General features: G+C 62.0%; 48 protein-coding genes, 2 tRNA genes and 1 pseudogene (2 of these 51 only partly in view). 15 read left to right on the top strand and 36 right to left on the bottom strand.

The window, feature by feature from the left end; translation table 11 throughout:
- The 3 genes from ACLEJR_RS04385 to amaB form a co-directional block, all read right to left on the bottom strand.
- A protein-coding gene (locus ACLEJR_RS04385; RefSeq protein ID WP_440796522.1) for an ABC transporter substrate-binding protein crosses the window boundary here: on the bottom strand, positions 1-142 show its 5' portion. Its footprint begins 995 nt before the window's first position; 142 of the gene's 1,137 nt are visible here — the first part of the coding sequence; the start codon lies at positions 140-142; the stop codon falls past the left edge of the window.
- A 368-nt stretch (positions 143-510) separates the two neighbouring features.
- Positions 511-1,794 (bottom strand): L-pipecolate oxidase, encoded by a 1,284-nt coding sequence (gene amaA, locus ACLEJR_RS04380; RefSeq protein WP_440812372.1) that lies wholly within the window; start codon positions 1,792-1,794, stop codon positions 511-513.
- A gap of 92 nt (positions 1,795-1,886) precedes the next feature.
- On the bottom strand, positions 1,887-3,377 hold the full coding sequence (gene amaB / locus ACLEJR_RS04375; RefSeq protein ID WP_440812370.1) for an L-piperidine-6-carboxylate dehydrogenase: 1,491 nt from the start codon (positions 3,375-3,377) through the stop codon (positions 1,887-1,889).
- A 175-nt stretch (positions 3,378-3,552) separates the two neighbouring features.
- Between amaB and ACLEJR_RS04370 the strand changes: the two genes are divergently transcribed.
- The 3 genes from ACLEJR_RS04370 (at position 3,553) to nadE (ending at position 6,770) form a co-directional block, all read left to right on the top strand.
- Positions 3,553-4,461 carry a LysR family transcriptional regulator gene (locus ACLEJR_RS04370; protein WP_440796519.1) on the top strand — a complete coding sequence of 303 codons (909 nt, stop codon included), beginning with the start codon at positions 3,553-3,555 and terminating at the stop codon, positions 4,459-4,461.
- Between the two features lie 251 nt (positions 4,462-4,712).
- A complete protein-coding gene (gene pncB, locus ACLEJR_RS04365) occupies positions 4,713-5,939 on the top strand; it encodes a nicotinate phosphoribosyltransferase (protein ID WP_440812367.1) in 1,227 nt (408 codons plus the stop codon).
- A gap of 3 nt (positions 5,940-5,942) precedes the next feature.
- Complete coding sequence (gene nadE / locus ACLEJR_RS04360) at positions 5,943-6,770, top strand: ammonia-dependent NAD(+) synthetase (RefSeq protein WP_440796517.1); 828 nt, start codon at positions 5,943-5,945, stop codon at positions 6,768-6,770.
- A 236-nt stretch (positions 6,771-7,006) separates the two neighbouring features.
- On the opposite strand, the gene azu is transcribed toward nadE, so the two are convergent.
- Positions 7,007-7,453 (bottom strand): azurin, encoded by a 447-nt coding sequence (azu, locus tag ACLEJR_RS04355; protein WP_440812364.1) that lies wholly within the window; start codon positions 7,451-7,453, stop codon positions 7,007-7,009.
- A gap of 342 nt (positions 7,454-7,795) precedes the next feature.
- Between azu and ACLEJR_RS04350 the strand changes: the two genes are divergently transcribed.
- Both ACLEJR_RS04350 and ACLEJR_RS04345 read left to right on the top strand, forming a co-directional pair.
- Positions 7,796-8,383 (top strand): TIGR00730 family Rossman fold protein, encoded by a 588-nt coding sequence (locus ACLEJR_RS04350; RefSeq protein ID WP_440796515.1) that lies wholly within the window; start codon positions 7,796-7,798, stop codon positions 8,381-8,383.
- Positions 8,384-8,451: 68 nt separating this feature from the next.
- Positions 8,452-8,637: a hypothetical protein gene (locus ACLEJR_RS04345; RefSeq protein WP_440796514.1), complete on the top strand. Its 186-nt coding sequence runs from the start codon at positions 8,452-8,454 to the stop codon at positions 8,635-8,637.
- A 34-nt stretch (positions 8,638-8,671) separates the two neighbouring features.
- Here ACLEJR_RS04345 and ACLEJR_RS04340 read toward each other — a convergent pair whose 3' ends face one another.
- The 15 genes from ACLEJR_RS04340 to rnr all read right to left on the bottom strand — a co-directional run bounded on the left by ACLEJR_RS04340 (position 8,672) and on the right by rnr (position 28,281).
- Entirely contained in the window at positions 8,672-9,049 is a 378-nt protein-coding gene (locus tag ACLEJR_RS04340) for an NUDIX hydrolase (protein WP_440812361.1), read from the bottom strand.
- 166 nt (positions 9,050-9,215) lie between these two features.
- The gene (locus tag ACLEJR_RS04335) at positions 9,216-10,106 is read right to left on the bottom strand and encodes a transglutaminase family protein (RefSeq protein WP_440812358.1); all 891 of its coding nucleotides are present in this window, start codon (positions 10,104-10,106) and stop codon (positions 9,216-9,218) included.
- Entirely contained in the window at positions 10,106-12,592 is a 2,487-nt protein-coding gene (locus ACLEJR_RS04330; protein ID WP_440812355.1) for a circularly permuted type 2 ATP-grasp protein, read from the bottom strand. Before ACLEJR_RS04330 ends, ACLEJR_RS04335 begins: the two co-directional genes overlap by 1 nt.
- A 224-nt stretch (positions 12,593-12,816) precedes the next feature.
- Entirely contained in the window at positions 12,817-16,110 is a 3,294-nt protein-coding gene (locus tag ACLEJR_RS04325) for a DUF2126 domain-containing protein (RefSeq protein ID WP_440812352.1), read from the bottom strand.
- A gap of 176 nt (positions 16,111-16,286) precedes the next feature.
- On the bottom strand, positions 16,287-16,748 hold the full coding sequence (locus ACLEJR_RS04320) for a hypothetical protein (protein WP_440812350.1): 462 nt from the start codon (positions 16,746-16,748) through the stop codon (positions 16,287-16,289).
- A 62-nt stretch (positions 16,749-16,810) separates the two neighbouring features.
- Positions 16,811-17,272, bottom strand: a complete 462-nt coding sequence (locus tag ACLEJR_RS04315; RefSeq protein ID WP_440796508.1) for a hypothetical protein — start codon at positions 17,270-17,272, stop codon at positions 16,811-16,813.
- Entirely contained in the window at positions 17,269-18,189 is a 921-nt protein-coding gene (locus ACLEJR_RS04310) for an NAD synthetase (protein ID WP_440796507.1), read from the bottom strand. Before ACLEJR_RS04310 ends, ACLEJR_RS04315 begins: the two co-directional genes overlap by 4 nt.
- Positions 18,190-18,491: 302 nt before the next feature.
- Positions 18,492-20,789 carry a YgiQ family radical SAM protein gene (locus ACLEJR_RS04305; RefSeq protein WP_440796506.1) on the bottom strand — a complete coding sequence of 766 codons (2,298 nt, stop codon included), beginning with the start codon at positions 20,787-20,789 and terminating at the stop codon, positions 18,492-18,494.
- Positions 20,790-20,998: 209 nt separating this feature from the next.
- Complete coding sequence (dnaB, locus tag ACLEJR_RS04300) at positions 20,999-22,396, bottom strand: replicative DNA helicase (protein ID WP_440796505.1); 1,398 nt, start codon at positions 22,394-22,396, stop codon at positions 20,999-21,001.
- Between the two features lie 121 nt (positions 22,397-22,517).
- Positions 22,518-22,964 (bottom strand): 50S ribosomal protein L9, encoded by a 447-nt coding sequence (rplI, locus tag ACLEJR_RS04295; RefSeq protein ID WP_003186385.1) that lies wholly within the window; start codon positions 22,962-22,964, stop codon positions 22,518-22,520.
- Positions 22,965-22,982: 18 nt separating this feature from the next.
- The gene (locus ACLEJR_RS04290) at positions 22,983-23,873 is read right to left on the bottom strand and encodes a hypothetical protein (protein ID WP_440812348.1); all 891 of its coding nucleotides are present in this window, start codon (positions 23,871-23,873) and stop codon (positions 22,983-22,985) included.
- A gap of 36 nt (positions 23,874-23,909) precedes the next feature.
- Positions 23,910-24,140: a 30S ribosomal protein S18 gene (gene rpsR / locus ACLEJR_RS04285; protein ID WP_002551829.1), complete on the bottom strand. Its 231-nt coding sequence runs from the start codon at positions 24,138-24,140 to the stop codon at positions 23,910-23,912.
- Positions 24,141-24,168: 28 nt separating this feature from the next.
- A complete protein-coding gene (gene rpsF / locus ACLEJR_RS04280; protein WP_144928417.1) occupies positions 24,169-24,597 on the bottom strand; it encodes a 30S ribosomal protein S6 in 429 nt (142 codons plus the stop codon).
- 304 nt (positions 24,598-24,901) lie between these two features.
- Positions 24,902-25,669: a 23S rRNA (guanosine(2251)-2'-O)-methyltransferase RlmB gene (gene rlmB, locus ACLEJR_RS04275; RefSeq protein ID WP_440812345.1), complete on the bottom strand. Its 768-nt coding sequence runs from the start codon at positions 25,667-25,669 to the stop codon at positions 24,902-24,904.
- Complete coding sequence (gene rnr / locus ACLEJR_RS04270; protein ID WP_440812342.1) at positions 25,666-28,281, bottom strand: ribonuclease R; 2,616 nt, start codon at positions 28,279-28,281, stop codon at positions 25,666-25,668. The genes rlmB and rnr overlap by 4 nt, the downstream gene beginning before the upstream one ends.
- Positions 28,282-28,508: 227 nt before the next feature.
- On the opposite strand from rnr, the gene ACLEJR_RS04265 reads away from it, so the two are divergent.
- The 4 genes from ACLEJR_RS04265 (at position 28,509) to ACLEJR_RS04250 (ending at position 31,713) form a co-directional block, all read left to right on the top strand.
- A tRNA-Leu gene (locus ACLEJR_RS04265) sits at positions 28,509-28,595 on the top strand.
- A gap of 176 nt (positions 28,596-28,771) precedes the next feature.
- Positions 28,772-28,858 (top strand) — tRNA-Leu (locus ACLEJR_RS04260).
- Between the two features lie 279 nt (positions 28,859-29,137).
- Entirely contained in the window at positions 29,138-30,148 is a 1,011-nt protein-coding gene (locus ACLEJR_RS04255) for an extracellular solute-binding protein (RefSeq protein WP_440812339.1), read from the top strand.
- Entirely contained in the window at positions 30,148-31,713 is a 1,566-nt protein-coding gene (locus ACLEJR_RS04250) for an ABC transporter permease (RefSeq protein WP_440812336.1), read from the top strand. Before ACLEJR_RS04255 ends, ACLEJR_RS04250 begins: the two co-directional genes overlap by 1 nt.
- A gap of 103 nt (positions 31,714-31,816) precedes the next feature.
- Here the strand turns inward: ACLEJR_RS04250 and ACLEJR_RS04245 are convergent, their stop codons facing one another.
- From ACLEJR_RS04245 to ACLEJR_RS04185, 13 genes and pseudogenes are all read right to left on the bottom strand, one after another.
- On the bottom strand, positions 31,817-32,521 hold the full coding sequence (locus tag ACLEJR_RS04245; protein ID WP_440812514.1) for a methyl-accepting chemotaxis protein: 705 nt from the start codon (positions 32,519-32,521) through the stop codon (positions 31,817-31,819).
- A gap of 201 nt (positions 32,522-32,722) precedes the next feature.
- A pseudogene (locus tag ACLEJR_RS04240) lies at positions 32,723-32,776 on the bottom strand (hypothetical protein); the annotation flags it as partial.
- Between the two features lie 1,125 nt (positions 32,777-33,901).
- Entirely contained in the window at positions 33,902-35,194 is a 1,293-nt protein-coding gene (locus ACLEJR_RS04235; RefSeq protein WP_440796499.1) for an adenylosuccinate synthase, read from the bottom strand.
- 54 nt (positions 35,195-35,248) lie between these two features.
- Positions 35,249-36,436 carry an ATP phosphoribosyltransferase regulatory subunit gene (locus ACLEJR_RS04230; protein WP_440796498.1) on the bottom strand — a complete coding sequence of 396 codons (1,188 nt, stop codon included), beginning with the start codon at positions 36,434-36,436 and terminating at the stop codon, positions 35,249-35,251.
- Positions 36,437-36,896: 460 nt separating this feature from the next.
- Positions 36,897-37,766 (bottom strand): protease modulator HflC, encoded by an 870-nt coding sequence (gene hflC / locus ACLEJR_RS04225; protein ID WP_440796497.1) that lies wholly within the window; start codon positions 37,764-37,766, stop codon positions 36,897-36,899.
- Entirely contained in the window at positions 37,766-38,938 is a 1,173-nt protein-coding gene (gene hflK, locus ACLEJR_RS04220; protein WP_440812333.1) for an FtsH protease activity modulator HflK, read from the bottom strand. The genes hflC and hflK overlap by 1 nt, the downstream gene beginning before the upstream one ends.
- Before the next feature lie 85 nt (positions 38,939-39,023).
- A complete protein-coding gene (gene hflX, locus ACLEJR_RS04215) occupies positions 39,024-40,325 on the bottom strand; it encodes a ribosome rescue GTPase HflX (protein WP_440812331.1) in 1,302 nt (433 codons plus the stop codon).
- 12 nt (positions 40,326-40,337) lie between these two features.
- Positions 40,338-40,598: an RNA chaperone Hfq gene (hfq, locus tag ACLEJR_RS04210; RefSeq protein WP_003186419.1), complete on the bottom strand. Its 261-nt coding sequence runs from the start codon at positions 40,596-40,598 to the stop codon at positions 40,338-40,340.
- A gap of 91 nt (positions 40,599-40,689) precedes the next feature.
- Positions 40,690-41,661, bottom strand: coding sequence for a tRNA (adenosine(37)-N6)-dimethylallyltransferase MiaA (gene miaA, locus ACLEJR_RS04205; RefSeq protein ID WP_440812328.1), 972 nt, complete (start codon positions 41,659-41,661; stop codon positions 40,690-40,692).
- The gene (gene mutL, locus ACLEJR_RS04200) at positions 41,661-43,574 is read right to left on the bottom strand and encodes a DNA mismatch repair endonuclease MutL (protein ID WP_440812325.1); all 1,914 of its coding nucleotides are present in this window, start codon (positions 43,572-43,574) and stop codon (positions 41,661-41,663) included. The genes miaA and mutL overlap by 1 nt, the downstream gene beginning before the upstream one ends.
- On the bottom strand, positions 43,571-45,001 hold the full coding sequence (locus tag ACLEJR_RS04195; protein ID WP_440796492.1) for an N-acetylmuramoyl-L-alanine amidase: 1,431 nt from the start codon (positions 44,999-45,001) through the stop codon (positions 43,571-43,573). The genes mutL and ACLEJR_RS04195 overlap by 4 nt, the downstream gene beginning before the upstream one ends.
- Positions 45,002-45,004: 3 nt before the next feature.
- Positions 45,005-45,472, bottom strand: a complete 468-nt coding sequence (gene tsaE, locus ACLEJR_RS04190; RefSeq protein ID WP_440796491.1) for a tRNA (adenosine(37)-N6)-threonylcarbamoyltransferase complex ATPase subunit type 1 TsaE — start codon at positions 45,470-45,472, stop codon at positions 45,005-45,007.
- Positions 45,460-46,959, bottom strand: coding sequence for an NAD(P)H-hydrate dehydratase (locus ACLEJR_RS04185; RefSeq protein ID WP_440812322.1), 1,500 nt, complete (start codon positions 46,957-46,959; stop codon positions 45,460-45,462). The genes tsaE and ACLEJR_RS04185 overlap by 13 nt, the downstream gene beginning before the upstream one ends.
- Before the next feature lie 63 nt (positions 46,960-47,022).
- On the opposite strand from ACLEJR_RS04185, the gene queG reads away from it, so the two are divergent.
- Positions 47,023-48,102 (top strand): tRNA epoxyqueuosine(34) reductase QueG, encoded by a 1,080-nt coding sequence (gene queG / locus ACLEJR_RS04180; protein WP_440796489.1) that lies wholly within the window; start codon positions 47,023-47,025, stop codon positions 48,100-48,102.
- Here the strand turns inward: queG and ACLEJR_RS04175 are convergent.
- Both ACLEJR_RS04175 and orn read right to left on the bottom strand, forming a co-directional pair.
- A complete protein-coding gene (locus ACLEJR_RS04175; RefSeq protein ID WP_245143859.1) occupies positions 48,084-48,698 on the bottom strand; it encodes a trimeric intracellular cation channel family protein in 615 nt (204 codons plus the stop codon). The genes queG and ACLEJR_RS04175 overlap by 19 nt on opposite strands.
- 276 nt (positions 48,699-48,974) lie before the next feature.
- Positions 48,975-49,517, bottom strand: a complete 543-nt coding sequence (gene orn, locus ACLEJR_RS04170) for an oligoribonuclease (protein ID WP_440796488.1) — start codon at positions 49,515-49,517, stop codon at positions 48,975-48,977.
- Between the two features lie 109 nt (positions 49,518-49,626).
- Between orn and rsgA the strand changes: the two genes are divergently transcribed.
- Positions 49,627-50,658: a small ribosomal subunit biogenesis GTPase RsgA gene (gene rsgA, locus ACLEJR_RS04165; protein ID WP_440796487.1), complete on the top strand. Its 1,032-nt coding sequence runs from the start codon at positions 49,627-49,629 to the stop codon at positions 50,656-50,658.
- Between the two features lie 158 nt (positions 50,659-50,816).
- Here the strand turns inward: rsgA and motB are convergent, their stop codons facing one another.
- Positions 50,817-51,851 (bottom strand): flagellar motor protein MotB, encoded by a 1,035-nt coding sequence (gene motB / locus ACLEJR_RS04160; protein ID WP_440812319.1) that lies wholly within the window; start codon positions 51,849-51,851, stop codon positions 50,817-50,819.
- Positions 51,852-51,854: 3 nt separating this feature from the next.
- Positions 51,855-52,706: a flagellar motor stator protein MotA gene (gene motA, locus ACLEJR_RS04155; RefSeq protein WP_440796485.1), complete on the bottom strand. Its 852-nt coding sequence runs from the start codon at positions 52,704-52,706 to the stop codon at positions 51,855-51,857.
- A 165-nt stretch (positions 52,707-52,871) separates the two neighbouring features.
- On the opposite strand from motA, the gene ACLEJR_RS04150 reads away from it, so the two are divergent.
- From ACLEJR_RS04150 to ACLEJR_RS04135, 4 genes are all read left to right on the top strand, one after another.
- Positions 52,872-54,410: an HDOD domain-containing protein gene (locus ACLEJR_RS04150; protein ID WP_440812316.1), complete on the top strand. Its 1,539-nt coding sequence runs from the start codon at positions 52,872-52,874 to the stop codon at positions 54,408-54,410.
- 42 nt (positions 54,411-54,452) lie between these two features.
- Positions 54,453-55,268: a rhodanese-like domain-containing protein gene (locus tag ACLEJR_RS04145; protein WP_440812313.1), complete on the top strand. Its 816-nt coding sequence runs from the start codon at positions 54,453-54,455 to the stop codon at positions 55,266-55,268.
- A 19-nt stretch (positions 55,269-55,287) separates the two neighbouring features.
- Positions 55,288-56,148, top strand: a complete 861-nt coding sequence (asd, locus tag ACLEJR_RS04140) for an archaetidylserine decarboxylase (protein ID WP_440796482.1) — start codon at positions 55,288-55,290, stop codon at positions 56,146-56,148.
- Positions 56,149-56,355: 207 nt separating this feature from the next.
- Positions 56,356-57,671, top strand: the 5' portion of a protein-coding gene (locus tag ACLEJR_RS04135; protein WP_440796481.1) for a molecular chaperone. Its footprint extends 439 nt past the window's final position; only the first 1,316 of its 1,755 coding nucleotides appear in the window; the start codon lies at positions 56,356-56,358; the stop codon falls past the right edge of the window.

Here is a 57,671-nt window from a genome sequence, read left to right as displayed (position 1 = left end):
ACTGCTCGCCAAATGCAGCGTTGGCACCGGTCATCGGCCCCGCTACACCCAATTTCACATCAGCTTGAGCAAACGCAGAAACACCCAGCGCAGTTGCCACTGCGAGGGCCAGGAAGCCTTTCTTGTAAAACGTCTGGGACATGAGGTGGTGCTCCAAGGTTTTTTTAGTTGGCACTGCGACTTCATTCACTGAAAAGCTCAGAGCAAGGGCCGTGCCATCGGTTTTTTATTCTTAAAAAAGTCGGTGCTTTATTGTTATTTCGACTGTTTCGGGCCCTTTTTCACAGGGCGTGCAACCGTCTAAACCGCACGAGGTGCAACCTTAAATTTAGCTGGGTAGAACCCTCCATGAGCCATCATTGCAACCGTGACAGGAAACTGCGTGCAACCACGCTGTAACAACCTGCGTCACCGAACTGCACACTGTCGGGGCGCGATTGCTACAACGCGCACCATAACAGGCTAGACGCTATGCTGGAAAAGGCCGCCTCCTGCAACACTTTTCAACACTCAAATGACGATGCGCAGGCACTGGCCCGCGTGGTACAGCGAGAAGCCCGCTTCGTACAGGCAGCTACGCAATCCGACCCTGGCCAGTGGCTGCATGGGCGCGAACGGGATCGGCAGCGCCGTGGCGTCGCCGTGGCACAGGTAATCGGCGAAAGCCTTGCCCACCACCGTACCGGTGGTCACGCCCCGTCCGTTATAACCGGTCACTGCCACCAGTCCGGGGGCTGGTTCGAACAAGCGCATCAAGTGATCAGGCGTGAAGGCGATACAGCCGGTCCAGGTGCATTCCCATTCCACCGACTTGAGGTAGGGAAAATAGTGCCGCTGGACCCGGTCGGCCCAGGCCTTGAGGAACCAGGTCGGCTTGCGGTTGCCATTGCCCAGGCTGCCCAGCAGCAACCGCCCGTCTTGGTCCCGGCGGATGCTGCTCAGCACCTGACGGGTGTCCCACGAGCCCTGCCCCCCCGGCAGAATGCGCCGGGCAGCCTCGTCGGTCAGCGGGACCGAGGCAACCTGGTAGTAATAGCCGGGGAAGAAGTTACGCCGCAGCTCGGTCCAATCACCCTCGGTATAGGCATTGGAGGCAATCACCACCTGCTCGGCCGACACCGAACCCCGGGCGGTCTGTACCGACCAGCGCGGGCCCTGGCGCTCCAGGCGCGTGACGGCGGAATGATCGAACAACTGGCCGCCAAGATCCTTGGCCGCCTTCGCCAACCCGCTGGTATAGGCCATGGGATTGAGAGTCCCGGCGCGGCGGTCGAGTAACGCGGCGGCGATCTGGCTCGTACCGGTGGCCTCGACACAGGCCTGCCCCGTCAACAGCTCCACCGGGGCGCCACGGCGCATCCATTGTTGTTCGCGACTGCGCAGGTCCGCCTCGCCTCGGGCGTTGTGCGCCATGTGCAAGGTGCCTTCGCGGCGCAGTTGGCAATCGATGTTGTATTTGTCGATGAGGCTGAACACCAGCGCCGGCGCCGCGCCCAGCATACGGTTGAGCTGACTGCCCACCTTTTCGCCGAACCCGGCCTCGATGTCATCCGGCGGGATCCACAGACCGGCGTTCACCAACCCGACGTTACGCCCCGACCCTCCCTGCCCGGCGCGATGCGCTTCCAGCACCGCGACACGCTTGCCTTGCTCCAGCAAATGCACCGCCGCCGACAACCCGGTGAAACCGGCGCCGATCACGCAGACATCCACCGTGACTTCACCGGTGAGCGGCGTGTTCTCAGGTCTTTGCGGCGTCAGTTTTTCCCACAGACATTCTTCGCGTAACGGCATTGCCAGCTCCTGGTCAGGAGCAGCTGCGAGCTTCAAGCCTCAAGCTGCAAGCAGGGATCGCTTGCAGCTTGGAGCTTGTGGCTTGAAGCTGCTTAATCAAAGGTAATCCCCTGCGCCAAAGGCAGTTCCAGCGAATAGTTCACGGTATTGGTCTGGCGACGCATGTAGCCGCGCCATGCATCGGAGCCGGATTCGCGACCGCCGCCGGTTTCCTTTTCGCCACCGAACGCACCGCCGATTTCCGCGCCGCTCGGGCCGATGTTGACGTTGGCGATACCGCAGTCGCTGCCCACCGCCGACATGAATTGCTCGGCCTCACGCACGTCAGTGGTGAAAACGCAGGAAGACAGGCCCTGGGGCACGGCATTGTTCAAGTGCAGTGCCTCGGCAAAGTCCTTGTAGCCGACCACATAGAGGATCGGGGCGAAGGTCTCGTGGCGCACAACGTCGCTCTGTTCCGGCATCTCGACGATGGCCGGCGACACGTAATAGGCGTTCGGGAACTGGTCTTCGAGCTGACGCTTGCCGCCGAACACCCGCCCGCCTTCGCTCAAGGCTTGCTCCAGTGCATCCTGCATGTTCTGGAAGCTTTGCTTGTCGATCAGCGGGCCCACCAGGTTACCTTCCAGCGGATGGCCGATGCGCACTTTCGAATAGGCGGCCTTGAGGCGGGTGACGATCTCTTCCTTGACCGACTCGTGGGCGATCAACCGACGCAGGGTGGTGCAGCGCTGGCCGGCAGTGCCGACGGCGCTGAACAGGATGGCACGTACGGCCATGTCCAGGTCGGCGCTGGGCGCCAGGATCATGGCGTTGTTGCCGCCCAGTTCCAGGATGCTGCGGGCGAAACGTGCCGCGACCTTCGGCGCCACCTCGCGGCCCATGCGAGTACTGCCGGTGGCGCTGATCAACGCCACGCGCGGATCGTCCACCAGGGCTTCGCCGGCATCGCGGCCGCCAATGATCACTTGGCTCAGGTACGGCGGGGCATCGCTGAAATTCTTCAGTACGCGCTCGAACAGGGCCTGGCACGCCAGGGCGGTCAGCGGCGTTTTTTCCGACGGTTTCCAGATCACCGAGTTGCCGCAGACCAGTGCCAGCGTAGTGTTCCAGGCCCACACCGCCACCGGGAAGTTGAAGGCACTGATCACGCCGACCACGCCCAGCGGATGCCAGGACTCACGCATGTGGTGGCCCGGACGCTCGGAAGCGATGGTCAGGCCGTACAACTGGCGGGACAGGCCGACGGCGAAGTCGCAGATGTCGATCATCTCCTGCACTTCACCCAAGCCTTCCTGGGTGATCTTGCCGGCTTCCCACGACACCAGCTCGCCGAGGTCGGCCTTGTATTCACGCAGCAGGTCGCCGAACTGACGCACCAGCTCGCCACGGCGCGGCGCCGGTACCTGGCGCCACAGATCGAAGGCGTGCTCGGCGCGGCTGACCTGCTGCTCGACTTCGGCGGCGCCTTCCCAGTTCACCGCACCAATGCGACTGCCATCGATAGGCGAATGCACCGGTTGTGTGCCGTTCTGGTACAGGGCTGGCGAGACGCCCAGACGATCAAGCAATGCAGCAACCATGGAAAATTTCCTCAAGCGAAAGACAAAGGATTGGCAGCCGGACGAAAACGGCTGATCAGACCTGTAGTTGTAGCCGTCCGCAGAGTTGCCAACAAACGACCTTTAAGCGAGATATCATTCCGTTTATTCATGCTGCCCCCAGAATAAGCAGAGCGACACGAAATAAGGCCTCATCATGCTCAATAAACGCTACTTGCCCTCGATCACGGCGCTGCAATGCTTTGAAGCGGTGACCCGCCACCTGAGTTTCACCCGTGCCGCCGAGGAGCTGAACCTGACCCAGAGCGCCGTCAGTAAGCAGGTGGCACAACTGGAGGAATTGCTCCAGCACTTGCTGTTCCGCCGCGTGCGCCGGCGCCTGCAGCTGACCCCGGCCGGGGATCTGTACCTGGGCGAAGTGCGAAAAATCCTCACGCAGGTGGAAATGTCCACGCATTACCTGCGTTCCTACGGCGGCGACACCGAAGTCCTGCGAGTCTCAACACCGCCGACCTTCGGCGCACGTTGGCTGGTGCCACGACTGAAAGGCTGGCGCCTGCGACACCCAAGCATCCATCTGGACCTGTGCAGCGAACAGGAGGCCGACGACCTGCTGCAAGGGCGCAGCGACCTGGCGTTCTATTTCGGCCAGGGTTCACGACCCGGCAGCGAGTCTCTCAAGCTCTTCGGCGAAGAATTGGTGCCGGTCTGCGCACCGGGCAGCCTGCCCGAGCAACCGTTCAGCGACCCGACGCAACTGGCGGACCTGGTACTGCTGCAAAACGCCTCGCGCCCCCAGGCCTGGCACGACTGGTTCGACAGCCAGGGCTACCACACCGAGCACAGCTACCATGGGCCGCGCTTCGAAACCTTCTACATGTGCATCCGCGCCGCCCAGGTCGGCTGTGGCGTGGCCTTGCTGCCGCGGTTCCTGGTGGAAGAAGAATTGGCCGACGGCAAACTGGTGATTCCCTGGCAACATGCGATGCCCAGCACCAGCGCCTATTACCTGGCCTATCCGGAGCATTCGGCGGAAGTGCCCAAGGTGAGGCTGTTTGTGGAGTGGATGCTGGAGCAGATCAACAATCCGGATCTGCCACGTTAATCACAGCCCACACAATCCCTGTGGCGAGGGAGCTTGCTCCCGCTGGGGTGCGAAGCGCCCCTCCAGCGACATCCTGGATACCCATTTTGCGGCTGCTTCGCAGCCGAGCGGGAGCAAGCTCCCTCGCCACAGAAGATGTGGTGACGATAAATCACTGGCAATATCCATCCCGGTTATGCGCCACTAGCCACTTCATCCATAACCGCTGTCCGACGCTGCCCAGCGCAGCGAACTGCCTGGAGATTCCCGCCATGAGCGAGAGTGTATTTGCCGATCGCATCGTGCAGAACCTGCTCGACACCGACTTCTACAAACTGACGATGATGCAGGCGGTGCTGCACAACTACCCCAACGTCGAAGTCGAATGGGAATTCCGTTGCCGCAACAGCGAAGACCTGCGCCCGTACTTGGCGGAGATCCGCTTCCAGATCGAGCGCCTGGCCGAATTGAGCCTGAGTGCCGATCAATTGAGTTTCCTGGAGCGCATCAGCTTCCTCAAGCCGGACTTCCTCCGCTTTCTGGGGCTGTTTCGCTTCAACCTGCGCTATGTCCACACCGGCATCGACAACGGTGAGTTGTTCATCCGCCTGCGCGGGCCATGGCTGCATGTCATCCTGTTCGAGGTCCCGCTGCTGGCCATCGTCAGTGAAGTGCGCAATCGCTATCGCTATCGCGAGGTCGTCCTGGAGCAGGCGCGGGAGCAGTTGTATCGCAAGTTCGACTGGCTGAGTGCCAACGCCGGCGCTGATGAATTGGCCGAACTGCAAGTCGCCGACTTCGGTACCCGGCGTCGGTTTTCCTACCGCGTCCAGGAAGAAGTGGTGAACGTGCTCAAGCATGACTTCCCGGGGCGCTTTGTCGGCACCAGTAACGTGCACTTGTCTCGCGAGCTGGACATGAAACCCCTGGGCACCATGGCCCATGAATGGATCATGGCCCACCAGCAACTGGGGCCGCGGCTGATCGACAGCCAGATCGCCGCCCTCGATTGCTGGGTGCGCGAATACCGTGGCCTGCTGGGCATCGCCCTGACCGACTGCATCACCATGGACGCCTTCCTGAGCGACTTCGATCTGTTTTTCGCCAAGCTGTTCGACGGCCTGCGCCATGACTCCGGCGACCCGGTGCTCTGGGCCGAAAAGGCCATCGCCCACTACCACAAGCTCGGCATCGACCCGATGAGCAAGACCCTGGTGTTCTCCGACAGTCTGACATTACCCAAATGCCTGGAGATTTTCCGCGCCTTGCGTGGTCGCATCAATGTCAGCTTCGGTATTGGCACCAACCTGACCTGCGACATCCCGGGCGTAGAGCCCATGAGCATCGTGCTTAAAATGATCAGTTGTGACGGGCAACCCGTGGCCAAGATTTCAGACGAGCCCGGCAAGACCCACTGCAAGGATCCGAATTTCGTCGCCTACATGCGACACGTTTTCCAAGTACCTGCCGCCCTTTCTGACACATCAAGCAAGGAGTGAATCATGCAAGCCGTACAGCGTGAGATTGCTGAACAGCTCAAGGTCCAGCCACCGTTCGCCGATGATGCAGCCCTGAAGGCCGAAATTGCTCGCCGGGTGAGCTTCATCCAGGACTGCCTGGTCAATTCCGGGCTCAAGACGCTCGTCCTGGGCATCAGCGGCGGGGTCGATTCATTGACCGCCGGCCTGCTGGCCCAGCGCGCCGCGCGCGAGTTGCGAGAGAAAACCGGTAACCCGGCCTACAAGTTCATCGCCGTGCGCCTGCCCTACGAAACCCAGTTCGATGAACACGAGGCCCAGGCCTGTGTGGACTTCATCGAGCCGGATGAGCGCCACACCGTGAACATCGGTCCGGCGGTCAAGGCGCTGGCCAAGGAAGTCCTGGCGTTCGAAGGCAAGGCGCCGGGCGCACGGGATTTCGTATTGGGCAATACCAAGGCGCGGATGCGCATGGTGGCGCAATACACCATCGCCGGCGCCGAGCAGGGCCTGGTGATCGGGACCGACCATGCGGCCGAAGCCGTGATGGGCTTTTTTACCAAGTTCGGGGACGGCGCCTGTGACCTGGCGCCCTTGAGTGGCCTGGTGAAGAACCAGGTACGCGCTATTGCCCGGGACTTTGGCGCTCCGGAATCGCTGGTGGAGAAAGTCCCCACCGCCGACCTCGAAGACCTGTCCCCCGGCAAGCCCGACGAAGCCGCCCACGGCGTGACCTATGGCGAGATCGATGCCTTCCTGCATGGACAGCCGATTCGAGAAGAAGCGGCCAGGATCATTTGCGACACCTACCGCAAGACCGAACACAAGCGGGTGATGCCGTACGCGCCGTAACGGTCAGATGCCTGTCCTGTGAGAGCGAGCCTGCTCGCGATGGCGGTGTGTCAGCCAGCTTCGGGCTTGACTGACCCGGCGCTATCGCGAGCAGGCTCGCTCCCACAAGGGATCGGCGGTGAACACAAGCTCTGTGAACGCCACAGCTTCCATGTGGGAACGAGCCTGCTCGCGAAGCAGTAGACCAGGCAAAACTGCATGACCTGAGACGCTGCCTTCGCGGGCAAGCCCAGCAATCACTTCAGGGTCACAGTGCCTTTCATCATCGAGATGTGGCCGGGGAACGAGCAGAAGAAACCATATTTTTCTGCCGCATCGAGCTTCGACACGTCGAAGGTGACCGAGTCTGTCTCCTTGGCACCAATGACCTTGGTGTGGGCGATCACACGAGCGTCGTCGTCTTTCAGGTAATTCTTATCGATCCCGGCATCCAGGCCATCGGTCGCAATCGGCTGCATGTCAGCCTCTTTGCTCAGCACCCAGTTATGGCCCATGACGTTTTTCGGCAGGCTGCCGGAGTGGGTCAATTCAACGGTGAAAGTCTTGCAGCTCTTGTCGATTTCGATGGCCTTGGTGCTGAAGGACATCTGGTCGGTCGAGTCGATGGTGGTCTTGCACTCCGCTGCCATCAGCTGGCTGCTGGCCAGGGTCAACAGGGATACCGCTACAAGTTTGGCAAACATCATGAATCTCCAAGGCATGGGTTAAAAATTCCTTCAAAGGGGAAGACTGCCCTAATTTCAGACAAGTTCCTATGACCTGAATCAAAAATTGTATACAACTTAAGGCTATCAGCCTGATGGACACAATCAACCGGCCAGGCGAACGACGGCCCTTTATGATCGGCTCCATCAACCCCTGGAGTACCGGTCATGAACCTCAACAGCCTGATATGCAGCTTGCTTGCCGCCTACGCCTGTGGCGCCAGTGGCACCTACGAAAAACCCCTGCGCGAGGACTGAGCCCTTTGCACACCACAGTGGCCAGGCTTTACTCTGGGCCGGTCAAGGATCTCGGAGTAAAGCATGACCATTGCGTCTGTCTGTGTATTTTGCGGCGCCAGTACCGGCGCCAACCCTGCTTATCGTGAAGCCGCTCAGGCCCTGGGCCGGGCGCTGGCACAGCGTAAGCTGACGTTGGTTTATGGCGGTGGGGCCGTGGGCCTTATGGGCATCGTAGCCGACGCGGCCCTGGCAGCCGGTGGCGAAGTCATCGGCATCATCCCGCAAAGCCTGAAGGACAAGGAAATCGGCCACAGCGGTCTGACCCGCCTGGAAGTCGTGGACGGCATGCACGCCCGCAAGGCCCGCATGGCCGAACTCAGCGATGCCTTCATCGCCCTGCCCGGCGGCCTCGGTACGCTGGAAGAGTTGTTCGAAGTCTGGACCTGGGGCCAGCTCGGTTACCACGCCAAGCCGCTGGGCCTGCTGGAAGTGAACGGGTTCTACAGCAAACTCACCGGTTTTCTCGATCACATTGTCGAAGAAGGGTTCGTTCGCGCACCGCATCGCGACATGCTGCAAGTGAGCGAATCACCGCAGGATCTGCTCGATGCGCTGGACGAATGGCAACCTTCGCAACCACCCAAGTGGGCGCAAGGGAAACCCGGTTAACCCCTCATCGCCGATACAGGGCAGAATAGCTGCCGCTCAACCTCCCCTTCGCCCTAAAAGGATCGCCCATGGCCAAACCTAATTATTCCTTCGCCAAACGTCAGCGAGACTTGGCCAAGGAGCAGAAGAAAGAGGAAAAGCTGCAGCGCAAGAAAGCGTTGGCTGAAGAAGCCGCACTGAACCCGGGTATCGAAGGCGAAGAAACGGCGCAAGACGACGTCGATACACCCAAAGACCAGGCACCAGACGCCTGAGCCTGTGGTGGGCCGGCAGCCCGACTGCCGGTTCTCATAGACCCAACGCCTTGATGATCGACGCGCGATAACCGATTGGCAGATTTTCCGGCAAGCGGCTCGGCTCGAACAGGCCGATCTGCTTGTGCTCATGGCTGATCGTCGGCACGAAACCGCCCAGTAACTGGCAGCGGTAAGTCGAAATGAACACATGCCGCCCGGCAATCACCTCGAACAGGTATGAATCCAGCGGCTCCCCGACGCTGACCTCGAGCGCCAGCTCCTCGGCGATTTCCCGCGCCAGGCATTGCGGTGCCGTTTCGCCCACTTCGATCCGCCCGCCGGGCAGTTCCCATTCATCCCGCTCGTTGAGCATCAACACGATCAGGCCTTCGGGGGATTGCAGCACGCCTTTGATGGAAACCGGGAACATCGCACAAGCCTCACGATTGATGAATAACGCGTGGCGAGGGAGCTTGCTCCCGCTCGGTTGCGCAGCAACCGCCCCAGTATCTGGGGCCGCTTCGCCCGAGGCGTCGGACCGTCCCGGCGGGAGCAGGCTTGCTCGCCACAAGTGTCTGCAGTTCAAAGGCGCTTTTTCACTCCACCGGCATCACCGTCACCCGCACCTCAGGATCATGGCTGCCGCCCCCCAGGATCACCCCGCGCAACGGCGATACATCGGAGAAGTCCCGGCCCCAGGCCAGGGTGATGTGCTCCAGGGCAGGTTGAACGTTGTTGGTCGGGTCGAAATCCACCCAGCCCAGCACCGGGCAATACACCGAGACCCAGGCATGGGACGCATCGGCACCGATCAACCGTGGTTGACCGGGCGGTGGCTGGGTCAGCAGGTAGCCACTGACGTAACGTGCCGCCAATCCACGGGAGCGCAGGCAGGCCAGCATCAGGTGGGCAAAGTCCTGGCACACGCCACGCCGTCGCTCCAGCACCTCCACCAGCGGCGTCGCCACCTGGGTTGCCTCGGCGTCGAAGGTGAACTCCTGGAAAATTTTCGCCATCAATGCGCGGACGCCAAGCATCAGAGGGCGCCCCGGTATAAAGCAGCTTTCGGAAAACTCGACGAAGCTGCGCTTGAGGTGCACATAGGGTGATTCGAAACGATAACGGCAAGCGTCCAGCAGCGAAGCAGTGAGGGGCCGACCGCTGTAGGTCAGTGCGTCACGGGTCGACTCCCAGGCCGGCGACTCATTGAAATCCAGTGCCGGGCGCGCCAGCACCTCGACGCTCAGGCGGGCGTTGACCAACAACTCATCATGGGGCCGCTCGAAGGCCAGGCGGGTCAACGGATTGCCGAACACGTCCAGCTCATCGCGACGGGTCGTCGGCTCCGGACTGATCGACAACTGCTGCTCGGTGCAACGTTGCCAGTCACAGGCACGCGGCCACAGGTGGGCCAGTTGCTGGGCCAGGGACACCGGGCTGTCGTAGTGATAATGCGTGTCGTGGAGGATCTGGTAGCGAGCGTTCATCAGACGGACACCGTGCGCTGGCTGACGTCATCGACGTGGGCGAAATGGCGCAAGGCCAGGCGATCGGAGACCTGGCCGCTGACGTCGGCCACCTCCTGCAACAGATCCGCCAGCCCATCGAGCGCCGCCCGCAGGCTGGCTTCGCCGAACAACGGGTTCTCCAGGCAGCGCAAATCAAAGCGTGACAGACGCGCTACCAATACCGGCAATGCGCTGTCCCTGGGTACGCCGAAATCATCGTTCAGGCGCTTGAGCGTGCGCGTCACCAATTTCAACTGGAAAAGCACCGCATGGGGGTTCTGTTCGTCCAGCAGCAACAGGTCGAGCACCGGGATCAACTGGGCCACCGCCAGGTAGCGCGAACGGTAGGTGATACTGCTGTTGCCCAGTTCCAGCAACCACTCCAACCCCGCCTGGTCGAACACCGCCTCGCTGCGCAGGAAGGCCGCCAGGCTGCTGCTGAGAAATTGCAGGCGCTCAAGACGCCGGCCCATCATCAAGAAGCGCCAGCCTTCATCGCGGGTCATGTCGTCCAGGGCGAAGCCGGACAGCGCCGCCAGGGACATCACCAACCGGTTGAGGAAATCCAGCAGTTCGCCAAAATCCGGATCGCCGGTTTCCAGTTCCAGGGCTTCGCGCTGCAACTCCACCAGCGCCTGCCAGTTCTCCCGGGACAGCTTGCCACGGACCTGCGAGGCCGCCCACTGCAAACGTTGCAGGTTGGAGCGCAGGCTGAACGACCAGTTTTCGCCCAGCAACGCCGCCAGCAGGCGTTCGGGTAACTCGCCCTCCTCCGGCAACAGCATCAGGCGCTCGCCCAGCGACACCGCCGATTGCAGAGCTTGCGGGTCATCGCCATCGACATAGCGCGCCAGCATGATGCGCAGCAGCCGCGCACTGTCGTCGCAGCGTTCACTGTAGCGACCGAACCAGAACAGGTTCTCCACCACTCGCGACGGCAAGTACGGATCACGCCGGACCAGGTCGTGCACGCCGACGGTCCGCTGGGCGGTCCACTGTTCGCTTTCTGGAGCCTGCTCCCCAAGCACCCAAGTGTCCTTGCTGGCGCCGCCGCGCTGCATCGACACCACTTCGGCGTCGGCGTTGGCGGCCACACGGGTCAGGCCGCCCGAGAGCATCCGATAACCGTCTTTCCCGGAAACGGCATATACCCGCATGCCGATGGCCCGAGGCAGGATATGGCCGTCCTCGGCCTGCCAGACCGGTGCCTGGGATACCTGCGCCAGCTCCTGGGCGACATAGGCATAGGGCCGCGCCTGCATGCGCGTCGCCAGTTTTGCACGCTGTTCTTCGTTCAAGTCACGACCCAATACCGGCTTGAAGCTCTGGGACGCAAACGCCGGCTTGATCAACAGCTGAGGCAGCTTCTCCAAGGCCTGGGCCAGCACCGGCGGCTCACCGCACCACCAGGTGGCAATGGAGGGCAGGAGCAGTTCCTCGCCAAACAGAAACTCATTGATCTTTGGCAAAAAGCCCAACAGGCCCGGTGACTCCAATACGCCGCTGCCCAGGGCATTGGCCACCAGCACCCGGCCCTGGCGTACCGCCTCCAGCAACCCAGGCACGCCGAGGGCGGAATCGGTGCGCAGTTCCAGCGGATCGCAGAAGTCATCGTCGAGCCGACGCATGATCGCGTGGACCCGACGCAATCCGCTGAGGGTCTTGAGGTAGACCGTGGCGTCCCGAACCGTCAGGTCACCACCTTCCACCAGCGGATAGCCCAACTGGCGCGCCAGGTAGAGGTGCTCGAAATAACTTTCGTTGAACCGCCCCGGCGTCAGCAGCACCACCAGCGGCGGCTCGCCATCGCTGGGCGCCTGGCGCGCCAGGGTTTGCTGCAAGGTGCGGAAGAAGCCGGACAGGTGTTGCACGTTCAGGTCGCGATACAGGTCGGGGAAGGCACGGGACACAATCATGCGGTTTTCCAGCGCATACCCGGCTCCTGAAGGTGCCTGGGTCCGGTCCGCCGTCACCCACCAGCGACCATCGGGGGTGCGCGCCAGATCCACCGCATACAGGTGCAGGAACGTCCCGTCTGGCGGCGCGATGCCCTGACACGGCCAGAGGAAGTTGTTGTGCCCGAATATCAGTTCCGCTGGCAGCAGCCCTTCATGGATCAGCCGCTGCGGCCCATACAGATCAGCCAGCACTGCATTGAGCAGCCGCCCGCGCTGAGCAATTCCGGCCGACAGGTGCTTCCATTCCTGCGCATCGATCACATGGGGCAGCAGGTCCAGCTCCCACGGCCGGTCGGCACCTTTCGGATCGGCGTAGACGTTGTAGGTGACACCGTTTTCCTGGATCTGCCGCGCCAGCAAAGCCTGGCGCTGGAGCAACTGGGCTGGCGTGCTGCGTTGCAACTGGTCGAACAATGGCCGCCAGTGCGCACGCACCGCACCACTGTCGTCCAGCAGTTCGTGATAAGTGCCCGTTGTCAGCGGGTAGCGGTCAAGCAGCTCAGGCATGGAAAGCTCGGCGAACGGCAATGAAAGATCAGACTAGCGCAAGCAGATGACGCGCGGATAGATGTGTTTTGCCTTGGGCCTGGCAATAGATTTCGCCTGGAACCATTGTGGCGAGGGAGCTTGCTCCCGCTTGACCGGGCTGGCGCACCAGTGCGCAACGCACACAAAAGGGGCCGCTTCGCAGCCCAGCGGGAGCAAGCTCCCTCGCCACAGAGGTTGTGCGTTTATATGTTCGGGGCTCCGTGGAAACGCCGCAGATCGAGCGTGAGCGGAAACTCGTCATCCGTTTCCAGGTGCGGGATCGGCACTTTCCCTGGCGTGTGCCCAAGCCGGAAAAAGCGTGCCATTCGCCGGCTCTCGGCCTCGTTGGCGTTGACCGGCAGGCTCTCGTAGTTGCGCCCGCCCGGATGGGCCACGTGATACTGGCAGCCGCCCACGGAACGTTGCATCCAGGTGTCGAGCAGATCGATGACCAACGGTGCGTGCACCGGGATGGTCGGTTGCAGGCAACTGGCCGGTTGCCAGGCGCGGAAACGCACGCCCGCGACGAATTCGCCTACCCGTCCGGTGGCGCGCAGCGGCACCGGCACGCCATTGCAGGTCAGCACATAGCGTTGCGGCGCCAGGCCGCTGAGCTTGACCTGCAAACGCTCCAGGGAGGAATCCACATAGCGCACCGTGCCGCCCGCCGCGCCCTCTTCCCCCAGCACATGCCACGGCTCCAGGGCCTGGCGCAATTGCAGCTCGATGCCAGCGACCGCATAGTCGCCGACCTTGGGAAAACGAAACTCCAGGTGCGCGGCGAACCATTCGGCCCGCAACGGATAGCCGGCGGCGTTCAGCTCGTGGATGACATCGGCAAAATCCTGCTCGATAAAGTGCGGCAGCAGGAAACGGTCATGCAGCTCGGTGCCCCAGCGCGCCAGCTTCGCCGGCGCGTAGGGTTCACGCCAGAACCGCGCCACCAGCGCCCGCAACAGCAGTTGCTGAGTCAGGCTCATGCGGGCGTGAGGCGGCATCTCGAAAGCACGCAGCTCCAAAAGACCCAGGCGCCCGGTGGCGCCGTCCGGTGAATAAAGTTTGTCGATGCAGAATTCGGCGCGATGGGTGTTGCCGGTCACGTCGATCAACAGGTTGCGCAACAGCCGGTCGACCAGCCAGGGCGGACATGCTTCGCCGGGCTGTGGCATTTGCGCGAAAGCGATTTCCAGTTCATACAACGCGTCATTACGCGCTTCATCCACCCGTGGCGCCTGGGAGGTCGGACCTATGAACAATCCGGAAAACAGGTAGGACAACGACGGGTGGTTGTGCCAATAACTGATCAGGCTGCGCAGCAGGTCGGGACGCCGCAGGAACGGTGAGTCAGCCGGTGTCGCGCCACCCAGGACGAAATGGTTGCCGCCACCGGTGCCAGTGTGCCGGCCGTCGATCATGAATTTCTCGGTGGTCAACCGGGTCAGTCGCGCCTGCTCATAGAGGAACTCGGTGCGCTCGACCAGCTCATCCCAGGTTGCCGAAGGTTGCACGTTGACCTCGATCACACCGGGGTCTGGGGTGATACGAAAGTTACTCAAGCGCGGGTCGCTCGGCGGCTCATAGCCTTCCAGCAGCACGGGGCAATGCAGCTCTTCGGCGGTCGCCTCGATGGCATTGACCAGTTCCAGATAATCCTCGACCCGCTCCAGCGGCGGCATGAACAGGTACAGCCGACCTTCGCGGGCCTCGGCACAAAAGGCGGTGCGGGTCAGCCAGTCGGCGGATTGATCGATCTGCGGAACCCGGCTCTCCTCGATGACCGCGTCACCATGACGGGCCAGCCACTCGGTATCGGGCAGCTCGGGCAACGCTTGGTTCGGATCGGTGGGATGGATGAACGGATATTCGGCCGCCGTCACCCAGGGTTGCGAGGCCAGTGGCAAGCGATAGCCCAGGGGCGAATCCCCTGGCACCAGCCGGCAGTGGTCGTCCCGCAGGTACCAACGACCGCTCTGCCACCGATCGCCCTTGGCGGTGCGGGCCAGTGGCAGCACCTGGCCGATCACTTTGTCCAGGCCCTGGCTGAACACCTTGCGCAGGCGTGCCCGCTCCAGTGGATCGTCAAGACGCGGGTCCTGGGCCGTGACATTCGAAGGCAATGCACCTTCGCGCCATAGGTAATAGAAATTGTCTTCGTAGGCGGGGAACACGAAGCGTGTCGGAATCTTCAAGCGTTCGGCGACGCTGCTCAGAAAGCGACCGGCCAGTCCGCCATCAGCGCCGTAGTCCTGCCGCTCATCGGCAATCAGCGCCGGGTTGTGCCAGATCGGCACGCCGTCGCGCCGCCAATAACAATTGAGCGACCAGCGCGGCAATTGCTCGCCGGGGTACCACTTGCCCTGGCCGAAATGCACCAGGCCCTGGGGCGCGTAGTGAGTGCGCAGGCGCAGGAACAGCTCGGCGGAAAGCCGCCGCTTGTCCGGCCCGAGTGCCGCGGTGTTCCATTCGGCGCCGTCCGGATCATCGATGGAAACGAAGGTCGGCTCACCGCCCATGGTCAGGCGCACGTCACCCTCCAGCAGATCGGCATCGATCTGTCGTCCCAGCGCCTGGATCGCCCGCCATTGCTCTTCGGTGTACGGCTTGGTCACCCGTGGCGCTTCCCAGATCCGCTCGACGGACATCTCGTGGCTGAACTCGCACTCGCAAGGCTCCACCAGGCCACTGATCGGCGCCGCGGATGTCGGATCGGGACTACAGGCCAACGGGATATGCCCTTCACCGGCGAACAATCCGGACGTCGCATCCAGGCCGATCCAGCCAGCACCCGGCAGGTAGACTTCGCACCAGGCATGCAAGTCGGTGAAGTCCACGTCGGTTCCAGACGGCCCATCGAGGCTTTTCACGTCGGCGGTCAACTGGATCAGATAACCGGAAACAAAACGTGCGGCCAGCCCGAGGTGGCGCAACAGCTGCACCAGCAACCAGGCCGAGTCGCGGCAGGAACCGCAGGCATGCTCCAGGGTGTGCTCCGGGGTCTGCACGCCCGGCTCCATGCGGATCAGGTAGTTGATGTCTTCGCTCAGGCGCTGGTTCAGCGCCACCAGGAAGTCCACCGCCGGCAGCGACGTGCGGTCGATGCTATCCAGATACGCCTGGAACCCGGGCGTCAGCGGCAGCTTTTCCAGATAGGGCATCAGCTCATGCTTTTCATCGGCCGCGTAGGTGAAGGGAATCTGCTCGGCATAAGGTTCGAGGAAAAAATCGAACGGATTGAACACCGCCATTTCCGCCAACAGGTCGACCTCGATCCGCAGCTCGCTGGTTTTTTCGGGGAACACCAGCCGCGCCAGGTAATTACCCTGGGGATCCTGCTGCCAGTTGATGAAATGCTGCTCGGGCGAGACTTTCAACGCATAGGAGAGAATCCGCGTACGGCTGTGGGGCGCCGGGCGCAGGCGAACGATCTGCGGGCCGAGTTCGACAGCGCGGTCATAGCGGTAGTGCGTGACGTGATGCAAAGCAACATGGATCGACACGGCGTGCCTCCTGCGAGCCTGAGCGTTATCGAAAGCGGCGCAAGACTTATGCCATGCAGGCAGGCCGGACACTTTCTTTGTCTACTCAAGGCAGTAGAGCACTAAAACCGGACGTTGCTCGCTTTCGCGTGCAAAGGGGCGCACATAAATGTGGCGGGAGACGGTAGCGAATCGACTCAGCGACGGGAACGCGAGGTCTTGGCCGCTTGGATGACGAGTCCACGTTGGCGGCGGATTTCCACCAGTTTGCGGCGCATTTCACGGTGGCGTTTGCTGTTGAGCAGTAGTAATCCCAACAGCGGCAGCAGCATCGCGGACAAATAAACGCCTTGATGCGGCCGGTAGGCAAACATCGGAATAACCGCACCCAGACAGGCCAGAAAGTAACCCGATACACACCAGACGGCCCAGGCACGTCCGCGAGCAATCAAGAGGTTGCCCACTACCAGGACCAATACTAGAGCCAAGGTCCCGAGCCCGACATAGTCGGTCCTGACGGAGGGTTCCAAGGCACGCCAGTAAGTCGTTCCAGCCAGCACCAGCAACGTTGATCCTGAAAAGCAGGCCAGTAGGATGGTGCCCATGAACACCGGAAAATAACGGGCAAGGAAGCCCTTCAGCGATCCGCCGCCAATCATTCCGTGAACTCCTCGTACAGGCCGACGGCGACGGTCTTCATGGCCGTTGCCTGTATAACGACTCATCGGCGGGACCGTGGGCTCTTGATAGCTTGGATAATGAGTTCGCGCTGGCGACGGATTTCCACCAGCTTGCGGCGCATTTCACGGTGGCGCTTGCTGTTGAGCAGCAAGAGGGCGAGCAGCGGAAAAAGCAGACTCAAACTGTAAATCAGCCTGTTGGGTCGATATTCAATTGTGGGCAGTACACATAAAAAACAAAGGCCCAGCACCATCGACAACAGCAACACCCAGCGCGGGCGTCCGCGCGCAATCATGAAATTGCAATGCACTATGACAAGGGTAAGGGCAACTCCGCTCAGAAACGACCATTTCGCGTCATCGGCCAAGGAAAGGTCCCGGAAATAGCTGTCAAAGAACAGCGGAACAGCGAACACCAAGGCAAAGACCGACGCCAGTATTCCCCCTATGAAGACGGGGAAATACCTGAATAAAAAGCCGCGAATACTGGGTTGATCCTTCACTGGTCTATTTCCTCATACAGGCCTACGGCAATCGTCCGGACATTTCCAGAAACTGCGCTTCCGGTGAAGCCGATCACGGCCCCCAAGGCGTCCCGTATCTGCGTGACCGTTGCATGCTTGAGCTGAGTTGATGTGAAGCGTTTGGGTAGCTCACCGGACAACTGCTTCAACTTCAGGAGTTTTGAGGTCAAGCGAGGGTCATTGATACTCAACAACTCCTTGGTCAGTTTGGCCCGTTCTTGTCGATTTAACCCCCTAAGCACCTCTCGCACACTTTTACCTGTTGTAGCCTTATTCAGTCTGACCAGCTTGAGGGTCGTCAGCGAAGACGCACCTACCCCTACCAAGGACGCGGCGTCCAGAGCAATCATCGTGTATTGGTACCACTCTTCGCTGTCGAGTTGATCATTTCGGGCTGGATTACTGATTTCATTGCGAGCGCGATAGCCGCTCGCAAGACATTGGACGGTGCTGGCGACGGCAGCGGTATAGCCCAAGGCAGCGATCACGCTACTGGTTCCAGCTGAAAAGGGGATTGCAACGGAACCGCTAAGCACCACGACCCAACCGATAACGGCTCCCGCACAGGACAAGCTGGTATTGATCGCCTCTGCGACCAATCGCGACTCCCGAGGGTTGTCTTGCACCTGCTGGGCAAACTGAGCCGGCGCAATGTACTTCTGCGCCTCACGCAAAATGATCCGCTTGGGCGCGATGCTGCAGATCGGCTTGAACTCGCGCAGGGTCACCACGTTGAATTCGGCGTCGATGTACACCACGCCCGCCCCAACAATCCCGGGGTCGGCATCAATGGCAGCGAACAAGCGTGGCAGGTTGATCTGGCTTTCGATGCGTTGGCGGGCCATGAATTGGGAGAATGTGTTGTCCATGCCGATACCCGGCAGCGGGGTGCTCATGTCTATCGTCCTTGGCAGTCGAGAAATGTCTTTACCAACACTGAACCTGTGGCGAGGAGCTTGCTCCCGCTGGGGTGTGAAACAGCCCCAAAACCATACACCTCAGTGTGTCAGGTCATTTCGGTGTGTATTGGGGGGGCGCTTCGCCCGAGGCGTCGGACCGTCCCAGCGGGAACAAGCTCCCTCGTCACAGGAGTGCGCCCGCTTTCATTGGCGGGCGCCACGATAACAAACGGCCAGCAGCGTCGCTAGAAAGCAAAACGCCAGCACTCAGGCTGGCGTTTTGCGTTATCGCTCAAGGATCAGCGCGGTACCACAGGCTTGCGCGCAGGCTTCGGGCCTTTGCCCTTGGCGGCATCCTTGCGCTCCTTGGCGGCCTGTTGGTTGCGGGCGAAGGCCGCGGCCTTGGCTTGCTCGCGCTTGTCCCAAGGGTTGGCGCCGTCGCTGCCACGCGGTGGCAGGCCGGTGTGCTGGGTCAGGATCTTGGTGCCCTTGCCCACTTTGTGGCTGCCGGCCGGCGTCGAGTTCTTGCGACGAGCGCTCTGGTAGCTGTCAGCCGCCGGCTGGTGCAGCGGGATCAACTGGTGCTTGCCCGGCCCGATCAGGTCGGCGCGGCCCATGCGGGTCAGCGCCTCACGCAACATCGGCCAACCCTTGGGGTCGTGATAGCGCAGGAAGGCCTTGTGCAGGCGGCGCTGTTCTTCACTCTTGACGATGGTCACGCCGTCGCTTTTGTAGGTGACCTTGCGCAGCGGGTTCTTGCCCGAGTGGTACATCGCGGTGGCGCTGGCCATCGGCGACGGGTAGAACGCCTGCACCTGGTCGGCACGGAAGCCGTTGCCCTTGAGCCACAGCGCCAGGTTCATCATGTCTTCGTCGGTGGTGCCTGGGTGGGCAGCGATGAAGTATGGGATCAGATACTGTTCTTTCCCGGCTTCCTTGCTGAACTTCTCGAACATGCGCTTGAACCGGTCGTAGGTACCGATACCCGGCTTCATCATCTGGTTGAGCGGCCCTTCCTCGGTATGCTCAGGCGCGATCTTAAGGTAGCCGCCGACGTGATGGGTCACCAGCTCCTTGACGTATTCCGGCGACTCGACCGCCAGGTCATAACGCAGGCCGGAGGCGATCAGGATCTTCTTCACCCCAGGCAAGGCCCGGGCGCTGCGGTACAGCTGGATCAAGGAAGAATGATCGGTGTTCAGGTTCGGGCAGATGCCAGGGAACACGCAGGACGGCTTGCGGCAAGCGGATTCGATTTCCGGGCTCTTGCAGGCGATGCGGTACATGTTCGCGGTCGGGCCGCCAAGGTCGGAAATAACCCCGGTAAAGCCCGGGACCTTGTCACGGATCTCTTCGATCTCGCGAATGATCGACTCTTCGGAACGGTTCTGGATGATCCGGCCTTCGTGCTCGGTGATCGAGCAGAAGGTGCAACCGCCAAAGCAGCCGCGCATGATGTTCACCGAGAAACGGATCATCTCGTAGGCCGGGATCTTTTCCTTGCCGTACGCCGGATGCGGAACACGCGCGTAAGGCATACCGAACACGTAGTCCATTTCCTCGGTGGTCATGGGAATGGGCGGCGGGTTGAACCAGACATCGACCTCGCCGTGCTTCTGCACCAGCGCCCGGGCGTTACCCGGGTTGGTTTCCAGATGCAGCACGCGGTTGGCGTGGGCGTAGAGCACGGGGTCGTTGCGTACTTTTTCCACCGATGGCAGACGGATCACGGTTTTGTCACGGGTCATTTTCGGGCTGGCCAGGATCTGCACGACCTTGGCTTCGCCGGGGTCCTCAACCGGCCCCTTCTCCTGCTCGATGGCGCAGGCCGCAGTGTCCTGGGTGTTCACGTACGGGTTGATGATCTTGTCGATCTTGCCCGGGCGGTCGATGCGCGTGGAATCGACTTCGTACCAGTCTTTCGGCGTGTCGCGGCGGATGAACGCAGTGCCACGCACATCGGTGATGTCTTCGATCTTGTGCCCGTAGGACAGACGCTGGGCGACTTCGACAATCGCCCGTTCGGCGTTGCCGTAGAGCAGGATGTCGGCGCAGGCATCGATCAGGATCGAGTTGCGCACCCGGTCCTGCCAGTAGTCGTAGTGGGCGATGCGCCGCAGGGACGCCTCGATGCCGCCCAGCACGATCGGCACATGCTTGTAGGCTTCCTTGCAGCGCTGGCTGTAGACCAGGCTCGCTCGGTCCGGCCGCTTGCCCGCCAGGCCGCCGGGCGTGTAGGCGTCGTCGGAGCGGATTTTCTTGTCGGCGGTGTAGCGGTTGATCATCGAGTCCATGTTGCCGGCCGCGACACCGAAGAACAGGTTGGGCTCGCCGAGCTTCATGAAGTCGTCCTTGGACTGCCAGTTCGGCTGGGCAATGATCCCGACGCGGAAGCCCTGGGCTTCCAGCAGACGGCCAATGATCGCCATGCCGAACGACGGGTGGTCGACGTACGCGTCACCGGTCACGATGATGATGTCGCACGAATCCCAGCCGAGCTGATCCATCTCCTCCCTGCTCATGGGCAGGAACGGCGCCGGGCCGAAACATTCGGCCCAGTACTTGGGATAGTCAAATAACGGCTTGGCTGCTTGCATGTCGATGACCGGTATAGAAGATGGAAAATCGCGGGCGCGGAATATAGCACAAAAAATAACCAATTTGTGGCGAGGGAGCTTGCTCCCGCTCGGCTGCGTAGCAGCCGCACAATCAATTGGTGCTATTTGTCAGGAAAATTTTTGCCTTGTTGGGGGCTGCTGCGCAGCCCAGCGGGAGCAAGCTCCCTCGCCACAGGGGCGGTGGCAGGTTATTCATCATCGTCGAAGTTATAGCTACCCGGCGCCAGGTTCTCAAAGCGCGTGTACTTACCGATGAACGCCAGGCGGATAAAGCCGATCGGCCCGTTCCGCTGCTTGCCGATGATGATTTCGGCAATGCCTTTGTGTTCCGTCTCCGGGTGATACACCTCGTCGCGGTACACGAACATGATGACGTCGGCGTCCTGCTCGATCGCACCCGATTCCCGCAAGTCGGAGTTCACTGGGCGCTTGTTGGGGCGCTGTTCCAGGGAGCGGTTCAGCTGGGAAAGCGCCACCACCGGGCAGTTGAACTCCTTCGCCAGGGCCTTGAGGGAACGGGAGATCTCGGAAATCTCGTTGGTCCGGTTGTCGCCGCTGGAGCCGGGAATCTGCATCAGTTGCAGGTAGTCGATCATGATCAAACCGATCTCACCGTGCTCACGTACCAGGCGCCGGGTGCGGGCGCGCATTTCCGACGGGCTGATGCCGGCCGTATCGTCGATGAACAGCTTGCGGTCGTTGAGCAGGTTGACCGCCGAGGTCAGGCGTGGCCAGTCGTCGTCTTCCAGCTGGCCGGAACGGACCTTGGTCTGGTCGATGCGCCCCAGGGAAGAAAGCATACGCATGATCAGCGATTCACCTGGCATCTCCAAAGAGTAGACCAGGACGGCCTTGTCGCTGCGCAGTACGGCGTTTTCCACCAGGTTCATTGCAAAGGTGGTCTTACCCATCGACGGACGGCCAGCGACAATGATCAGGTCGGCCGGTTGCAGGCCGCTGGTTTTCTCGTCGAGGTCGGTATAGCCAGTGGACAAGCCCGTGATCGCGTCGGAAGTGTTGAACAGCGTATCGATCCGGTCGATGGCCTTGGTCAGCAGCTCATTGACGCCGACCGGGCCGCCGGTCTTCGGCCGGGCCTCGGCTATCTGGAAGATCTGCCGTTCGGCTTCGTCGAGGATCTCTTCGGCAGTGCGGCCTTCGGGGTTGAATGCACTGTCGGCGATCTCGTTACTGATGCCGATCAGCTGACGCAAAGTCGCACGTTGCCGAACGATTTGCGCATAGGCCTTGATGTTGGCGACGGACGGCGTATTTTTCGCCAGCTCACCCAGGTAGCCAAGGCCGCCGACCTGGGACGTCTGTCCCTCCTTGTCCAATTGCTCGGCCAGGGTCACGACGTCGATCGGCATGTTCTGATCGGCCAATTTGGCGATCGCACGGAAGATCAGGCGGTGGTCATGCCGGTAGAAATCGCCGTCGGACACTTGATCGAGCACGCGCTCCCAGGCGTTGTTGTCCAGCATCAGGCCACCGAGTACGGCCTGTTCGGCCTCGATGGAATGCGGCGGCACCTTCAGGGCAGCGGTTTGCAGATCATATTGCTCAGGAGCGGTGATTTCGTTCATGGCCACGGGGATTCTGGTGATGGAAACAGCAATTGCAGAAAGACAAAGGGCACGACCTGTAGACAGGATCGTGCCCGATGTTACCGACTAGTACCCAAGGGTGCCAGCCGACAGATGTTGCTTAGGCTGCTACCACGACAACGCGTACAGTGGCTTCAACTTCGGCGTGCAAGTGCACGGCGACGTCGAATTCACCCACGTTGCGGATGGTGCCGTTCGGCAGACGAACTTCGCTTTTCGCGACTTCAACGCCGGAGGCGGTCAGTGCGTCAGCGATGTCGTGGGTACCGATCGAACCGAACAGCTTGCCTTCGTCGCCAGCAGTGGCAGTGATGGTCACTTCCAGCTCGGCCAGTTGGGCAGCACGGCTTTCAGCCGAGGCTTTACGGTCTGCGGCAGCTTTTTCCAGCTCAGCGCGACGCTCTTCGAACGCAGCCAAGTTGGCAGCGGTCGCAGCGGTGGCTTTGCCGAAAGGCAGCAGGTAGTTACGACCGTAGCCGGCCTTAACGTTTACTTTGTCGCCCAGGTTGCCCAGGTTGGCGATTTTTTCCAGAAGGATCAGTTGCATGTGAAAATCCTCTAACTTTTAACCTTCACCGTTCGCGTTGTCGGCGTCTTTCGACGCCATCCGACCGCGAAAATCAATCAGGCTGTCAACGATGGCCAGGACCACGAGCAACGGACCGAGCAAGTGCATGAAAGGCAACAACGTCACGTACATCCCCACCAGCCAGAAAGCAGCCAGTCGTTTCTGCGCCACCAGCCCGTGAACCAGGGCCAGGCCGGCGAAGACCAGCGGTACACTGCACAACGGCATCAGAATCAGTGCATGCAGCCCGAAAAACGGGGCCACAAACATGACGGCCAGCAGTGACAGCGCCACGCTCTTGGGGAATCGGATTGCGCGAAATTCACGCCCGAAACCACCGGGGTTGTACAACGAAGCCTGCCAATAGCGCCCGAGAATCAGGCACAGCACGCTAAGGATCTGCAACGAAGCTGCTATCGAAATGATCGTCAGCGGTGCGGCCATGCGGGTGAAAAACGCCTTTTCGTCTGCCGAGAGTGTCTCGTAGACCCCACCCATCGCCAGCGGCAGGACGTTCTCGAACGTCTGCGCCAGTGATTCGATGATGGAACTGAATACAGTCCCCAGGCTCACCGCACACAACAACCCCACGGCCACGCTGCAAAGCAGCACGCGATTCCAGGTATGCCCGGCGCGCAGAATCAACGCCAGGCCGCCAGCCCCGAGCAACACCAGGAGTGTCGTCGGGTCCTTCAGGAAGTACCAGCTCACCAACGCTGACACCACCCCGATACCCAGGACGCTCAAGGCGTCCGAACCGCGCCGCAGAAGCACCAGGCTCCCGGCGGCGGCACTCAACCAGAACAACAGCGGCAATGCCGCGGATCCGGCCACGACCAGCGTGGCCTGCACACGTCCCCGCATGATGAAGTCAGCCAAGGCGCGCATGCATTCGATCCCTTACTACTCGTCGACTGCCCGGTCTCAGCGGCCGTGGCTGTCGGTGTAGGCCAGCAGGGCCAGGAAGCGGGCGCGCTTGATAGCGGTGGCCAGCTGACGCTGATAACGAGCTTTGGTACCGGTGATACGGCTTGGAACGATTTTGCCGGTCTCGGATACGTAGGCTTTCAGGGTGTTGAGATCTTTGTAGTCGATCTCTTTCACGTCTTCAGCGGTGAAGCGGCAGAATTTACGACGACGGAAGAAACGTGCCATGTGATTGGCTCCTTAAAAGGTCCGTGGATTACTCGTCAGCGTTATCGCTGTTGTCGCTGTCGCTATCGCTGTCATCGCCATCGGCGCTGTCAGAGTGCTCAGGACGGTCGCGACGCTCACGGCGCTCACTGCGGTTTTCTTCAGCCTTGAGCATCTCGGATTGGCCGGTGATGGCTTCTTCGCGACGGATGACCAGGTTACGGATCACTGCATCGTTGTAGCGGAAGTTGTCTTCCAGCTCGGCCAGGGCCTTGCCGGTGCACTCAACGTTCAGCATCACGTAGTGAGCCTTGTGAACATTGTTGATTGCATAGGCCAGTTGACGACGGCCCCAGTCTTCCAGACGGTGGATTTTGCCGCCGTCTTCTTCGATCAGCTTGGTGTAACGCTCAACCATGCCGCCGACTTGCTCGCTTTGATCCGGGTGGACCAAAAAGATGATTTCGTAATGACGCATGAATGCTCCTTACGGGTTGTAGCCTGCCGCTTAAAAACGGTCAGACAAGGAGTGAATGACACTTATGGACTTGAGGACGCTAGACACATAAGTGCCTGCCATCACAGCAAGGGGCGCAATTGTAGAGAAGGGTCGAAGGCGGCGCAAGGCAATTGGTGATTATTTGAACAGTCACAATCGCGCCCACACACCAAACCACTGTGGGAGCGAGCCTGCTCGCGATAGCGGTGGGTCAGTCAGCACAAATGCAAACTGACCCACCGCTATCGCGAGCAGGCTCGCTCCCACAGGGACTGCAACTGGATCAGGGCTTTTTGGCGGCCGTAGCAGCCTTCGTCCCACGCTGGCGCATCGCCTCGAACAGGCACACCCCGGTCGCTACCGAGACGTTGAGGCTGCTGACGCTGCCGGCCATCGGCAATTTGACCAAATAGTCGCAATGTTCACGAGTCAGGCGACGCATGCCTTTGCCTTCAGCGCCCATGATCAGGATGGTCGGGCCGGTGAGGTCCTGGTCATAGATACTGACCTCGGCCTCGCCTGCCGTGCCGACAATCCACAAGCCGCGCTGCTGGAGTTTTTCCAGGGTACGCGCCAGGTTGGTCACGGCCACCAGGGGAATGACTTCCGCCGCACCGCAGGCGACTTTGCGCACCACCGGCGTCAAGGTCGCCGACTTGTCCTTGGGCACGATCACCGCCAATGCCCCGGCGGCGTCCGCCGAACGCAGGCAGGCGCCGAGGTTGTGGGGATCGGTCACACCGTCCAGCACCAGCAGCAAGGGCGCGCCTTCGGTGCGGTCGAGCAACTCGTCGAGCATCGCCTCGCCCCAGACCTGGCTCGGGCTGACTTCAGCAACAACGCCCTGGTGGACACCTTCGACCCAGGCATCCATCTCGCGCCGTTCGGCCTGGCCGACGGCCACGCGGTTTTCATTGGCCAGTTCGACCAGGGTCTGGACCCGTGGCTCGCTGCGACCTTCGGCCAACCAGATCTGCTTGACCCGCTTGGGGTGATGACGCAACAACGCTTCCACGGCGTGCACACCGTAGATTTTCTCCAACTGACTCATGACTTGGCCTTGGGTTTACGCGCCCCGCCACTTTTGGCCGGGGCCGAGCCCGCTTTCGGCGGGCCTTTACGGTGTTTGCTCGGCTTGCTGGCCGCCTTGTCCGGAGCCGACCGCCCGGCCTTGCCGGACGCCGCCTTGCCGCCGGCCTTGGCCTCAGCCAGCAACGCCTGCTTCATTTCACGGCTTTTGCGTACTTCGGCGTTTTTCGCCGCGGCATCGCTCGGGCGATAGGCTTCGACAGCCTTTTCCTTGGCCGAACCGCGACGCCCGGACTTGGACGAAGCGGGCTCGGCGGCAGTCTTGGCCGCAGGGGCGGAGGTTTCAGCGCCGCGCTTCTTGCGGCCAATCGGCGCGCTGATGGTTTTTTCCGCCATCTCGAAGTCGATCTTGCGCTCGTCCAGGTCGACGCGCATCACCCGCACCTCAACGGTGTCGCCCAGACGGAAGCTACGACCGGTGCGCTCGCCCGCCAGACGGTGATGCACAGGGTCGAAGTGGTAGTAATCGGCTGGCAGCGCGGTGACATGCACCAGGCCTTCGACATAGATATCGGTCAGTTCGACGAACAGGCCGAAGCCGGTCACGGCCGTGATCACGCCGGGGAACGACTCACCCACGCGATCCTTCATGTATTCGCACTTGAGCCAGTTCACCACGTCGCGAGTCGCTTCGTCGGCGCGCCGCTCGCTCATCGAGCACTGTTCGCCAAGCTGCTCCAGCGCCGCTTCGTCGTACGGATAGATACGCGCTTTCGGAATGGTCATCGCACCGGCACGCTTGACGTGCGGGGTGTTCATCTTCGAATGGATCACGCTGCGGATCGCCCGGTGCGTAAGCAGATCGGGGTAGCGGCGGATCGGCGAAGTGAAGTGGGTATAGGCCTCGTAGTTCAGGCCGAAGTGGCCCTGGTTGTCCGCGCTGTACACCGCCTGGCTCAACGAGCGCAGCATGACGGTCTGGATCAGGTGGAAGTCCGGACGGTCCTTGATGCTGGCCAGCAGAGCCTGGTAGTCCTTGGGTGTCGGACCTTCCTTGCCTTTGTGCAAGGACAGGCCCAGCTCACCGAGGAAGGCCCGCAATTTCTCCAGACGCTCCGGCGGCGGACCGTCGTGGACCCGGTACAACGCAGGGATTTCGTGCTTCTTCAGGAATTCGGCGGTGGCCACGTTGGCCGCCAGCATGCATTCCTCGATCAATTTGTGCGCGTCGTTGCGCACGGTCGGACGAATTTCGGCGATCTTGCGCTCGGAGCCGAAGATAATCCGGGTTTCCTGGGTCTCGAAATCAATCGCGCCACGGGCATGACGGGCACCCAACAATACCTTGTACAACGCATAGAGTTGCTTGAGGTCCGGCAACACCTCGCTGTACTCACCGCGCAGCTTGCGCGATTCAGCCAGTTTCGGCGTCTCAAGCATCGCGCTGACCTTGTTGTAGGTCAGGCGGGCGTGGGAATGGATCACCGCTTCGTAGAAGCAGTAGTCGGTCATTTCGCCGGATTTGGAGATGTTCATCTCGCAGACCATGGCCAGGCGATCGACATGGGGGTTGAGCGAGCACAGGCCGTTGGACAGCTCTTCAGGCAGCATCGGCACGACGCGCTCGGGGAAATACACCGAGTTGCCGCGCACCTGGGCCTCGGCGTCCAGCGCCGAACCGAGCTTCACGTAGCTGGAGACGTCGGCGATCGCCACGTACAGCTTCCAGCCGCCGGAGAACAGGCGCAGCTTGCCGGGCCGGGCTTCGCAGTAGACCGCGTCGTCGAAGTCCCGGGCGTCTTCGCCGTCGATGGTGACAAACGGCAGGTGACGCAGGTCGATGCGCTTCTCTTTGTCCTTCTCCTCGACTTCCGGCTTGAGCTTGGCAGCCTCCTTGAGGACTGCTTCAGGCCACACGTGCGGGATGTCATAGGTGCGCAGGGCAACGTCGATTTCCATGCCCGGCGCCATGTAGTTGCCGACCACTTCCACCACGTCGCCTTGCGGCTGGAAGCGCGGGGTTGGCCAGTGCGTGATTTTCACTTCGACGAACTGACCAATCTTGGCGTTGGCGTTGCGGCCCGGGGTGACCAACACTTCCTGCTGGATCTTCGGATTGTCCGCGACGACGAAGCCGATGCCGCCTTCTTCGAAATAACGGCCAACGATGCTTTCGTGGGCACGAGACACCACTTCGACGATCACGCCTTCACGACGACCGCGACGGTCCAGGCCGGACACGCGGGCCAGGGCCCGGTCGCCGTCGAACACCAGGCGCATCTGCGCCGGGCTCATGAACAGGTCGTCGCTGCCGTCGTCCGGGATCAGGAAGCCGAAGCCGTCCCGATGACCAGCGATGCGACCGAGGATCAGGTCAAGCTTATCCACCGGCGCATAAGTGCCGCGGCGGGTGTAGATCAGCTGGGCGTCACGTTCCATGGCGCGCAGACGGCGGCGCAGGGCTTCGAGCTGGTCTTCGGTGGTCAGACCGAACTCTTCGACCAATTGCTCGCGGCTAGCAGGCGAACCCCGATCGGCGAGATGCGCCAGGATCAGTTCGCGGCTGGGAATAGGGTTTTCATATTTTTCCGCTTCACGAGCGGCCTCGGGATCGAGGGACTGCCAATCGGCCATTAGAGAGTTTTCACCTTGTCTATATGCGGGTTAGTTTGGCATAGGCTTAATGAAACGGGAAATTTCAGGCACTTGAATCCTCTTTCTGAAGTGCTTCGACCGCCCTTTGGAGCCTGTGATCGCGCCGCTGGCGAAATTTCCAGGTTTTTTTGCAGAGAGGGGTTTACAGTTAAAAACACGCTCCGTATAGTGCGCGCCATCGACGACGTACACACGTTGCCGATACTGCCCAGATGGTGAAATTGGTAGACACGCCAGCTTCAGGTGCTGGTGACCGCAAGGTCGTGGAAGTTCGAGTCTTCTTCTGGGCACCAATTTCAAGCAACAGGTCACCGACCTGTCAGCTTCACAAAAACCCGCGAAAGCGGGTTTTTGCATTTCTGCCCCAGGCAATTCGTTTTGGTAATTACTAAAACAAAAACAGGGGTTTACAGATCAAAATGCGCTCCGTATAGTGCGCCCCATCGACAGCGGCAACGCTGAAGATGCTGCCCAGATGGTGAAATTGGTAGACACGCCAGCTTCAGGTGCTGGTGACCGCAAGGTCGTGGAAGTTCGAGTCTTCTTCTGGGCACCAATTCAAGCTTCAAGGTCATGGCCTTGAACCTCACAGAAACCCGCGAAAGCGGGTTTTTGCGTTTTTGGGGCTTGCTTCTGTGGCGAGGGCGCTTGCTCCCGCAGGACCGGCCTGACGCTCCATGCCCCGCGAGCCTTGGGGCTACTTCGTAGCCCAGCGGGAGCAAGCTCCCTCGCCACGGGAACGGTGCCTGCCCTGAGGACATTCAGACGCACATGAGAAACAATATCGTTTATCATTGTTACAAGTTTTTGCTACACGACAGTGAGGAACCTGCGAATGATGTCCAGAACCACCCTGCGCCGCGCGCTCAACTGCACCCTGCTCGGCCTGGCCCTCGCAACACCCCTCACCCACGCCGCCGACAAGGTGGAACTGACTCTCTACAACGGCCAGCACAAGGAAGTCGGAGAAGCGCTGGCCAAGGCTTTCGAGGCCAAGACCGGCATCCACGTCAATGTACGCAAAGGCAGCAGCAATCAACTGGCCAGCCAGGTGCTCGAAGAAGGCGAGCGCTCACCCGCCGATGTGATCTACACCGAAGAATCGCCGCCCCTGAACAAACTCGGTGAGCAAGGCCTGCTGGCGAAGATCGACGACGCCACCCTGAATGTGCTGCCCAAGGACTACGTCGCCGGCAATGGCACCTGGATGGGCGTCACCGCCCGCGTGCGTGTAGTGGCCTACAACCCGAAACTGGTCGATGAAAAAGACCTGCCCAAAACCGTCCTCGATTTTGCCCAGCCGCAATGGCAAGGCAAGGTCGGCTTCGTACCGACCAGCGGCGCGTTCCAGGAACAGGCCGTCGCCATTATCAAGCTGCACGGCATGGAAGCCGCCGAAGAATGGCTCACCGGGCTGCGCGCCTTTGGCAAGGTCTACAGCAACAACATGGTCGCCCTCAAGGCCGTGGAAAACGGCGAAGTGGCAACCGTGCTGGTGAACAATTATTACTGGTTCGCCTTGCAGCGAGAAAAAGGCCAGCTCGCTTCCAAACTGCATTATTTCACCGGCGGTGATGCCGGTGGGCTGGTGACCGTGTCCAGCGCCGCGGCCTTGAAATCCAGCAAACACCCCGAGCAAGCCCAGCAATTGCTTGCCTATATGGCGAGTGAAGAAGGCCAGCGGGTGATCACCCAGATGTCCGCCGAGTATCCACTGCACAAGGGCATGGTGTCGGATCGCGGACTCAAGCCATTCAGTGAGCTGGAGCCGCCGAAGGTTACCCCGGCCGACCTGGGCAACGCCGAAGAAGCGCTGGAGCTGGAACGCGAAGTCGGCCTGAACTGATGACGCCATCGCTGAACGCTGCGTCCATGACAGGGGGGCATATACCCCGACGCAAGCGTCCTCCCATCGGCCTGCTATTGCCGGTGGCGCTGCTGGTGCTGTTGAGCGCGCTGCCACTGCTGTACGTGGCAACGAAGGCCTGGCAAGCGGGCTGGGTCGAGGCGCTGCATCTGCTGTGGCGACCGTACGTGTTCGGCTTGCTGCGCAATACCCTGGCACTGATGCTCGGCGTCACGCTGGCCTGCGGCGTCATCGGGCTGTCCCTGGCCTGGTTGCTCGAACGCAGCAATCTACCCGGACGCCGGTTATGGGGTGTGCTCCTCTGCCTGCCGTTCGCGGTACCGGCGTTTGTCAGCAGTTTCACCTGGGTTTCCCTCAGCGCGCAGTTCGAAGGCCTGGGCGGGGCGATCCTGGTGATGAGCCTGTCGAAGTACCCACTGATCTTTCTTCCCGTGGCAGCCACTTTGCGCAACCTGGATCCGTCCCTCGAAGAATCTGCCCGTACCCTGGGGCAAAACCGCTGGGGCGTGTTCTTTCGTGTCACCCTGCCGCTGCTCTGGCCCTCGTTGCTGGCCGGATCGTTGCTGATTGCGTTGCACATGCTGGTGGAGTTCGGCGCACTGTCGATTATCGGCCTGCAAACCTTCACCACCGCCATCTACCAGCAGTTCGAGCTGGAATTCAGCAACGCCAACGCCGCCATGCTGTCGGCGGTCTTGCTCGCGCTGTGCTTGACGCTGCTCTGGCTGGAACTGCGGATGCGCGGCAAAGGCCGCCATGTGCGCACCGGCCAAGGCGCGGCACGCCAGGCCGAACAGGTGCAACTGGGGTCCTGGGCGTTTATCGGCCAGGCGTATTGCCTGGGCCTGACGATCATTGGCAGCGGGATTCCGCTGGGGATGCTGGTGTACTGGCTGGCGGTCGGCACTTCCGCCGCATTCCCGCTCGGGGAGATCGGCGAGGCGTTGCTGTCATCGCTGGCCCTGTCACTTGGCGGCGCCGCGCTCTGCCTGTTACTGGCCGTGCCGGTGGGTCTGCTGGTGGTGCGCTACAAGGGGCGCCTGGCAGTGTGGGCCGAACGCCTGCCCTATCTGCTGCACGCGCTGCCAGGGCTGGTGATCGCCCTGAGCCTGGTGTATTTCGCGCTGCACTATGTGCCGGCGCTGTACCAGACCTCAGGTTTGCTGCTGATCGCCTATGCGCTGCTGTTCCTGCCGCTGGCCCAGGCCCCGGTGCGCACCGCCTTGAACAAAGCCGCACCACAACTGGAGGAGGCGGCACGCACCCTGGGCGCGTCGTCGTTCAGTGCTTTTTGCCGGGTAACCTTGCCAATCATCTTTCCGGCACTGGGCGCCGCGTTCGCCTTGGTATTCCTGGATGCCATGAAGGAACTGACCGCCACGCTATTGCTGAGCCCCACCGGGCTCAATACGCTGGCGACAGCGGTCTGGGCCCATACGTCGAATGTGGAGTTCGCGGCGGCAGCGCCTTATGCGGCGCTGCTGATCGTGGTGTCGGGATTGCCGGTTTATTTGCTGACGACGCGGATGTATCTGAGCCGCTGAAATGGCTATCGCAAGCAGGCTCGCTCCCACATTGACCCGATGCCACGCTCGAGATCATCTGTTGGAGCGAGCCTGTTCGCAATAAGGCCGGCCCAGGCATCGATCAGGCCCTGAACTGCCCCAGGCTCGCCTTCAACTGCGCCGCCAGACTGTCCAGCACCTTGCCGCTGGCGGTGGTCTCGACCACAGCCTGGGCCGCTTTCTCGGCTTGGGCATGGATCGTCTCCACCCGCCCACGCACCGCTTGCGCGCCCTGGGCCTGATGAGCCGCCGCCTGGGTCGCCAGGCCGATGGCCGCATGCACCTGCTCGACGGACACCTGCACCGACTGCTGCAACCGCGCACTGTCACGCAGCACCAGCAAGCCTTCACTGGCCTGGCGCCCGGCCTGGCCAATCGCTGCCACCGCTTCGCGAGCGCCTTGCTGCAACGCCACGATATGCGCCTGGATATCGCCCGTGGAGCTCTGGGTCTTGCTTGCCAACGCCCGCACTTCGTCTGCCACCACCGCAAAGCCGCGCCCGGTTTCCCCGGCCCGCGCCGCCTCGATGGCCGCGTTCAAGGCCAACAAGTTAGTCTGCTCGGCGATGCCGTGGATCACCGTCAGCACCACTTCAATCTGTTCACTCTGTTGCGCCAGCCGCTCGATGACTTTCGCCCCGGTGTCGACCTGTCCGGCCAAGGCCTCGATCAAACCACTGACCTTGGCCGATGTACGCGTGTTTTCATCGGTGGCCTGGCGAATCTCCACCACTTGTTGCAAGGCCGCCTGCATCGCCTGGCTTTCCGACTGCGCTTCATCGGCCATCTGCGACAGTGCACGCAGGCTCTCGGCCACTTCATCACGCTGCATTCCGGCGGCCGCGTCGGCGCCGGAATTACGCAAGGTCATTGCGCCGATTTCCACCCCGGTGCGCTGGGCCACGTCACCCGCCTCGCGCACGATGGGCTGCAACTTATCCACAAACCGATTGACCGCCGAGGCCATATCGCCGATTTCGTCCTTGCTGTTGATCTGCACGCGCTTGGTCAGGTCGCCCTCACCCGCCGCCAGATCGTTCATGGCCGCGATCAGCAGCTTCAAGCGATTGACCACCCGACGCCCCAGCACCACGGCCAGCAGCACCAGAACGCCGAAGCCCACCAGTGCCAGGCCCAGGCCGATGCGCCAGCGCAAGGTACCGGCGGCTTCCTGCACAGCGCTGGCGGTGTTGGTTTGCATCTGCGTGGCGGTGGCCTGGGCCGATTGCAGGCGACCGCGCATCGCGGTGGCACTGTCGGCCGCGGCCCCCTTGAGGCTATCGCCGACCAACTGGTCGCTGCTGGCAATCAAGGCCGCGAAGCGCTGATCCAGCGCCTTCAGGTCGTTTTCCACGGACGCCGTGGACACGCCCATCAAGACCTTGCCGATCTCCACGCCGTTGGGGTTGATCGAAGCTTCAAGGTAATACACTGACGGATCGTTCTTTGCCGCATCCAAGACCTTGTCCAGCGCCCTCTCACCCTTGCCCTTTTCCAACAGAGCCTTGTTGATCGGGTTTTCCCGGTTGAGGTACCGGGTCAGGTGCTCACCGGCCGCGTCGTCGTAGATGACAAACAACACGTTGGGATTACGCTGGGCGCGACGGGCGAACTCGGACAGGGTAGGAACGTCGCTGTCCCACATGGCGCGGGGGGCGACGGAGGCCAGCAGTTGCGCCATATCATTGGCGGAGTCGCGCAGATCCTTTTCCAGGGCACCACGCAATTGCGCCTGTTCGTCTTTCAGGCGGGTGGAAAGCCCGGCGTTCAGACGCTGACGCGTATTGGCGGAGAGACTGTCCAGGCTGGAGGTGACTTCGCGCCCGGCTTGTTCCAGCTCGGCCGAAAGCTTCTGACTGTCAGCCCCCAGCCGCGAACCGAGATCAGCCTCAAGGGCCGTGACTGTGCTACGGGTCAGCGCAACCGCCACCAGCACTTGCACCAAAAGGGCGATACCCAGGGTAACGAACACCGGCCGCAGCAAACGGCTTTGTAACAGTGAGAGAACAGCCGACACGGGAAATCCCTCTAGCGAACGCCATTATATTGATGGCACTCGTCAAAAGGTGCCGGTAATGGACATCCATAGCAAGTGTCGTGCCGAACGGCAGGGAGAAACGACAAAGGACCCAAACGAGGGTCCTTTGTTTTTTACATCAGTGACTTATCAGCCGAACGGATGGCGCAGGACGATGGTTTCGTTGCGATCCGGCCCCGTCGAAATAATGTCGATCGGCGCACCGACCAACTCTTCGACGCGCTTGATGTAGTTGCGAGCCGCCACTGGCAGCTCTTCCAGGGTCTTGGCGCCCACAGTCGATTCAGCCCAACCCGGCATCTGCTCGTACACCGGTTCCAGGCCGATGTAGCTGTCGGCGTCGGTCGGTGCATCGATGACAGCACCGTCCTGGTTCTTGTAGCCCACGCAGATGTTGATGGTTTCCAGGCCGTCCAGTACGTCCAGCTTGGTCAGGCACAGGCCCGAGATGCTGTTGACGTCGATGGCGCGACGCAGGATGACGGCATCGAACCAGCCGCAACGACGGGCACGGCCGGTGGTGGCACCGAACTCGTGGCCACGCTTGGCCAGAAACGCGCCAATGTCGTCGAACAGCTCGGTCGGAAACGGGCCCGAACCGACGCGAGTGGTGTACGCCTTGGTGATGCCCAGGATGTAGTCCACGTACATCGGCCCGAAGCCCGAACCGGTGGCGATGCCGCCGGCAGTGGTGTTGGAGCTGGTGACGTACGGGTAGGTGCCGTGGTCGATGTCCAGCAGCGAACCCTGGGCGCCTTCGAACATGATGTCCTTGCCGGCGCGACGCAGCTCGTGCAGCTCGGCGGTGACGTCGAGCATCATCGGCTTGAGCAGCTCGGCGTATTCCATGCATTCGTCCAGGGTTTTCTGGAAGTCGATGGCCGGTTCTTTGTAGTAATTGACCAGTACGAAGTTGTGGTAGTCCAGCAACTCGCCCAGCTTGGCGGCGAAACGCTCGCGGTGGAACAGGTCACCGATACGCAGGCCGCGACGGGCGACCTTGTCTTCATAGGCCGGGCCGATGCCGCGACCGGTGGTGCCGATCTTCAGCTCGCCACGGGCCTTTTCACGAGCCTGGTCCAACGCAACGTGATAGGACAGGATCAGCGGGCAGGACGGGCTGATACGCAGGCGCTCGCGCACCGGTACGCCTTTCTCTTCCAGCTTGATGATTTCCCGCAGCAACGCGTCGGGGGCCACCACCACACCGTTGCCGATCAGGCATTGCACGCCTTCGCGCAGCACGCCCGACGGAATCAGGTGCAGAACGGTCTTTTCACCATCGATCACCAGGGTGTGACCTGCGTTGTGGCCACCCTGGTAGCGCACTACGGCGGCAGCATGTTCGGTCAGCAGATCAACGATCTTGCCTTTGCCCTCATCACCCCACTGGGTGCCCAGGACTACGACATTCTTACCCATAACACTTGTCCTCATTCGCGCAAACTTGGTGCCGGCCGCGGCCGGCGGGAAAACTCAAGAAGCCAGCGGCAATACTTGCCAAAGCCCGTTCTGCTGAATCAATTGCCGGTCGCAGTCCGCTTCACGGGCGGCGGCCAAAGGTTGCCCGGGCAAAGCCTGGACGACACGCTGACCCTCACTGCGCAACTGGCAGACCGCCTGCCAGAGTGCCGCATCCGTGCTGTCAGGCATCCAGATACCGCCAGACGGTAGCTCGACCTCAGCACGCCCCAGGGTCACCAGGGTTTTCAAATCGGTAGAAAAGCCGGTCGCCGGACGGGCACGCCCGAAGTCGGCGCCGATGTCATCGTAACGACCGCCCTGGGCAATGGACTGGCCCACGCCCGGTACGAACACCGCGAACACGACGCCGGTGTGGTAGTGATAACCACGCAACTCGCCCAGGTCGAAATACAACGGCAGCTCGGGGAAGCGCACCGACAGACGCTCGGCGATCGCCAGCAGATCGTCCAGGGCCGCCAACACCGGTGCCGGCGCCTGGGCCAGGCGTTCACGGGCGGCGACCAGCACTTCACGGCCGCCACACAGGTCCACCAGCGCCCGCAGCATGTCCGACAGATCGGCCGGCAGGCCTTCGGTCAGGCTGATAACTTCGTCGATGGCCTTGCGTTGCAGGGCGTCGAACAGCTGTTGTTCCACTTCACCGGACAGACCGGCCGCACGGGCCAGGCCGCGATAGATGCCGACATGCCCCAGGTCCATATGAACATCCGGCACGTCGGCCAGTTGCAGCATGGCCAACATCAGGCTGATGACTTCTACGTCGCTGACGGGGCTGGCGTCACCATACAGCTCGGCGCCCAACTGGATCGGGCTGCGGGACGATGACAAGGCGCGCGGTTGAGCGTGCAGCACACTGCCGGCGTAGCACAAGCGGCTCGGGCCCTCGCGACGCAGGGTGTGGGCATCAATGCGCGCCACTTGCGGCGTGATGTCGGCCCGAAAGCCCATCTGCCGGCCCGACTGCGGGTCGATTACCTTGAAGGTGCGCAGATCCAGGTCCTGGCCTGCGCCGGTCAGCAGGGATTCCAGGTACTCGATATGCGGCGTCACGACGAACTCGTAACCCCAGCTCTGGAACAGATCCAACACCTGCCGACGCGCTACTTCGATGCGCGCAGCTTCCGGTGGCAGTACTTCTTCGATGCCATCTGGCAGCAGCCAGCGGTCTACCGTTGCCATTACGCCATTCCCCTATGGTCCGGGCGGCCAGCCCTCGGGCAAGCCTTGAGTGAAGCAGAAAATGCCCGGCCCGCGCACAAAACACGCGCAAGGGCGACGTGACGAATGGCGCCGTGCCGCTCAGTCAAGGTCATTGAATTCTGTAGCGAGGGAGCTTGCTCCCGCTTGAGTGCGAAGCGCTCACCTAGGGGCTGCTACGCAGCCCAGCGGGAGCAAGCTCCCTCGTCACAGGTCCTTCATCAACGCCTGGAATGAACCGCATTGCCGCCTCGCCCGGCACTTTCCTCGAAAAACCTGTCGAGTCGTTCAACCCGGCGCCTGCAACGTGAAACCACAATCGAACGTGCAGACGCAAAAAAGCCGGGAATTTCCCGGCTGCCGCATCATACACACGTTTTCCCGAAGGATCACCCCACCCGACGTTTTAGCCGCCGGGCGGAGTGCTCAGGTCAACGGCGCATCAAGGCTTGGACTTCTCCAGGTACCGGAAGAAATCGCTGCTTGGGTCCAGGACCATGACGTCGGATTTGTTCGCAAAGCTTTCACGATAGGCCTGCAGGCTACGGTAGAACGCGTAGAAATCCTGATCCTGGCCATAGGCCTTGGCGTAGATCGCAGCGGCCTGGGCGTCACCATCACCCCGGACCTCTTCCGATTCGCGATAGGCTTCGGCCAACAGCACGCGGCGTTGGCGATCGGCGTCGGCACGGATGCCTTCGGCCAGCTCGTTACCCTTGGCGCGGTGCTCGCGGGCTTCACGCTCACGCTCGGTGCTCATGCGCTCGAACACGCTGCGGTTCACTTCCTTCGGCAGGTCGATGGCCTTGACCCGGACATCGACGACTTCGATGCCCAGCTCTTTCTCGGCCATCGCGTTCAGCGAACGGGTGATGTCAGCCATGAGCGCATCACGCTCGCCGGACACCACTTCGTGCAGTGTGCGCTTACCGAACTGGTCACGCAGGCCCGACTCCAGGCGACGGGACAGACGTTCGTCAGCGATCTGCTTGAGGCCGGAGGTCGCGGTGTAGAAGCGCTCGGCATCTTTCACCCGCCACTTGGCATAGGCATCCACCATCACGGCTTTCTTTTCCAGCGTCAGGAAGCGTTGCGTCGGCGCATCCAGCGTCATCAGGCGGGCGTCGAACTTGCGCACCTTGTTGACGTACGGCACCTTCACGTGCAGCCCCGGCTGGACATCCGCCTGGACCACGCGACCGAATTGCAGCAACACCGCGCGCTCGGTCTGAGACACGATGTAGAAGCAGTTCCAGGCAGCGATCGCCACGACGACGCCGACAATAAGGGCGATCAGCGATTTATTGCTCATCAGCGACTCTCCCTGGTACGTGCTGGCTGTTGCTGCAGGTCCGCCGCCGCACGTGCATTGGCTTCATTGCTGGCGCTCGACGTGGTGGCCGGCGCGGGATTGCTGTTGCGACTGCCCTCGACCATCTTGTCCAGCGGCAGGTACAGCAGGTTGCTCTGGCCGTTCTTGTTGCCGGTCACGAGGACCTTGCTGGTATTGCTGAAGACCTCCTGCATGGTATCCAGGTACAAGCGCTGACGGGTCACTTCAGGGGCCTTGCGGTACTCGGCCACCAGCTTGGTGAAGCGATCGGCTTCACCCTTGGCGCGCGAGACCACTTCGTCGCGGTAACCGTTGGCATCTTCGATGATGCGCTGGGCCTGGCCACGGGCTTCCGGCACGACGCCGTTGGCGTAGGTTTCGGCCTGGTTGCGCGAACGTTGCTCGTCTTCACGGGCACGGATCACGTCGTCGAACGCTTCCTGGACTTCACGTGGCGCCGCGGCGCTCTGCACGTTGACCTGGGTCACGGTGATGCCGGTGCGATAGGTGTCGAGGAACCGTTGCAGGCGCTCCTTGATCTCGCTCGCCATCAATTCACGGCCTTCGGTCAGCACCTGGTCCATGGCGGTGGAACCCACCACATGGCGCAGGGCGCTTTCGGTTGCGTGTTGCAGGCTGATTTCCGGCTGGTCGACGTTCAGCACGAAGTCCTGCAGGTTGGTGATCTTGTACTGCACGGTCAGCGGCACTTCGACGATGTTCTCGTCTTCGGTGAGCATCTGGCCCTGCTTGCTGTAGGCACGCTCGCGCGTGACGTTTTCCATGTACTTCTGATCGATTGGCGGGAAGTAGATGTTCAGGCCCGGGCCAACCGTCTCGTAGTACTTGCCGAAGCGCAGCACCACGGCTTGCTCCTGCTCGTCCACGACATACACGGCGCTGTACAGCCAGACAGCCGCGAGCACGACGAGACCGATGCCGAGCAGGCCGAAACCGCCGCCCTTGCCCGGACGACCGCCGCCATCGTCACCGCGTTTCTTACCACCACCGAACAAACCGTTCAGGCTTTCCTGCAGCTTGCGGAAGGCCTCGTCGAGATCCGGCGGCCCCTTGCGGTCGCCGTTGTTACGACGCTTGCCGCCCCAGGGATCCTGATTATTCGAGTTGCCACCCGGCTCATTCCAAGCCATAGCGCTCTCCATCTGATAAAGCAAAGACGCACCCACGGCGCGCCGGCCAATGCTACAGAATGCCTGACACAGCTTTCTCAGGCTTTTATTGCAAAGTGTGTTGCTCGATGAATTCCATCGGTTGCAGCCCTTCGCGACTGACCAGTCGGTTCAGTTCCGACCGGGGCAGGCGAACCGCCAGCAGGCAGATGCCCTCATCGTCGTGTTCTTCTTTCTGCACCGCCCCCAACTCAAAGAACTGGGCGCGCAGCCGGGCGAAACGCTGCGGCAGTTTCAAGGTGCCGACAAACAGATCGTCGCCCAGCAACTCGGCCACCGCCTGCTTGAGCAGGTCCAGGCCGGAACCGTCGCGGGCTGACAACCAGACCCGTTGCGGCTTGCCATCGGCATCGCGCTGGATCTGGGGCTCTACCCCTTCGAGCAAATCGAGTTTGTTGTATACCTCGAGGATCGGCAAGTCCTGGGCCCCGATCTCGCCCAGCACCACCATCACCTGCTCGATCTGCAGCATGCGGTCCGGTTCGGCGGCATCGATCACGTGCAGCAGCAGGTCCGAATTGCTCGACTCTTCGAGCGTAGCCCGGAAAGCCTCGACCAGTTTGTGCGGCAGGTGGCGGATGAAGCCCACGGTGTCAGCCAGAACGATCGGGCCCAGGTCGTCCAGGTCGAGCCGGCGCAGGGTCGGGTCGAGCGTGGCGAACAGTTGGTCGGCCGCGTAGACCTCGGACTGGGTAACGTTATTGAACAGGGTCGATTTGCCGGCGTTGGTATAACCCACCAGTGAAACCGTCGGGATTTCCGCGCGCTTGCGACCGCGTCGCGACTGCTCGCGCTGGCTGCGGACCTTCTCCAGGCGCCCCTTGATCTGGCGCAGGCGAACCCGCAGCAGGCGCCGGTCGGTCTCCAGCTGGGTTTCACCCGGGCCGCGCAGGCCGATACCGCCCTTTTGCCGCTCAAGGTGAGTCCAGCCGCGAACCAGCCGCGTACTCATGTGCTCAAGCTGGGCCAATTCGACCTGGAGCTTGCCTTCATGGGTGCGGGCGCGTTGGGCGAAAATATCCAGGATCAAGCCGGTACGGTCGATCACGCGACACTCGAAGACACGTTCGAGGTTACGCTCCTGGCTGGGCGTGAGGATGTGATTGAAAATCACCAGATCGACCTGTTCGGCCTTGACCAGGTCGCGCAACTCTTCGACCTTGCCACTGCCGATCAGGAACTTGGCCGTTGGCCGATGACGCGACACGTTGAAAAACGCGACGGTCTCGGCGCCGGCCGAAAGTGCCAATTCCTGAAACTCCTGCGGATCTTCGCGCGCCTCAGGGTCCTGTCCATCCAAGTGAACGAGAATTGTCCGTTCACCACCACCGTGGCGCTCAAAGAACAAAGGAGACTCCTATCAGGCGTTACCCGGCTCAGCATCGCCGCCTTCGGATTCGGTTGCGCTAGGCAGACGAATCGGACGAACCGGCACTACTGTCGAGATAGCGTGCTTGTAGACCATCTGGCTGACGGTGTTTTTCAGAAGGATGACGAACTGGTCGAAAGACTCGATCGTGCCTTGCAGTTTGATCCCGTTGACCAGATAGATGGACACCCCAACTTTCTCTTTACGTAAAGTGTTCAAGTAAGGGTCTTGTAGCGAATGCCCTTTTGACATGTGCCGCACTCCTTTAAGGATCAATAATAAAAATCGGAATCAGATGGCTAGGGCCGTCACACCCCCAAGGATAGACGGCAATTGCAAGGACTCAGCTCAATATGGAGATGGTCCCCAGGTATTTCAAGGCGCGTGGCAGATTGTCGCAATCGAGACTGTCCAGCCAATGCAAGTCAGCCCAGCTGCGCAGCCAGGTGAACTGGCGTTTCGCCAATTGGCGCGTGGCAATGATCCCCCGCTCCTGCATCTCGGCTGACGTCAGCTTGCCGTCCAGGTAATCCCAGACTTGTCGATAACCCACCGCACGTATAGACGGCAACCCGGCATGCAGGTCACTTCTCTCACGCAGGGCTACGACCTCGTCGATGAATCCCTGTTCCAACATTAATGTGAATCTTTGTTCAATTCGCCGGTGCAGCACTTGCCGGTTCGCCGGAGCGATGGCCAGATTCGCGACAGTATAGGGCAATTGTTGCAGTCCCGAAGCGGCTGCTTCAGTACTTTGCGCAGATTGTCGCTGGCGCAGGGCTGTCATGCTCTGGCCGCTGACCCGATAAACCTCCAGGGCCCGGCTTAGCCGCTGCGGGTCGTTGGGGTGAATCCGCCCCGCCGATTCCGGGTCGATCAGCGCCAATTGCTCGTGCAACGCCTGCCAGCCAAGACGCCCGGCTTCTTCCTCGATCTGCGCGCGCACCTGAGGATCGGCCGCCGGCATGTCCGCCAGCCCATCGACCAAGGCCTTGTAGTACAGCATGGTGCCGCCCACCAACAGCGGGATCTTGCCCCGCGCGGTGATCTCGGCCATCGCCTGGAGCGCGTCGCGACGAAAATCCGCCGCCGAATAGGCCTCGGCCGGGTCGAGAATGTCGATCAGGCGGTGGGGAAATTCAGCCAGCAGGGCTTTTGATGGCTTGGCGGTGCCGATGTCCATGCCCCGGTAAACCAGGGCCGAGTCGACGCTGATCAGCTCGCAGGGCAGGACTTTGGTCAGTTCGATGGCCAGGTCGGTCTTGCCCGCGGCAGTCGGGCCCATCAGGAATATCGCCGGAGGCAGCTGGCTCATCAACGACCGCGCAAGAACAGTTTGTCCAGGTCGTCCAGGCCCAATTGGGTCCAGGTCGGCCGGCCATGGTTGCATTGACCACTGCGCTCGGTGTTTTCCATGTCCCGCAGCAGGCCGTTCATTTCCGGCAGGGCCAGGCGCCGGTTGGCGCGGATCGCGCCGTGGCAGGCCATGGTGCCGAGCAGTTCGTTCAGGTGCGCCTGGATCCGGTCGCTGGTGCCGTATTCCATCAGGTCCGCCAGCACGTCGCTGACCAAGCGATTGGCCTCGGCCTGTTTCAACAATGCCGGGATCTGGCGGATCGCCAGGGTTTCCGGACCCAGGCGTTGCAGCTCGAAGCCCAGCCGCTGGAACCAGCTCACGTGCTCTTCGGCGCAATCGGCCTCGCGCTGACTCACCGCCAGGGATTCGGGTACCAGCAGCGGCTGGCCGCTCAGGCCTTCACTGGCCATGGCGATTTTCAAGCGCTCGTACATGATCCGCTCGTGAGCGGCATGCATGTCCACCAGCACCAGGCCCTGGGCGTTTTCCGAAAGGATGTAGATGCCTTTGAGTTGCGCCAGGGCGTAACCCAACGGCGGGATGTCGCCCTGCCCGTCGGGCAACGCAGGCGCTGCGCTTTCCGGCAACGGTTTGAAGAATTCGCGATAGGCCGCCTGTGCCTCGGCGACCGGCACGTTCGCTTGCGGACGCGGGGTGTATGGGTACTGATAGCCGCTGCCCGCACCACTGCCTGGCGTGCTGTAGCTCGGCTGGGCCTGGGGCTGCTCCAACAACGTATTGGATGCCAGGCGCATTTCGCCCTGGGGCCCGAACTCGCCGGCTTCCAGCCCGGTCGGCCGGACCATGCCGGCCACCGCAGCCGGCGCCGCCAGTTGATCTTCCGGCCGTACATCGCCCAAGGCCCGGTGCAAAGTGCCGTAGAGGAAATCGTGGACCATGCGCCCGTCGCGGAACCGTACTTCGTGCTTGGTCGGGTGCACGTTGACGTCGACCACGGAAGGGTCGACTTCGAAAAACAACACAAAGGTCGGATGCCGACCATTGAACAGCACATCGCGATAAGCCTGGCGCACCGCGTGGGCCACCAGCTTGTCGCGTACGGCGCGGCCGTTCACGTAGAAATACTGCAAGTCCGCCTGGCTGCGGGAGAACGTCGGCAGACCGACCCAACCCCACAGATGCAGACCATTGCGCTCCACCTCGATAGGCAAGGCCTGCTCAAGGAATCCCGCGCCGCACACCGCGCCCACGCGCCGGGCACGGGCCGCATCGTCACGGGCCTCGTGCAGGCTGAGGATGGTCTTGCCGTTGTGGCGCAAATGGAACGCCACGTCAAAACGCGCCAGGGCCAGGCGCTTGATGACTTCTTGCAGGTGATCGAATTCGGTTTTCTCGGCCTTGAGAAACTTGCGCCGGGCCGGGGTATTGAAAAACAGATCGCGCACTTCCACCGAGGTGCCCACCGGATGGGCCGCCGGCTGGACGCGAGAGGCCATGTCCCGGCCTTCGGTCTCGACCTGCCAGGCTTGCTCGGCGTCACGGGTACGGGACGTCAGGGTCAGGCGTGACACCGAACTGATGGACGCCAGCGCCTCGCCCCGGAACCCCAGGCTCATGACCCGCTCGAGGTCTTCCAGGTCGCGGATCTTGCTAGTGGCGTGGCGCGCCAGGGCCAGCGGCAAGTCATCGGCGGAAATCCCGCCACCGTCATCACGCACCCGCAACAGCTTGACGCCACCCTGCTCGACGTCCACATCGATGCGCCTGGCCCCGGAATCGAGGCTGTTTTCCAACAGTTCCTTGATGACCGACGCCGGACGCTCCACCACCTCGCCAGCGGCGATCTGGTTCGCCAGCCGGGGGCTGAGCAGCTCGATGCGGGCACTGCTGCCGATCACTTCATCGCTCATTCTTTGGACGCCACTTCGTTGCCCGGAATCGTCAGGGTCTGGCCGATCTTGAGCTCGTCGCTCTTGAGATTGTTGGCGCTGCGCAAGGTGGCAGGCGACACCTGGTAACGCACGGCAATCATCGCCAGGGTTTCGCCCGGGCTGACGCGATGGTCCCGCGGGCCTTGGGCGATCTTGCCGGAATCACGCAACCAGGCAATGTAGGTGCCGGGCGGAGGGTTTTGCTGGAAGAACTGCCGCACGCCGCTGCTGATGGAGCGCGCCAATGCCTGCTGGTGATTGGCGGACGACAACTTGGACGCCTCGTTGGCGTTGGAGATGAAGCCGGTTTCCACCAGGATCGATGGGATGTCCGGCGACTTCAGCACCATGAACCCGGCCTGCTCGACGCGCTGCTTGTGCAACGGCGTGACGCGACCGATGTTGCTCAGGACTTTCTGGCCGACGTTGAGGCTGGAGGTCAGCGAGGCGGTCATCGACAGGTCGAGCAACACACCGGCGAGCATCCGGTCCTTGTCGTCGAGGCTGACGTTGCCGGCCCCACCGATCAGGTCGGAACGGTTTTCGCTGTCGGCCAGCCAACGGGCGGTCTCGGAGGTGGCGCCACGGTCGGACAGGGCAAACACCGAAGCACCGAACGCCGCCGCCGAAGGCGCGGCGTCGGCGTGAATGGAAACGAACAGGTCGGCGCCTTTCTTGCGAGCGATTTCCGTACGGCCGCGCAACGGAATGAAGTAGTCGCCGGTACGGGTCAGCTCGGCGCGGAAGCCCTTCATGCCGTTGACCTGACGTTGCAGCTCACGGGCGATGGACAGCACCACGTCTTTTTCACGCTGCCCACGCGAGCCCGAGGCGCCCGGGTCTTCGCCACCGTGACCGGCGTCGATCACCACGATGATGTCACGCTTGCCGGCCGGGGCCGGTGGCAGCTTGATCGCAGGTTCGGCCGGTGTGACCGGTACCGCCGGCACCGTGGCGACATTGGTCGGCGGTGGAGGTGGCGGCGCGGCATCGGCCGGGTTGTCGAACAGATCCACCACCAGCCGGTTGCCATACTGGGCGTTCGGGGCCAGGGTGAAGCTTTTCGGGGTCACGGCCTTTTTCAGGTCGATGACCACCCGCAGGTCGGTCGGCGTGCGTTGGGCCGAGCGCATCGCGGTGATCGGCGTGTTGGCGGTCGCCACGTTCAACGGCGCGCCGAGGGAGGCACCATTGATGTCGATCACCAGGCGATCCGGGGCGGTCAGGGTGAATACGCTGTGTTGCACCGGGCCCGTCAGGTCGAACACCAGGCGTGTGTTGTCCGGCGCCCGCCAGAGGCGAACGCTGCTGACCTTCGTCTCAGCCACAGCATCGACGGCCAGTGCCGTAAGCAACAGTCCTACGACAGCAACCACCGCGCGAAAGCGCATACCAAACCCCATCATCAATTAGTTTTCCAATGCCAAAGCGGCACACCACGACTCGCCACGCGAGCCTTGCGGCGTCAGTTTCAGCGAACGCCCGCCGTTATGCGCGCCAATGGTAATGGTCAGGTCCGGCTTTGGCAAAAAGCCTGCACCCTTCTGGGGCCATTCGATCAGGCACAGCGCGTCATCTTCGAAATAATCGCGGATACCGAGAAATTCCAGCTCTTCGGGGTCCACCAGTCGGTACAGGTCGAAGTGGAAGGCGCGAATGTCGCCGATCTCGTAGGGCTCGACCAGGGTAAAGGTCGGGCTCTTGACTGAACCGACGTGTCCGAGACCACGAATGATGCCCCGGGACAGGGTGGTCTTCCCCGCGCCGAGGTCGCCTTCCAGGAAAATCAGGCCATGGCCTGCGGTGGTGCGCGCGATGCGGGCGCCGAGTTCCGTCATGGCGTGTTCATCCGCCACATACAGGGTTACTTCAGACAAGGTGAATGCTCCTCCAACAACTGACGAATGGCCGGGATCAGATCGGTAGCCGCCAGCCCCCGGCCTGCCCGTCCGACCTGGGTGCCGGCGTTGGCGTGCAACCAGACCGCCAGGCACGCGGCCTCGAAATGTTCCATGCCTTGAGCCAGCAAAGCGCCGACCACACCGGCCAGCACATCGCCAAGACCAGCGGTGGCCATGGCCGGATGGCCCTGGCTGCAAACCGCCAGGCGACCATCCGGGCTGGCAATCAGGCTGCCGGCGCCCTTGAGAATCACCGTGGCGGCGTATTTCTGGCTCAAGGCATGGGCCGCCGCCGGGCGATCGGCCTGCACCTGGGCCGTGGATATTTCCAGCAGCCGCGCCGCCTCGCCCGGGTGCGGGGTGATGACACATCGCTCAGGCAGACTGACCGCACCGCTGCCGAGCAGGTTCAGCGCATCGGCGTCCCATACCTGAGGCAGTGGCGCATCGGCTGCCGCCGACAACAGACTGCGCCCCCAGGCTGCCTGGCCCAGCCCCGGCCCGACCACCAGAACGCTGGCCTGCTGCAGCAACCCCATCAACTGATTCGCCGAGTGGGTGCCCTGTACCATCACTTCCGGTAACCGGGTCAGGGCGGCCGGTACGTGCTCGCTGCGGGTCGCCATGGAAATCATCCCGGCACCACAACGCAGGGCGCTTTCGGCACTCATCTGGATCGCGCCGCCGAAGCCCCGGTCACCACCGATCAACAACACATGGCCGAACTTGCCTTTGTGGGACGTGGCAGGACGCGGCGCCAGACGCGGCAGATTGCGCGGCAAGAGCAATCGAGCACAGGCCGGCGCCGCTTCGATCAGGTCAGGATCGGCGTGCAGGTCGTTGAAGACCAACTCGCCGACCCGATCCGCCGCCTCGCCGGTGAACAGCCCCAGTTTCAGGCCGATGAAGGTCACCGTCAGGTCAGCCGAGACCGCCGTGCCGAGCACCCGACCGGTATCGGCGCATAAACCCGAAGGGATATCCACCGCCGCGACCGGCAGGCCGCTGACATTGATCGTGTCGATGGCGCGGATATACGGTTCGCGGACCTCGCCGCTCAAGCCGGTGCCGAGCAAGGCGTCCAGCAACACGCCGCGCATGGGCGACTCATCCGTCCACGGCTCCACCGGCACGCCCACCGCGACCGCCTCGGCATGGGCATTGGCCGCATCGCCCTGCAATCGCCGCGGCTCACCCACCGTCAGCACCCGCACCGACCAGCCAGCACGCCGAGCCAGGGTCGCCACCAGGTAACCGTCGCCAGCGTTATTGCCATGCCCGGCCAGCACCGTCAGCTCGTCGGCATCCGGCCAGCGCCGAACGATTGCCCGCCAAGCGGCGCGGGCGGCGCGTTGCATCAATTCAAAGCCGGCCGTACCCGCCGCGATCAGCTGCGCATCGAGGGCCCGGACCTGCGCGGCGCTGTACAGCGCGTCGGGAAAATCATCTTTAGTGTGCGGCATGCGTCTTCGGGCTCCGATGTCTGGCAGAATTATACGCATCTCAGCTCCGGTTTCTCTCGCCTCATGCCTGCCATTCCCACAGACCTCCCCGCCCTCGCCCAATCCATCAAGGACTGGGGCCGAGAGCTGGGCTTCCAGCAGGTCGGCATCAGTGGCCTGGACCTGGCCGAGCATGAGCAACATCTGCAACGCTGGCTGGAGGCCGGCTACCACGGCGAGATGGACTACATGGGCGCCCATGGCAGCAAGCGTTCGCACCCCGAGGAGCTGGTGCCGGGCACGCTACGGGTGGTGTCCCTGCGCATGGACTACCTGCCGGGCGACACGCACATGGCGCAAATGCTCGGCCAACCGGAAAAAGCCTACGTCTCGCGCTATGCGTTGGGCCGCGATTACCACAAATTGATCCGTAAACGCGTGCAACAACTGGCAGAAAAAATCCAGGCAGTCATCGGCCCTTTCGGTTATCGCGCCTTCGTCGACAGCGCACCGGTGCTGGAGAAGGCCATCGCCGAACAGGCCGGGTTGGGCTGGATCGGCAAAAACACCCTGGTGCTGAACCGCAAGGCCGGCAGCTATTTCTTCCTGAGCGAGCTGTTCGTCGACCTGCCGCTGCCGACGGATCCACCCCAAGCCAGCGAGCATTGCGGAAAATGCACCGCCTGCCTGGACATCTGTCCTACGAACGCCTTCGTCGGTCCCTACGTACTGGATGCCCGCCGCTGCATTTCCTACCTGACCATCGAACTGAAGAACGCCATCCCCGAGGAGTTGCGACCGCTGATCGGCAACCGGGTATTCGGTTGCGATGACTGCCAGATCGTCTGCCCGTGGAACCGCTTCGCCCGCCCCTCCGGAGAGAGCGATTTCAAGCCGCGGCACAATCTGGACAACGCCGGGCTGGCCGAGCTGTTTCTGTGGGACGAGGAGAAATTTCTCAGCAGCACCGAAGGTTCGCCGCTGCGTCGCGCCGGTTACGAGCGCTGGCTGCGGAACCTGGCGGTGGGGTTGGGCAATGCGCCGTCAACCATCCCGGTGATCCAGGCGCTCCAGGCGCGGCGCGACCACCCCTCGGAACTGGTGCGTGAACACGTGGAATGGGCGCTACGTCAGCACGCCGAGCGTCAGACCTCGTCGTTATAGACAAACTTCGGCATTTCCCAGTGAAAGCGGATCGCCAGCAGCCGCAGCAGGAAGCCACCGAACAGGGTAATGAGGATCGCCTGTTCGCTGGGCAACTGAAGATAGACGCACAGCAGATAACACCAAGCAGCGGCAAAAGAGACGCTGGCGTACAGTTCGCGACGGAAAATCAATGGAATATCGTTGCAGAAAATGTCGCGCAGGATCCCGCCAAACACCCCGGTGATCACACCGCTGACCGACGCCACCAGCATGCCATGGCCCATTTCCAGGGCAGTCATGCAGCCGATCAGGGTAAACGCCACAAGGCCCACGGCATCGAGCACCAGAAACAGCGAGCGCAGATGACGCATCCAGCGCGCCAGGAACACCGTCAGCATCGCCGCCGCCGTGGTCAATACCAGGTACTCCGGGTGCTTGACCCAGGTCAGCGGGTAATGTCCGAGCAATACATCGCGCACCGAACCCCCACCCAGCGCCGTGACGCAGGCGATCAGCACCACGCCGAACCAGTCCATGCCGCGCCGCCCGGCGGACAGCGCGCCAGTCATGGCTTCGGCGGTGATAGCGATCAGATAGAGCATCAACAGCATGATGGCGGTCCTAGCGGGAAGGCGCGCAGTCTAGCCACTTAGGGCGGGCACCAAAAGAGGGCAAGGCAATGCCCCCTGCCTAAACACACGGCCCACAGTCCAACCCGATCCCTGTGGCGAGGGAGCTTGCTCCCGCTCGTCCGGTCCGACGCCTCGGGTGCAGCAGTCGCAGACCGGGCAATGCGGTCTACCTGAAGCACTGCTGGGGCCCGCTTCGCAGGCCAGCGGGAGCAAGCTCCCTCGCCACAAAGGCAATCTCGCCGGTCGTTGGGGTGCCGGTCAGAACTTGATGAAGTGCTTGCGGTAATGCTGCAACTCGGCGATGGACTCGCGAATGTCGTCCAGCGCCAGGTGGCTGCCGCCCTTCTTGAAGCTGTCACGCACCTCGGGCGCCCAGCGTGCGGCCAGTTCCTTGAGGGTGGAGACGTCCAGATTGCGGTAGTGGAAGTAGCTTTCCAGGGTTTTCATGTGGGTATACAGGAAGCGACGGTCCTGGCAGATGCTGTTGCCGCAGATCGGCGATTTGCCCTTGGGCACCCACTGTTCCAGGAACGCAATGGTCTGGGCCTCGGCCTCGGCCATGCTGATCTTGCTTTCGCGTACCCGCTGGGTCAGGCCCGAACCGCCGTGCTGGCGGGTGTTCCATTCATCCATGCCGGCCAGGACCTCATCGCTGTGATGGATCGCGATCACCGGGCCTTCGGCCAGAGTGTTGAGGTCACTGTCGGTGACGATGGTGGCCATTTCGATGATGACGTCGGTATCCGGGTTCAGACCGGTCATTTCCAGGTCTATCCAGATCAGGTTCTGCGGGTTTTGCATATAAAAGGCTCCTCGGAGTAGCTGCGCAGTTTAGCCTAGGCAGGCCCCTCGGCGTGCTAAACTCGCGGTCGTTTTACTCTATTCGCTGCATTCTTCATACGGAACACCCATGGCCAAACGCCAACTCAATCGTCGTCAAAACTGGCGCATCGAAAAGATTCAGGGCGAGCGCGCCGCCCGTGCCGCCAAACGCGAGTCCAGTGCCGTCGAAGCCCTGGAAGGTGGCGACCTGGGCCCTGAGCAGACGGGCCTGGTGATCGCTCACTTCGGCGTGCAGGTCGAGGTCGAGGCCCGCGAAGGCGAACTGGCCGGCCAGGTATTCCGCTGCCACCTGCGCGCCAACCTGCCGGCGCTGGTCACCGGCGACCAGGTTGTCTGGCGGCCCGGCAACCAGGGTATCGGTGTGATCGTGGCGCAATTGCCGCGCCACACCGAGCTGTGCCGCCCGGACAGCCGCGGCCAGCTCAAGCCGGTGGCCGCCAACGTCGACATGATCGTGATTGTGTTCGCGCCGCTCCCCGAGCCCCATGCCAACCTGATCGACCGCTATCTGGTGGCTGCCGAACACGCCGGCATCCGCCCGCTGCTGCTACTCAACAAATTCGACCTGATCGACGAACACAACGCGCCTGCGCTCAACGCCCTGTTGTCGGTCTATCGGCAGCTGGGTTACCCGGTGCTGGAAGTCTCGGCCCACCATGGGAACGGCATGGAGCAACTGCAACAGCAGCTGGACGGGCGCATCAGCGTATTCGTCGGCCAGTCCGGCGTCGGCAAGTCGTCGCTGGTCAACAGTCTGCTGCCAGACGTCGAGACCCGCGTCGGGCCGCTGTCCGAGCTTTCCGGCCAGGGCACTCACACCACCACTACCGCCCGCTTGTTCCACTTCCCCCGCGGCGGTGAGTTGATCGACTCCCCGGGCATCCGCGAATTCGGTCTGGGCCACGTCAGCCGGGCGGATGTCGAAGCCGGGTTCATCGAGTTCAACGACCTGATCGGCACCTGCCGCTTCCGCGACTGCAAGCACGACCGCGAACCCGGCTGCGCCCTGCTCAAGGCCCTGGAAGACGGACGCGTGCAGCAGCAACGGATGAACAGCTACCGCTCGATCATCGCCAGCTTGCCGCAAAGCACCTATTGACCTGAAACGGGAGTTTTCGTGGCGAGGGAGCTTGCTCCAGCTGGAGCGCGCAGCGCTCACTCAAGGGGCTGCTACGCAACCCAGCGGGAGCAAGCTCCCTCGCCACAGAAGCAGCACCCAATAAAAAGCCGCGAATAATCGCGGCTTTTTATTGGGCCTTACTGCGCTGGCGGTTCCGCCGGTTTCGTCGCAGGGGCGTCGAACAGATTCAGCCGCTCGCGCAGTTCATGGGCCGGCACGGGTTGCTGGTCCGCCGGCAGCGCGTTCGGATCCGCCGCAGCGCCAGGATTGGCCGCCGGTGCCGCGCCAGGAGTGCCCTGGGCCGGGTCTGGCGCCGGGTCATCGGTTTGCGAACCTTCGATGGCCTGCTGGGCCTTCTTGGTCAGTACCACGATGTCGATACGCCGGTTGACGGGATTGAACGGATCCTTGCGATCGAACAGCGCCGAGGAGGCATAACCGACCACCCGTGCCACCTGCTCGTCCGGATAACTGCCGGCCACCAGGGCCCGACGTGCCGCGTTGGCGCGGTTGGCGGACAACTCCCAGTTACCGTAGTCACCCTTGCCGACATAAGGCTTGGCATCGGTATGACCGCTGATACTGATCTTGTTCGGCACCGCCTTGATGGTGTCGGCCATGGCCAGCAGGATGTCCTCGAAATACGGCTTCAGGCGAGCGCTGCCGGAATCGAACATCGGCCGGTTCTCGGCGTCCATGATCTGGATGCGCAAGCCGTTCGGCGTAATTTCGAACAGGATCTGATCCTTGAATTTCTGCAGTTGCGGGTTCTCTTCGACCTTGTTCTGCAATTCCTGCAAGAGCAGTTCCAGACGCTCGCGCTCGATCTGCTCGGCCATGCCTTCAACCTGCTCGGTATCCACCGTCACTTTGTCGGGCTGGGGCTGGGACTTGACCTCCGGGTTGAGGGTGTTGTCCGGCGCCAGGGTCGGCGAGCCACCCAGGTCGATGATGTACGGTGTGCCGCTTTCGGAGAACCCGATCGGATCCTTGAAGTAACCGGCGATGGCGATTTTCTGCTCCGGGGTGGCCGTGGACAGCAGCCACAGCACCAGGAAAAACGCCATCATCGCCGTCGCGAAGTCGGCGAAGGCGATTTTCCAGGCGCCCCCGTGGTGTCCAGCGGCTATGCGCTTGACCCGCTTGATGATGATCGGCTGGTTATTTTCCATGACTTAGCGACCGCGGACCGCTTGTTCCAGCTCGGCGAAGCTTGGACGATGCGCCGGGTACAGGACCTTGCGACCGAATTCCACCGCCAGCGATGGCGGCATACCCGAGGCCGAAGCCACCAGAGAGGCCTTGATGGCCTCATAGACGTTCAATTCTTCCTTGGCATCATGGGCCAGGGAAGTGGCCAGGGGGCCGAAGAAGCCATACGCCGCCAGAATACCGAAGAAGGTACCAACCAGCGCCGCGCCTACGTGCAAGCCGATGGACGCCTGGTCGCCGTCGCCCAGGGACGCCATGGTCACCACGATACCCAGTACCGCCGCGACGATACCAAAACCGGGCATGCCGTCCGCGATACCGGTAACGGCGTGGGATGGGTGCTCCAGGTCCTCCTTGAGGTTGTACAGTTCCATGTCGAACAGGCCTTCGAGCTCGTGGGGAGCCATGTTGCCCGACGACATGATTCGCAGGTAGTCACATACGAACGCCGTCATGCGGGCGTCCTTGAGCACGGCTGGATATTTGGCGAAGATCGGGCTGGCGGCCGCGTCTTCGATATCGCCCTCGATCGCCATCATGCCTTCGCGGCGGCTTTTGTTGAGGATCTCGTACACCAGGCCCAGCACCTCGAGATAGAAGGTATGGGTGAAGCGCGAACCGAACATGGTCAAGGATTTCTTGATCACATGCATGGTCATATAGCCAGGGTTGGCCTGCAGGAAGGCGCCAAAAGCCGCGCCACCAATGATCATCACCTCGAAAGGTTGGATCAGGGCGGCAATCTTGCCATGGGAGAGCACGTATCCGCCGAGCACGCTCGCGAACACGACAATGATGCCGATAATTTTAGCCATAGATAGAAAGTACTTACTTAAGTCGGGTTCAAGGTCATATTCGGAAGCTGAAAAATCTCTTCTTCTACTTATCGGCAAAACTGCGCCAGACTATAGCCAGTTCTGGCGAAAAGCCAATTTGCCCCGTTCCGGGCGTCGATACTTCGGGGATGAGCGCGTCCAGCCATGACTCACGAAACCAAGGTTCCAACGCCACGACCAACCACGCTGCAAGGCTGGGTACAATTGCTTGAGGGCGTGCATCTACCGGTTCCCCAGGCCAGCCACGACCTGGTCCGCAAGGCGCTTGGCGACAGCCGCCGTTCCCTGCGCGACATCGCCGAGCTGATGCAGGACAGCCCCGCCCTGGCCCTGAGCGTGATCCGTGAAGCCAACCAGCACACCCATGGCAGCCTCGCCGAACCTGCGGAAAACCTTGAAGTAGCGATCAACCGCCTCGGCCTCAAGCGCACCGAAGAATTGCTTGCGCGCCTGCCCTCATTGCCGGAGCAGCAAATCCCGAATGCCCTGCGCCAGATGCAATTGATCAGCCAGCATGCCACGCAACAGGCCAACGGTTTTTTTGCCAGCCGCCTGGCCCGGCTGTGGCAAGACATCCACTGGGGCAGCCTGCTGTTTCTGTCGCCGCTCTGGGCCCTGGCCCTGACGCACCCTCGCCTGTTGGGGGAATGGGAATTGCGGGTGGTCCATAAAGGCCAATCCGCCGCCAAAGTAGAGCGTGAACTGTTCGGTGTCGGCCTGTTGCACATTTGCCTGGCGCTGGTGGAGACCTGGCGCCTGCCGATCTGGGTGGCACAGGGCTATCGCCTGATGCTCACCGAGCGTCGCGAACTGGTGAAAGTGCTGCGGATCGCCCGCGACAGTGAGCACCCGTTGCGCCAGCAGAATCGCCTGGACGACGACCCGACCTTGCGACGCTGGCTCAATCAGCCGGCCAACACCGTGTTACTGGCAAACGGTCTGGCCCTTTCAGCCCACCAGGCCTGGGATTGCCCCCACAGTTCGCGCTGGCAGTACCTCACCAGCCTGTATCTGCAGATGCCGATGGATGAGTTGCAGCAGCAACTGCATCAGCAAGCCGCCGTCAGTGCCCGGCAGCACGCCATGCCGGACCTCTGGCACCCGGCTGTGGCGCTGATCTGGCCATGGGGGCAGCGCCGCGTCCACCCCGGTTTGTTGCCGGCCGCTGCGCCCAGCGCCGAAAGCCTGGGTCAGTGGCGCAAGCAATGCTCGGCGCTGCTGGTGGAGCCAAGCCCCTTCCGCAATGCCATGCACCTGACCACCTCGGCACGGGATGTTTTGGTGGCCTGCGGCATGCGCCGGGTGATGATCCTGATGGCCGATCGCAGCCAGACCAGCGTGCGCGTACACCAGACCGCCGGCCTGCCTGCCGAAGCCGCGGCCATGAGTTTTTCCATCAGCCAAAGCAAGGTCTTGCAGCGGTTGCTGGCCCAGCAGGCTCAGGTCCGTCTGAACCCGGACAACAACGCGCAGTTTTCTGCGCTGTTGCCGCCGGGCCTGCGCAGCCAATTCAAGGGCGAGCATCTGATCCTGCGTTCGCTGACCTGCAACGGGCGAGTGATCATGCTGGTGGTGGCGGACCAGGGCGGCGGACCGTTCTCGGACGTGACCTTGCAGGCCTTTGGTAAAACCGTGCAGTGCATCGAACGGGCCCTGCACACCTTTACCAACCGCGGTCGCTGAACTTGCTACAATCCTTTCCCTTTGCGCCCCTGGAGACCTCACATGCCTGACTTCTCTGGCTTGCCGCTGGTGATCGAACCGAGCGAGCTGCTTGCGCGCCTCGACGCCCGCGAGCTGATCCTGGTGGACCTGACCAGCGCCGCCCGCTACAGCACCGGACATATCCCTGGCGCACGGTTCGTCGACCCCAAGCGCACGCAACTGGGCCAGCCGCCGGCGCCGGGCCTGTTGCCGGCCAAAGCCGATCTCGAGGCCCTGTTCGGCGAACTCGGGCACAACCCCGAGGCAGTCTACGTGGTCTATGACGACGAAGGCGGCGGTTGGGCCGGGCGCTTCATCTGGCTGCTGGACGTGATTGGCCACACCCGTTACCACTACCTCGACGGCGGCCTGCTGTCTTGGCTGGACGAAGGCCTGCCGGTTTCGATCGAAGTCCCGGCGCCCGTCGCAGGCCCGGTGAGCCTGACCCTGCATGAAGCCCCCACCGCAACACGCGAGTACCTGCAAAGCCGCCTCGGCGCTGCCGACCTGGCGATCTGGGACGCTCGCGGCCCGCTGGAGTTTTCCGGCGAAAAAGTCGTCGCTGCCAGGGGCGGACATATCCCCGGCGCCATCAACTTCGAATGGACCGCCGGCATGGATCAGGCGCGCAACCTGCGCATTCGCCGGGACATGCCGCAGATACTCGAACAATTGGGCATCACGCCGGACAAAGAAATCATCACCCACTGCCAGACCCACCACCGCTCTGGCTTCACCTATCTGGTGGCCAAGGCGCTCGGTTATCCGCGGGTCAAAGGCTATGCCGGTTCCTGGGGCGAATGGGGCAACCACCCCGACACCCCCATCGAGCTTTGAAAGTGCTTAAGGACAGTTAATGAAAAACCGTTTGTTCATCCTCTCTCAGTACCTGCTGCCTCACCACTTGCTGTCGCGGCTGGCCGGCTGCATCGCCGAATGCCGCGTGCGCTGGTTCAAGAATGCGTTCACTGCGTGGTTCGCCAAGCGCTATCAAGTGGACATGTCCCAGGCCCTGGTGGAAGACCTGACTGCCTACGAGCACTTCAATGCCTTCTTCACCCGCGCTTTGAAAGACGGCGCCCGCCCGCTGGATCAGACCCCGGGCGCGATCCTCAGCCCTGCCGATGGTGCGGTCAGCCAACTCGGCCCAATCGAGCATGGCCGGGTATTCCAGGCCAAGGGCCACAGCTTCAGCGTGCTGGAACTGCTGGGCGGTGACACGGCCAACGCCGCACCGTTCATGGGTGGCGATTTCGCCACCATCTACTTGTCGCCCAAGGACTACCACCGTGTCCACATGCCGCTGGCCGGCACCCTGCGGGAAATGGTCTACATCCCTGGCCGGATCTTCTCGGTCAACCAGACCACCGCGGAAAACGTTCCGGAGCTGTTCGCCCGTAATGAACGCGTAGCCTGCATCTTCGACACCGAGCGTGGGCCGATGGCCGTAGTGCTGGTGGGCGCAATGATCGTGGCGTCCATCGAAACCGTCTGGGCCGGGCTGGTCACGCCACCCAAGCGTGAGCTGAAAACCTTCCGCTACGACGAAGCCGCCCGTGCACCGATCCACCTGGAAAAAGGCGCCGAACTCGGGCGCTTCAAGCTGGGTTCTACCGCCATCGTGCTGTTCGGGCCGGGTCAGGTGAAATGGGCCGAGGAACTGGTGGCCGGCTCGCCGGTGCGGATGGGCCAGGGGTTGGCGCTTCCAACCATTTAAGGCACTGAACACCCTGTGGGAGCGAGCTTGCTCGCGATAGCGGCGCGTCAGTCGACAAACATGTTGGCAGACAAACCGTCATCGCGAGCAAGCTCGCTCCCACAGTGGCTATAGCCGTCCAGAAATAGATAGGGCACTTCTTTTCAGCCACAGCTGCTAGAGTTGAGAAGATCCTTTTCATTTTTCTGGCCGGAGTCCGTCCACGGCATGAATGAGACCAGCCCTCTCCAGTTGTTGCGCGTCTCGACCCCGACGCAGTCACGCCTGTCCTTCTGCGATGGCACGCCGCGTGACCTCAAACGCTGGATCGCCAACCTGCCCAAGGCCAACATCGGCGAAACGGCTCGTCTGTTGTACCAGGCCCTTGGCGAACTCAACCAGTTTCTCACCCCCAGCGACAATCGCCTGCAATTGCTCGAGCTGCTGCGGCCCGAGGTGTATTACGTCTGTAGGCATCTGGAGCGGCACTTCCTCCAACAGGCCGTCGTGCTGGACGACCGCTCGCGCAAGATCGTCAACCTCTGCCAGGCCCTGCAAACCCACCTGGCGATGGGTTACAAGCAGATCGCGGCGCGCATCGCGGCGAAATACACCAAGGACCGGGCGCGCCTGCTGAGCACCGCACTGCAACGGGCCTTGCATGCCCTCGACAGCCTGCTGGTGCGGGCCAGCCAGATCTACAGCCCCGTACCTGAAGGCTTATGGCTGGATTTGCACCAGCTGTACCGGATCGCCTGCCTGCACCGCTTGCAGCACCTGAGCGTGAGCGATGAACTGGCGAGCCAGGTCCATCAGTTGAACGCCGAACAGACCTACGTCGTCGCTTTGCTGCTGGGGGCGTCACGCAGCAATCAACTGCGCCAGAGCCAGATCGCACGGCTGGCCGAAGTGCTGGAACCCTGGAGTCACTACGTCAAACTGGACCCCGCCGCAACCGCCACCGGTCTGTTCGCCGTCGCGCCGGAGCTGGACGTCGGACCACGCTATCGCTCCAAATTCAGGGCCGAACAACAGCCGACCTTGCAGGGTTTTGATCCACAGCGCCTGGTCAGCGCGATTGCAGCTCACCTGGATAAACCTTCTGACCTGCCCGTGCCTGGCGGCATGAGCGCCGACACCTTGCGCCATCTGCAAGCGGCCTGGGGCGAGGCTGCCGAGCGCAGCTTCCAGCGCACCGAGGGCAGTGGCACGTTGACGCTGTGCGTGGGCATGAGCGCGTTGCATTACTTCCTCGGCGGCGAACGCTCGTTCAGCGATATCCTGAAGACTCCTGCCACTGGCAAGGCGCGCTTCGAGGCATCACCGACCAAAAGCAGCGACACCTGGAAGAAGGCCTTCGATGCCGCCCCCAGCGGCGATGGCGACATGCTGCCCTACGAAGAAATCGAGTACCCGGTCAACCCGGCCGATGACGACGGCAGCAACTCCGACAAACAGCATCACTTCCCGACCTACGACCTGCCGATCGTCAACCACAGCCCCGGCGGCTACTGCCTTGCCTGGCCGAAGGAAGTGCCGGAACA

This window comes from Pseudomonas sp. SMN5, from assembly GCF_052041925.1.
Lineage (GTDB): Bacteria > Pseudomonadota > Gammaproteobacteria > Pseudomonadales > Pseudomonadaceae > Aquipseudomonas.
Note: the sequence above shows the minus strand (reverse complement) of the source record. Positions and strands in the feature narration are given on the sequence as shown.

What these genes read in the sequence shown, in the direction of transcription:
- amaA (WP_440812372.1), bottom strand. Translation starts at nt 1,794, where the DNA reads ATGCCGTTACGCGAAGAATGTCTGTGGGAAAAACTGACGCCGCAAAGA.
- amaB (WP_440812370.1), bottom strand. Translation starts at nt 3,377, where the DNA reads ATGGTTGCTGCATTGCTTGATCGTCTGGGCGTCTCGCCAGCCCTGTAC.
- ACLEJR_RS04370 (WP_440796519.1), top strand. Translation starts at nt 3,553, where the DNA reads ATGCTCAATAAACGCTACTTGCCCTCGATCACGGCGCTGCAATGCTTT.
- pncB (WP_440812367.1), top strand. Translation starts at nt 4,713, where the DNA reads ATGAGCGAGAGTGTATTTGCCGATCGCATCGTGCAGAACCTGCTCGAC.
- nadE (WP_440796517.1), top strand. Translation starts at nt 5,943, where the DNA reads ATGCAAGCCGTACAGCGTGAGATTGCTGAACAGCTCAAGGTCCAGCCA.
- azu (WP_440812364.1), bottom strand. Translation starts at nt 7,453, where the DNA reads ATGTTTGCCAAACTTGTAGCGGTATCCCTGTTGACCCTGGCCAGCAGC.
- ACLEJR_RS04350 (WP_440796515.1), top strand. Translation starts at nt 7,796, where the DNA reads ATGACCATTGCGTCTGTCTGTGTATTTTGCGGCGCCAGTACCGGCGCC.
- ACLEJR_RS04345 (WP_440796514.1), top strand. Translation starts at nt 8,452, where the DNA reads ATGGCCAAACCTAATTATTCCTTCGCCAAACGTCAGCGAGACTTGGCC.
- ACLEJR_RS04340 (WP_440812361.1), bottom strand. Translation starts at nt 9,049, where the DNA reads ATGTTCCCGGTTTCCATCAAAGGCGTGCTGCAATCCCCCGAAGGCCTG.
- ACLEJR_RS04335 (WP_440812358.1), bottom strand. Translation starts at nt 10,106, where the DNA reads ATGAACGCTCGCTACCAGATCCTCCACGACACGCATTATCACTACGAC.
- ACLEJR_RS04330 (WP_440812355.1), bottom strand. Translation starts at nt 12,592, where the DNA reads ATGCCTGAGCTGCTTGACCGCTACCCGCTGACAACGGGCACTTATCAC.
- ACLEJR_RS04320 (WP_440812350.1), bottom strand. Translation starts at nt 16,748, where the DNA reads ATGATTGGCGGCGGATCGCTGAAGGGCTTCCTTGCCCGTTATTTTCCG.
- ACLEJR_RS04310 (WP_440796507.1), bottom strand. Translation starts at nt 18,189, where the DNA reads ATGAGCACCCCGCTGCCGGGTATCGGCATGGACAACACATTCTCCCAA.
- ACLEJR_RS04305 (WP_440796506.1), bottom strand. Translation starts at nt 20,789, where the DNA reads ATGCAAGCAGCCAAGCCGTTATTTGACTATCCCAAGTACTGGGCCGAA.
- dnaB (WP_440796505.1), bottom strand. Translation starts at nt 22,396, where the DNA reads ATGAACGAAATCACCGCTCCTGAGCAATATGATCTGCAAACCGCTGCC.
- rplI (WP_003186385.1), bottom strand. Translation starts at nt 22,964, where the DNA reads ATGCAACTGATCCTTCTGGAAAAAATCGCCAACCTGGGCAACCTGGGC.
- ACLEJR_RS04290 (WP_440812348.1), bottom strand. Translation starts at nt 23,873, where the DNA reads ATGCGCGCCTTGGCTGACTTCATCATGCGGGGACGTGTGCAGGCCACG.
- rpsR (WP_002551829.1), bottom strand. Translation starts at nt 24,140, where the DNA reads ATGGCACGTTTCTTCCGTCGTCGTAAATTCTGCCGCTTCACCGCTGAA.
- rpsF (WP_144928417.1), bottom strand. Translation starts at nt 24,597, where the DNA reads ATGCGTCATTACGAAATCATCTTTTTGGTCCACCCGGATCAAAGCGAG.
- rlmB (WP_440812345.1), bottom strand. Translation starts at nt 25,669, where the DNA reads ATGAGTCAGTTGGAGAAAATCTACGGTGTGCACGCCGTGGAAGCGTTG.
- rnr (WP_440812342.1), bottom strand. Translation starts at nt 28,281, where the DNA reads ATGGCCGATTGGCAGTCCCTCGATCCCGAGGCCGCTCGTGAAGCGGAA.
- ACLEJR_RS04255 (WP_440812339.1), top strand. Translation starts at nt 29,138, where the DNA reads ATGATGTCCAGAACCACCCTGCGCCGCGCGCTCAACTGCACCCTGCTC.
- ACLEJR_RS04250 (WP_440812336.1), top strand. Translation starts at nt 30,148, where the DNA reads ATGACGCCATCGCTGAACGCTGCGTCCATGACAGGGGGGCATATACCC.
- ACLEJR_RS04245 (WP_440812514.1), bottom strand. Translation starts at nt 32,521, where the DNA reads ATGGCCGATGAAGCGCAGTCGGAAAGCCAGGCGATGCAGGCGGCCTTG.
- ACLEJR_RS04235 (WP_440796499.1), bottom strand. Translation starts at nt 35,194, where the DNA reads ATGGGTAAGAATGTCGTAGTCCTGGGCACCCAGTGGGGTGATGAGGGC.
- ACLEJR_RS04230 (WP_440796498.1), bottom strand. Translation starts at nt 36,436, where the DNA reads ATGGCAACGGTAGACCGCTGGCTGCTGCCAGATGGCATCGAAGAAGTA.
- hflC (WP_440796497.1), bottom strand. Translation starts at nt 37,766, where the DNA reads ATGAGCAATAAATCGCTGATCGCCCTTATTGTCGGCGTCGTCGTGGCG.
- hflK (WP_440812333.1), bottom strand. Translation starts at nt 38,938, where the DNA reads ATGGCTTGGAATGAGCCGGGTGGCAACTCGAATAATCAGGATCCCTGG.
- hfq (WP_003186419.1), bottom strand. Translation starts at nt 40,598, where the DNA reads ATGTCAAAAGGGCATTCGCTACAAGACCCTTACTTGAACACTTTACGT.
- miaA (WP_440812328.1), bottom strand. Translation starts at nt 41,661, where the DNA reads ATGAGCCAGCTGCCTCCGGCGATATTCCTGATGGGCCCGACTGCCGCG.
- mutL (WP_440812325.1), bottom strand. Translation starts at nt 43,574, where the DNA reads ATGAGCGATGAAGTGATCGGCAGCAGTGCCCGCATCGAGCTGCTCAGC.
- ACLEJR_RS04195 (WP_440796492.1), bottom strand. Translation starts at nt 45,001, where the DNA reads ATGATGGGGTTTGGTATGCGCTTTCGCGCGGTGGTTGCTGTCGTAGGA.
- ACLEJR_RS04185 (WP_440812322.1), bottom strand. Translation starts at nt 46,959, where the DNA reads ATGCCGCACACTAAAGATGATTTTCCCGACGCGCTGTACAGCGCCGCG.
- queG (WP_440796489.1), top strand. Translation starts at nt 47,023, where the DNA reads ATGCCTGCCATTCCCACAGACCTCCCCGCCCTCGCCCAATCCATCAAG.
- orn (WP_440796488.1), bottom strand. Translation starts at nt 49,517, where the DNA reads ATGCAAAACCCGCAGAACCTGATCTGGATAGACCTGGAAATGACCGGT.
- rsgA (WP_440796487.1), top strand. Translation starts at nt 49,627, where the DNA reads ATGGCCAAACGCCAACTCAATCGTCGTCAAAACTGGCGCATCGAAAAG.
- motB (WP_440812319.1), bottom strand. Translation starts at nt 51,851, where the DNA reads ATGGAAAATAACCAGCCGATCATCATCAAGCGGGTCAAGCGCATAGCC.
- motA (WP_440796485.1), bottom strand. Translation starts at nt 52,706, where the DNA reads ATGGCTAAAATTATCGGCATCATTGTCGTGTTCGCGAGCGTGCTCGGC.
- ACLEJR_RS04150 (WP_440812316.1), top strand. Translation starts at nt 52,872, where the DNA reads ATGACTCACGAAACCAAGGTTCCAACGCCACGACCAACCACGCTGCAA.
- ACLEJR_RS04145 (WP_440812313.1), top strand. Translation starts at nt 54,453, where the DNA reads ATGCCTGACTTCTCTGGCTTGCCGCTGGTGATCGAACCGAGCGAGCTG.
- asd (WP_440796482.1), top strand. Translation starts at nt 55,288, where the DNA reads ATGAAAAACCGTTTGTTCATCCTCTCTCAGTACCTGCTGCCTCACCAC.